The organism is Paenibacillus sp. PL91 (assembly GCF_012935325.2).
Classification (GTDB): domain Bacteria; phylum Bacillota; class Bacilli; order Paenibacillales; family Paenibacillaceae; genus Pristimantibacillus.
On record NZ_JABBYG020000008.1, the window covers coordinates 230,686 to 288,356 of the forward strand.

Here is a 57,671-nt window from a genome sequence, read left to right on the forward strand (position 1 = left end):
TATTGGCAATCACTTGAAGGAAATGACGAAAGGCGGAGCGGATGTCGTAATCGATTGTTCCGGGATGAGCGGTAAGATGACTCCGTTGGAGGCTATCGCTTCAGGTCTCAAGCTGCATGGCGGAGCAATGGGCGGTATCGTGATTTCTTCTCAGTGCGTGCGCAAGGGCGGCACGATCCAAATTACGGGGGTATACGGCGGACGGTATAACGGGTTCCCGCTTGGCGATATTTTTCAACGGAATGTCAATATCCGCACGGGACAAGCTCCAGTCATCCACTATATGCCTTATATGTATGAGCTGATTGCGACAGGCAAAGTAGAGGTGGGAGACATCGTCACACATATCATGCCGCTTAGTGAGGCTAAACGCGGCTATGAAGTTTTTGATACGAGACAGGATAACTGCATTAAAGTCATTCTCAAGCCTTGATGTTATTAATAGAATCGGAGGTGCAACTCGCTCATGACATATGCTTTGCATGAAACGCTGGAAGTTCATGAAATTGCTGCATTCAAGACAGTATGCTTAACAAAGGCTAAGACCATGCATGGGTTAGTTTCAGATCCGGCATTAAAGGAAATTTTATTGTTAGACGTTGACGTATCGACTCGGCAGCTGGAAGAGCTCGGAGCCATTTTATCCAAAACGACTATATAGGAGGTGAAAACAGCATGAATACCATCATTGAGCGTTTAACAGGCTTGAATGCAATGACCGATCAAGTCATTGCCATGGACTTTCTGGTTACGGCGAAGAGCGGTGTAAGAAACTATGCAATGGCACTAACGGAGAGCGGAACTCCGGAGGTAAAAGCAACGCTTGCCAAGCAGCTGGATGAAGCGATCGATATGCACGAGAGAATTGTTAATTACATGTTGGAGAATGGGCTATACCACCCATGGAATGTTAATGAGCAAATCCAGCTTGACCTGCAAAACATTCAGACAGCTTTGAATACGCCCGTGTTATAAGGAAGTCATGAATGAAAGCACCTGTGAGGGTGCTTTTTGTTTTATGAATAAATCGCATGTTGAATATTGAAGGAGCTGCAAGGATTGTAAGTGGTTCTCATCCCGGCAGCTCCATTTGAAAAAGCTTATACAGCCTGCAAGCCGGCTTGATTAAGCAGGTTCCATGGCTTGTTGTAATGCGGCTGGAAGAAAAAGTCGACGTAGCTTAATTCGTCCATCGTCATGGCGTTTTGGATACATACCGACAGCGTATTGATCGATTGCGTTAGATCAACCTTCGATAGCACCTGCGCCCCAACAATTCTGCCGCTTTCTGCTTCATAAACGACCTTTAGCGTCACTTGCTCGTACGTAGGCATAAACTCGGGACGATAGTTGTCGACGATTGTGACATTTTTCACATTCATTCCCGCAGCAAGCGCAGCCGTTTCCGTTAAACCAGTCGATGCGATGTTGTAATCGTAAATTTTAATCCCCGATGTGCCTTGCGTTCCGAGATATCTGACTACTGGCTTCATCAGGTTTTTGGCAACAAGCGTCCCCATGCGAACCGCGTTTGTTGCTAGCGGGATGTACGCATTTTGTCCGGTTGGATTATAGTGGACGGCGCAGCTGTCGCCAGCGGCAAATATATCGGGCTTGCTCGTTCTCATATAATTATCGACGATGATCGCTCCGTTTGGCAGCATGTCGACTTGGCCTTTCAGCAGCTCCGTATTAGGACGGAAGCCGATGCAGAGTACTACGAGGTCTGCCTCATATTGCCCAGCAGTCGTATTGACTGTCGTAACGCGGCCATCTGCACCTGCAAACGAAGTAACGGTTTCGCCGGTAGCGATTGTAATGCCTTTATCAACGAGCGCTTGCTCGGTGACATCGGTAAATTCTTGGTCCAAATATTTATATAAAATGCGTTCCATATTGTCGATCAAGGTGACCTGCTTGCCAAGCTGCTCAAAGGCTTCAACAAGCTCTATGCCGATATAGCCGGCGCCGATGACGGCAATGCGGTTCGCATTTTTAGCTTTTTCAATAATCGTCTTCGAATGATTATAGTTTTTGCATAGCACGATATTCTCAAGCTCGATTCCTTCCATTTGCGGAATAATCGGCCACGAGCCTGTCGTAACGACGAGCTTATCGAAGGTATCTGTAAATTCGCCGCCGGTAACAAGGTTGCGGACTTGAATCGTTTTGGCATCCGTATCTACAGCCAGAACATCATGGCGCATATGCGTCGTTACGCCAAGCTTAGCGAGCTGGTCGGGCGTAGCGTAAAATAGCTGCTCGGCATCTTTTACAACACCGCCTACATGCAATGCGATTCCGCACGATAGGAACGAGATGTTGTCGTTCCGTTCATATACCGTAATGCGAGCCTCGGGGTAAAGCTTAGCCATTTGGGTAATAGCAGCAGTTCCTGCGTGGGTGCAGCCAATAACAGCAATGTTCATCGTCATATCAAACGCCTCCTATTGTATGTGCAAAGTACGTGAGCCGTATTGGCCGCCGACCTTACAACGTGAATTATTTCACAATATACATTACTACGTGAAAACATTCACAACCTCTTCTTGCTTTTATCATATTCGCTTTAAGGAAAATTGACAAGGGCTTCTGAAACTTTTTTTGCTATAAGAATTGAATTTTCAGACAATTTGACACGACTTAGCCACAATTCAGGGTGGGCGGGTAAATCGGAGAGAGCGTCAGTTCGCAAATGGTTCTGCTTATAGCGGGTTTATGCCGTTTTCATTTTTGGCAGTTTTCGATTACACTCATACTGAAAGCACAGCAATGCTGAGGAGGAAATCAGATGGAGTCAGTCTACGACGATAAAATAGTACTTATAACAGGTGCCGGAGCGGGAATAGGCCGTGCGCTTGCAATCGCCTACGCAGAGCAAGGAGCGCTTCCCGTTCTAGTGGATAAGAATGAAGCTGGACTAGAGCAGACAGGCGAGCTGCTCCAAGAGGCTGGCTATGATTCTCTATCCTTTGTAATTGATATGAGCAAGCCGGATGAGGTCGCAGGGCTGTTCCGCGATATTGAGACAATACTAAGCAGGCTGGACATCGTCATTAATAATGCAGGCTTTGGCATATGGAAGTCACCCTATGATCTATCTATAGATGAATGGGACGACGTCGTGAACACGAACCTTCGCGGGACGTTTGTCTGCTCCCGTGAAGCGGCCAAGCTGATGCGGACAAGCGGCGGCGGAGCTATCGTAAATATTTCCTCGACGAGAGCGACGATGTCGGAACCGAATTCGGAAGCCTATGCCGCCTCGAAGGGCGGGATTTTGTCGCTTACGCATGCGATGGCCGTGTCGCTTGGCCCGGATCGCATTACGGTCAACGCAATCTGCCCAGGCTGGATCGAGACAGGCGATTACGATAAGCTGCGCCCGGAGGATCACACGCAGCATCCGTCACAGCGCGTTGGCAAACCAGCGGATATCGCGCGCGCGTGCCTCTACTTAACCGACCCTAACAATGATTTTGTAACGGGTACCCATATTACGATTGATGGCGGCATGACGAGAAAAATGATCTATGAGGAATAACCTCGTGGTGTGGCAGCAGGATGTGACGCTTGGCGAAATTGAATTGGCGTCATGCCGATCAGCTGCTTGAATAGGCGGTGGAAATGCTTCATGTCGTGAAAGCCGACAAGTGGAGCGATTTCCGCCGCTGTTTTTGTTGTTTGCTCAAGCAGGATACAGCTTTTCTCGATACGCTCCTTGCGGAGCAGGCTTGTAAACGTAAGTCCCGTTGAGGCTTGAATAATCCGCTGCACCTGCCGCTCGCCAAGCTGAATCTGCCTCGAAACGTCGCGCAGGGAAAGAGGCTCGTGCAGCCGCGAACGTATATAGTGGATAATAATGTCCATACGCTCATTGGGCGCGATAGCATTAGACGGAAAGCTCTCGTTCTCTAGACGGCGCTCCAGCAGCAGAAGCAGCTCAAGCAGCATAGCGAGCAGCATCGTATGAAAACCCAAGCGGGCTTGCTGAGATTCCTGAAGCATCCGGTCGAATAAGCTCCCAAATTCCTGCCTATGTTCACGGAAGGGTATCCAGTCCTTCATTACATGGGAGCCGATATGTTTAAAACGATAGGAATTTAGCGTATTTGGCATCGTGCTCGTAAGGGAATCAAGGACCGATTGCTCAAAGATGCAGTTGCCGACGATTAGATGGCTATCCGCAGCCGAGGAGGACGGCCTAAATACATGAGAGATACCGATTGGAATAAAAAATAAATCCCCTTTCGTGACGCGCAGCGCCTTATCTCCAATATAATGAAAGCCGCTGCCTTCCCATACATAACAAATCTCCACAAATTCATGCGCATGCTCGCGCAGCTCGAATCGCTCGCTTACCCGATTAACGAGAATCGAAAGCTCATCATTAAAATATAGCTCGCCCTTGGTAAGCTGGACATTTTTTTTCAATCGGAAGCGCCCCTATTCTATGAAAATATGAAAGAAAGCCACTCAGTCGTATACGCTTACAAAGCTATCACATGTCATTTTACACCTATATATTTGTCGTAATCAACCCATTAGCCTGTTCTTTCGCTGCTGTACAATCAGAGATAATACGGTTAAGGAGCTGACGCTAAAATGAATCATGCATGGCAGGCAAATTGGATTTGGACCGAAGGGGAGGAGAGTCCTCGTAATGAGTGGCACTGCTTCCGTAAAACTTTCATGGTGCCGCTGGAAGGCTGGAGTGAAGGCTCACTTCGCATAACGGCGGATTCTAGATATGTGTTGTATGTCAATGGCAAGAGGCTGGGACGGGGGCCAGTTCGTTCATGGCCGGCTGAGCAATCCTACGATACCTATGAGGTGGGGCATTTGCTTGAGCCCGGCAAGTTAAATACGATTGCGGTGCTGGTTATGCATTTTGGCATAACGACCTTCTATTATATTCGCGGGCGCGGCGGCTTGCTGGCACAGCTGGATTTGCTGCGGGAAGACGGCAGCGTTCTAGAGACGGTGAGCAGTGATCAATCATGGCGGACAGCTCGTTATCTCGGCCAGCATTCACGCTCTACACGTATGGCATGTCAGCACGCTTTCTCGGAATATGTGGATGGCGCGCTGTGGAGCGACGACTGGAAGGAACGTGAGTATGCAGATAGCGGCTGGGCATCAGCGATTGTCATAGCTGCGGTAGGGGAAGGGCCATGGACGACGCTCATTCCCCGCTATATTCCTTTGCTGACGGAAGAGCAGGTTTTCCCGAAGCGAGTAGAAGCGCTAAACAAAGTGAAAACCTTTCATTGGACGGCTGCGATAGATGTGCGTAACCATTTGGTAGCAGGCAGTGAGAATCATGCGAATCATCTCGAATGTACCGGTTATGCAGCGACACTACTGCAACTGGAAGAGCCTGCTTCCGTTATACTCGGTGCTGCTTTTGGCGAAGGAATCGTTGCAGCTACGTTGAACGGAAAGCCGATTGAGGCATTTGGCAGGAAGGACGTCGAGCGCTATGCAGAGCTGGAGTTGGATGCCGGCGAGCATTTGCTGCTAGTGGACGTGTCCGGCCAGTCTCATCCCGGCATTATTCATCTGGGGCTATACTGCGAGAAGCCATTTGCATTTCGCTCGCCGTGGGAGAGCGACGAGAAAGAGCAATCCGTATTTTGCTCAATCGGCCCGTTCGAAACGGCAATTCACATCGATCATCAGCCGAAGCAGCCGTTTAATCGCCAGCATCCTCTTTATACGGAGATCATAGGCTCGGTAGCCTCTGCGGGAGATCTAGCAGGCTATGCCGATTGGGTGAAGCCGATTCCGAACAAATTTGTGAGCGAAGCCGATGTATTTGCGCTATGCGTGTATAAAAAGGAAAGCACCGCATTAGCTATCCCAGCAGCCTTGCAGCAATTGGTCATTCCAAATGCGGAAGCGGGCATCGTTCCTATTTTCAACGGGGCGGATACGGAGATGGTTATCGATTTTGGCAAAGAATACTCTGGTTATTTGACCTTCGAGATAGATGCAGATGCGGGCACGGTAATTGATTTTTACGGCTTTGAATATATGAACAGCCATTTCCGGCAAGATACTTACGGTCTTGATAATACGATTCGGTATGTTTGCAGGCAGGGCAGACAGCTATATGTATCTCCGATCAGACGCGGCTTCCGCTATCAAATGGTAACGGTGCGGGGTGCTGCGAGGCCGGTTAAGTTTTATGGGTTGTCATGCTTGCAGAGCAATTATCCGGTTGCGGAGGTCGGCAATTTCCAATGCGCAGACCCTCTGCTTAATGATATATGGCAAATTAGCCAGCATACGACGAAGCTCTGCATGGAGGACACCTTCGTTGATTGTCCCGCTTATGAGCAGGTGTTCTGGGTAGGGGACAGCCGCAACGAAGCGTTAATCAGCAACTATTTGTATGGCGTAAACGATATTGTAAAGCGTTGCCTCCGGCTGGTTCCGGGCTCGAAGGACCAGACGCCGCTGTTAGTCAATCAAGTGCCAAGCGGCTGGAACAGCGTCATTCCGAACTGGACTTTTTTCTGGGCGCTTGCTTGTCACGAGTACTACCTGCAAACGGGAGACCGCGACTTTGCGAAGGAAATGTACGTGCATATGAAGTTTACGTTGAAGCATTACGTAGACAAAATAGATGGAAACGGGCTATTCAACATTAAGGGCTGGAATTTCCTTGATTGGTCGCCGATCGATCAGCCGAATGATGGAGTCGTTGCGCATCAGAACATGTTTCTTGTCAAAACGCTGAAAGCGGCAGCCGAGCTAGCTATAATCGCTGATGATTCCGCTGGAGCTGATTGGCTTGCAAGTGAAGCGGAAAAGCTTTCGACCGCGATCAATGAGCATTTGTGGGATGAAACGAATCAGGCTTATATTGACTGCATTCATGCAGATGGGCGCAGATCGGAGGTGCTCAGCATGCAGACGCAGGTTGTTGCAACTCTGACAGAGGTTGCTAAGGGCGCGCGGCATGAGCGGCTGGCGCAATATATGGAGCAGCCGCCAGCGCATTTTATACAAATCGGAAGTCCGTTTATGTCGTTCTTCTATTATGAAGCTTTAGCTAAATCAGGCAATGCGCAGCAAATCGTAGATGACATTCGCCATCATTATGGCATCATGATTGACAACGGGGCGACGACTTGCTGGGAGATGTATCCTAACTTTTCCGAAAATCGTGCGCATGAGGATCTGCTGACACGCAGCCACTGCCATGCTTGGTCTTCAGCGCCCGCCTATTTCTTAGGGCGCGAGCTGTTAGGCGTGAAAGCATTAACAGCCGCATGGACAGAGGTGGAGATCGCGCCTAATTTATGCGGGCTTGCATGGGCGAAGGGCAGCGTGCCGCACCCTGGCGGGGGGCGAATCGATGTTTCTTGGAAAGTAGAACAGGGTGGTTCGGCTATGAAGCTAGAGGTTTCTTATCCCGCGCATGCGAAAGTGAGCATTCGAGTGCCAGAGGGCGTAACGGCAGATATTCGTGAGACGAGATTAGGCTAGAAGGTTTAGAAAACAGAGAGAGCCATGCTGCAGTTGCTGCGGTATGGCTCTCTTTTTTCGTAGGAAGCAGCAGTCTTCCGGCTGTACAAAAGGGACGGGGCGATGCGGTAAGCATGCACTGGACAAGCTATAATCCAATTACGCTGGAGCAGCACTTGGATCAAATGGTGGATTGTCTTGTGAAATAATTGCGGGTAATATTCATATGCTCCCGTTCAGAGCGGGCATAACGGAATTGCTTAGAGCTCATAATAATGGAAGCAGCTATTTTTTAACAGGTCAGGAGCATACCTATGCATACAGAAGCGGTTTCCATTGTTGATCACAAAATCAAAGTCATTGAGAGTGACAAAGGCATCATTTATTTGGTTGGGCCGATTCAGCTTCCTGTGAAAATGGATGAAGGGGAGGCGATATTCCAGTGGTATTGCTGGCTGCTATGCGAGGAGAAGCTGGACGATGCGGAATCCATTATCGAGAAGCTATCCGCAATCAATTTGGCTGAGATGCAGCAATCCAGCGTGCTTGTGTACGGTAGCTTTGAGCAAGCGGAGGAAGCTTGGATTCGCATGCACAGCATTTGCCACACAGGCGACATCTTCGGAAGCAAGCGCTGCGATTGCGGCTACCAGCTGCATGAATCGATGCGCATGATTGTTCAGAATGGCTCGGGTGCTTTATTTTATTTGGCGAATCATGAAGGCAGAGGTATTGGGCTGTTTAGTAAAGCGATGGCGTATTTGCTGCAAGAGCAGGGCTACGATACCGTTGAGGCTAATGTGGAGCTGGGTTTTGTTGACGATGCGCGCAATTATGGCGATGCCATACGCGTATTGAAGGCTCTGCGATCTAAGCCGGTCTCTCTGATTACGAACAACCCGCGAAAGCTTGATGCGCTTCAGGCAGCCGGACTGGAAGTGTCGAATCGCATTCCGCTATGGGGAGATCGATCAGAGTATAATGAACGGTATTTGGAAACCAAAATAAATCGTTCCGGTCATTTTGCCGCAAGTGTTTGTCCGAACGAATAAAGGCCCTGAAAATTGGATAGGGCTGCCTTGCCAGTACATAAATGCACTAGCCGGACAGCCCTGTTTGTATTTTATATTTAACCGGACCTCTTCATGAGCGAAAGGCCGTATGGAATCCCCTTGTTAACAGCAAACAGCATGTGTACCAAGTTGTCTAAAACTCGCATTCTAAAACAACGAAAGCCCTACCTCTCTTCCGTCCTCGCGGCTCCGATGACCGCGCCAGTGTGAATCAGAAATACATCACGTAACAGGTTTGAGAATTAACAGCAAAGAAATCAAAATCCGAGGAAAACAATGAATCTTACTGGGGATTTGCTGGGGTTAAATATAATACGTTCTTTCTATAATACTACACTTCATAATGAATTGCAACATCTAAATGGAAAACGCATGACTTTTACCTTTCTGGATACTCTAGAGATGGAAGGGGGGAAGTCAAAATGCCAAGTTGGTTTGAAATTATCCTTCGTACATTAGCAGCGATCGTTATTTTATTTGCGCTTACGAAGGTGCTAGGCAAACGTCAAATTTCACAGCTTTCTTTATTTGAGTACATAACAGGCATATCGATCGGTAACATTGCCGCCTATGTCTCACTTGATCTCGACAATTTATGGTATCTAGGGATGGTTTCCCTATTGGTGTGGGTAAGCGTATCGGTCGCTATGGAATTTTTGACGATGAAAAGCAAAAAAGCTCGTGATTTTATTGATGGCAAAGGGACGGTTCTCATTAAAGATGGACAGCTGCTCAAAAAGAATTTGCATAAGGAACGATTGACATTAGATGAAATGCTGGAGCAACTGAGGAAAAAAGACGTTTACCGCGTGGCAGATGTGGAGTTTGCCGTTATGGAGTCAAGCGGGGAAGTCAATGTGATGCTGAAGAAGGAATATCAACCTATAACGCCTGATGTACTCGGATGGAATGTGGCTAATGAGTGGGAAGCGCAAACCGTACTGATGGATGGGGACATCCAAGATGAAGTGCTTGAAAGGGTGGGGCATGACCGGCAATGGCTGCTGCACGAGCTGAAAAAGAGGGATATGAAAGAAGCGGATGTGTTTCTTGCTCAACTTGACAGCAATGACGAGCTGCATATTCAAACCGGCCAAGAGGGAAATCAGCCGCAAAACAATCAAACAAAACCGAAAGAGCGCATCTCGATGCTGATCGAGCAGTTTGAGGCGGAGCTGCTCCGCCTTGAACGGCTGTCCCGTAATGAAAGTGATCGCCGTATCTATCAGACTGCGATCGATCGCTTTCAAGCGAGCACCAAATCACTGCCGGATCATTCGCTGAAGCCTTGAGCTAGGTCCACATAGCAGCCCAACGTTTCATTTCTTTTAAAATTTGATGCAAATCCTCGCCTTTTGGCGTCAACGTATATTCGACCGTTACCGGTACGGTTGGAAATACCTTGCGTTCAAGCACGCCCTTCTCTTCCAGATGTCGGAGCGTGCTTGTCAACGCGCGAGGACTTACCGCAGGAATCAGCCTTTGTATTTCCCCGAACCTTTTAGTGCCGCAAAACAACTCTCGCAAAACAAGAAAAGCCCATTTACCGCCAATAACGTCTAATGTTTTCTCAATATTGCATTCGATATGCAAAGGCTCTTTCGGAATGTAATTATGTGCGCTCAATTAGACGATCCCCTCTCCATTGCTACTACCATAAGTATAGTATATATATTGGAGATAATAAAATGAAAAAACATTCACTACTTTAATAATAGAATGAACTGCTATACACTACTACTTGAAAGCAGCGGATACGAAAAGAGGAGTGTTGGCGAATGAAATATAGAAAACTAGGAAAAAGCGGGCTTAAAATAAGCGAAATCGGACTTGGCAGCTGGTTAACGTACGGTACGGCGACAGAAGCGGAAACCGCACAGGCATGCATACATAAAGCATATGGGATCGGCATTAATTTTTTTGATACTGCTAACGCTTACAATAACGGTGAAGCTGAGAAGGTAATGGGACATGCCTTAAAAGAGTATACGCGCAGCAGCTATGTGCTTGCTACAAAGGTATTTTTCCCGATGGGTTCGGGACCCAATGACCGCGGATTGTCTAGAAAGCATATCGTCGAGCAGTGCGAGGCGAGCTTAAAGCGTTTGGGTACAGATTATATCGATCTCTATCAATGCCATCGCTTTGATAACGATACGCCGGTAGAAGAAACGCTGCGGGCGCTCGATGATTTGACAGCGCAGGGGAAGGTGCTCTATACCGGAATAAGCGAGTGGACGGCAGAGCAAATTACAGATGCGGCTGCGACCAGCAAGCGTCTTGGGCTGCGTCCTCTCGTATCCAACCAACCGATATATAATATGTTCGAGCGATATATTGAACAGGATGTCATTCGCGCAAGCGAGCAGGAGGGGATGGGGCAGGTCGTCTTCTCTCCGCTAGCTCAAGGCGTTCTAACAGGGAAATATAAGCCCGGCCAACCGATTCCTTCCGACAGCCGCGCAGCAAACGATAAGACAAATGGCGTTCTTAACAGCTATTTGCGTGAGGATGTTTTGCAAGTGGCTGAGAAGCTTGAACGGCTTGCAGCAAGCATCGACGTTTCCTTGTCCCAATTCGCACTTGCTTGGGTGCTGCGCCAGCCTAATGTTAGCTCGGCTATTATTGGGTCCAGCCGTCCGGCACAAATCGAAGAGAATGTGAAGGCCATCGACATCGTCTTGTCTGACGAGCTGCTTGCTCAAACAGAAGCCATTCTCGCGGAGGTTAGCAGCTTTTCTCCAGCACGTTAATAAAGGAATAGGTTGTAATAACAAAAAAAAGGCTCTCCGACAAGAGAGCCTTTTTTTTGCTATATATAATAGAAGCGATTTTTTTATTGATCCATTTGCGCCTCGGAAGGGCTATAGGTTCCTGGCTGGGTGATAGGCGCCGGCATATCCTTGCCTCCGGCAAAATGATATTTGACTACCTTATTAAACTGATCAATCCAAGGCATGAGCGAGCGTCCGCCCCAAGCCTCTTTGGCGAATTCATTGAAATAATTGACGAACTCCATGTTGGCCGAAATATGAACCTCTTGTACCGTAGGCGCGAGTTCGCGAACTTTTAGGGCGACGGTTTGCTTAAGCTCATCAGACAAGTCATTAATATCATTGACGGAAAAATAGGAATTGTAAGGTGAAACGAGCATGCGGCTGTTGCCGTAAGGGCTTCCGGTATCATGATTGTATACCCCTTCATTTGTACCGGTATTGTCTTGCTCCGTTTTACCGCCGTGATTGCGGGTGCCGACTGCAGTCCAATCCAGCATTAAGCCTACGTACGCATTTTTGTCCGTCAGCATGACGATTGCAGAGGCAATGCCATTTAGATCAGAAACCTTTCTTGAAACAACCGAGCTGTATTCAAAAAAAGCATTGTCATGCTGATGCGGATTATTCGACATCGGACCATACGATTTCCCGCCCAGCATCTTCGGATCGTTGGCCTGACGGCTGCCGTAATCGGTGTCGCTTTTCTGGGCTAGCTCTTCGTAATTGCAGCCGGCTGCGGTCGTTAATACGATAGCGGAAAGCATCAGTGCGGCCATTCGTTTTAGCATTAAGAACGGACCCCCATTCATACGATAATGGCTTTAGTTTTTGCCTTGGAGGCGTAAATATACGTTTCAAGGAGCATACATAATTGACCATGGGTTTGGTGCACAATGTAGGGTAGAGAGTACGCCATACAGACAGGCTGCAAATTGGAATACAATAGCTTAAAAACGTTGCAACAATGCGTTTTTGACAGCTTTGAGAACAATTTGTGAACTCTCTGTGGAACATTGACAAATAGGGGCTTCAACTTTATATTTAATAAAGTGATTTAAGTTGCAGGAGTTGTAATAACATCTGTGAAACACGCAGCCAGCCGCATGCCACGTGAAAATCAGGCAGCTGCGAAAACGTCAAAAGTGGGGTTGATTAATGATGAAACGGTGGCGATTTGTAAAACGGCTTGCGCCGCTTATGGCCATGATGGTACTGGTGCTAGCGGCTTGTGGGCGGAGCGATTTGTCGACGCTGAATCCTCAGGGACCTGTAGCGGAAGAGCAATTCGGACTGATGAAACTGGCAATCGGAATCATGTTAATCGTGATTGTTGTCGTCTTTGCGATTTCTTTGTATGTAATTATTCGGTTTCGCAGACGCAAGGGAGACAAAACGATTCCAAAGCAAGTTGAGGGGAATCATAAGCTGGAGATCATTTGGACAGTTATTCCGATCATCATGCTTATCATTTTAGGCGTTCCGACTGTACAATCCGTATTTAACTTAGCTAAAGACTACAGCAAAGATCCGGAAGCGGTTCAAGTAATCGTTACTTCACACCAATACTGGTGGGAGTTTGAATACCCGGATTACGGAATCAAAACAGCGCAGGAACTTATCATTCCAAAAGGCAAGACGATCTCCGTTAAAGCGAAATCCGCTGACGTGCTTCACTCGTTCTGGATTCCATCGCTTGCGGGTAAAATCGATACAAACCCTGGCGCTAATGAAAACGCCATGTACTTCTCAGCTCCAAAAGAAGGCGTTTACCTAGGTAAATGCGCCGAGCTTTGCGGACCTTCGCACGGCCTGATGGACTTTAAGGTCAAATCAGTGGACGAGGCTTCATTTGATCGTTGGGTAGCTGGTCTTAAAGAGCCTGTAGCACTCCCAAGCGATCCAGCAATTGCGAAAGCATTCGAAAGCAAATGTCTATCTTGCCACGCTGTGGGCGACCTTGGCGGACCGGCATATCCTAACTTGACAGGTATCGGAAGCCGTGAGACTGTCGGAGGTATACTCGTTAACACCGATGATCCGCAATATTCCAATGAAGGTTCAGTCTACGATAACTTACACAAATGGATTAAAAATCCGGATGAAGTTAAACCGGGCAACCAAATGGGCAAGATCGATTTGACTGAGCAAGAACTTGAAGGTATTGCAAAATATTTATCTGAACTGAAGCTTAACTACCAACAATAATTTATCGGTGATTGAAGGAGGTACCTACTTTGGCTCATGCGCATTCGCATCAGGTCAAACGTTACAGCGGTCTGATGGACTGGCTGACAACGGTTGACCATAAAAAAATTGGCATATTGTATATGATCGCTGGCGGATTTTTCTTCCTTGTCGGCGGTTTGGAAGCGATTTTGATTCGGGTTCAATTGTGGAAGCCGCTTAATGACTTTGTTAGCGCGGATACATACAACGAGCTACTAACCATGCACGGTACGACCATGATCTTCCTAGCGGCCATGCCGCTGTTGTTCGCTCTTATGAATGCGGTCGTTCCGCTTCAAATCGGCGCGCGCGACGTAGCCTTTCCTTTCGTTAACTCACTAGGCTTCTGGACATTCTTGTTCGGCGGCGTGCTGCTTAACGTCAGCTGGTTTACAGGTGGAGCACCGGATGCAGGTTGGACATCGTATGCACCGCTCGCTGGTACAACCTATAGCGGCGACCATGGCGTAGATTATTACGTCCTCGGCTTGCAAATAGCCGGTATCGGTACACTAATCGGGGGGATTAACTTCCTCGTAACGATTATCAACATGCGTGCGCCAGGCATGACATTCATGCGTATGCCGATGTTCACATGGACAGCGTTCATTACTTCAGCGCTTATCTTGTTCGCATTCCCTGCTCTTGCAGTTGGTCTTGCGGCGCTTATGTTCGACAGATTGTTTGACGCAAACTTCTTTGATCCTACAGGCGGCGGTAACGCGGTACTATGGGAGCATATTTTCTGGATATTCGGGCATCCTGAGGTTTATATCCTCATCCTGCCGGCCTTCGGCGTTATTTCCGAGGTAATAAGTACATTCTCACGCAAGCGTTTGTTCGGTTACAGCTCGATGGTATTCGCTACAATCCTGATCGGCTTCTTGGGCTTCATGGTTTGGGCGCATCACATGTTCACGGTTGGTCTTGGACCGGTCGCGAATGCACTGTTCTCGATTGCGACGATGCTTATCGCAGTTCCGACAGGTATCAAAATTTTCAACTGGCTATTTACGATGTGGGGCGGCTCCATTAAATTCACGACAGCGAATTTGTTTGCTGTAGGATTTATCCCGACGTTCGTAATGGGCGGCGTTACCGGCGTTATGCTGGCAGCAGCACCAGCTGACTTTCAGTATCACGATTCTTACTTTGTCGTAGCGCATTTCCACTACGTTATCGTAGGCGGATTGATTCTCGGCATTTTCTCTGGCCTTCACTACTGGTGGCCAAAAATGTTCGGCCGGGTACTAAACGAAACACTTGGTAAGCTGACGTTCTGGACTTTCTTTATCGGCTTCCACTTAACATTCTTCATTCAGCATTTCCTTGGCTTGCTTGGTATGCCGCGTCGTATTTGGACATATCTTGACGGTCTTGGCTTTAATGAAATGAACATGATTAGTACGGTTGGCGCATTCTTGATGGGCTTCGGTACGATCTTCTTCTTACTGAACGTCGTTATTACAGCATTCAAACCACAAAATGCACCGGCAGATCCTTGGGAAGACGGTCGTACGCTGGAGTGGACGATTCCATCCCCACCGCCAGAGTACAACTTCGCTCAAACGCCGCTTGTTCGCGGTTATGATGCTTACTGGAAAGAAAAAACGGATGGCCATAAAGGCATGACGCCTGCAGAGCCGATTGGTCCGATTCATATGCCATCTCCTTCAATCCTGCCGTTCTTTATGGGACTTGGCTTGTTCATCGCAGGTCTAGGATTCATGTACGCTCATGATTGGGGCAACCTGTTCGGCTCATTTAAAACAGGCTACGCAGTTGGTATCGTTGGCTTGGCGATCTTGTTCGGCTGCATGTTCCTGCGTTCTGCAATCGATGATCACGGCTTCCACATTGAAGAAGACGAAATCCTTAGAGATTTGGGGGGGAAAGCATGAGTGCGCATTCGCATGTAGAGGGGCAATTGCCTCATGAGCCCGAAAAGGCGACCCTCGAGGGACGCAATAAAGTATTAGGCTTTTGGCTTTTCCTTGGCGGTGAGACGGTATTGTTCGGAACGTTGTTCTCAGCGTTCCTTGCACTTCGCCATCAAGTTCTTGACGGTCCGCCAGCGCATGAGCTGTTCCAGCTTCCGCTCGTTGCGCTTGCGACCGCATTATTGCTAACATCAAGCTTGACCAGCGTATTCGCTGTTCACGCGCTGCACACGAACAGGGTAAAGGCGCTCATTAATTGGCTGATCATTACCGTTGTTCTTGGCGCAGGCTTCCTAGGACTAGAGATTTATGAGTTCTACCACTACGTACATGAAGGCCACGGCTTTACGACGAGCGCATTCAGCTCCTCGTTCTATACGCTTGTTGGCTTCCACGGAGCGCACGTTGCTTTCGGTATTACGTGGATCACATTGATTATTATTCAACTCGCAAGAAAAGGTTTGACTGTTGTTACCGCACCAAAGGTATATGTAGCCGGTATGTACTGGCACTTTATCGACGTTGTATGGGTATTCATTTTCACCGTCGTTTACTTGATGGGAAAGGTGGTTTAATCCATGGCCAGCAATCATACAGCCACAGAGGAAAGCCCCAAGCGTCATAAGGTCGAAGGACCGAAGAAGCATATCATCGCCTTTATTTTCTCCATCCTGCTTACGTTCATCGCATTCGCGACTGTAATCAGCGGAGAAATCAACAAAGATTTCATTTACATTATTTTAGTCGGCTTAGCCGTTTTGCAAGTGTTCGTTCAAATGGCATTCTGGATGCACATGAAGGACCGTGGTCATACTTTCGCCATTATCGGAATTTTGACTGGAGTATTCATCGTATTCACATGTGTCATTATGGCCGAGTATTGGGCTTGGTGGTAAAGATCGATTGATTGGAGGAGAGGAGGGTCCCGAGGCTTGGGTCCCTCCTCTTTTGTAAAAATAGGCTAGTGTTATTGAAAGGAGCTTCCACGATGCTTGGCTTACAGTATTTTCGCTTCGAGGAATTGTGGACCCCCATGTTTCTGTTCGGAATGGCGGCAATCGTCATTCTATATTTCTACCTGATCGGTCCATGGCGAGAGAAGAATGATCCGCAAGCACCGGCTGCAACTAGACTGCAAAAGGTGATGTTTGTCTCCGCTGCTATTATGTTTTATTTGGTGCACGGAGGGCCTTTTAATCTACTAGGCCACCTTATGTTTACATTTCATATGATCAATATGTCTGTGTCTTATTTGATTGTACCGCCACTCGTTTTGCTAGGCGTACCTAGCTTTTTATGGAAAAAGCTATTCTTGATGCCGTTTTGGAAAAAGCTTAGCTTTATGATGCATCCAATTGTTTGTCTTGTGCTATTTAATGTTTTGTTTTCGGTATACCATGTTCCCATTGTCCATGACTATGTGATGACGCACTTTGCCGTGCATCGTCTTTATTATTTTATTTTGCTCGTTACATCGTTTATGATGTGGTGGCAAATTGCTGTTCCTGTGCCAGAGTGGGCCAGACTCACCGATTTGAAGAGAATGGCTTATGTTTTTGCGAACGGAATGCTTCTAACGCCAGCCTGTGCTTTAATTATTTTTGCGAAAACGTCCATGTATGCCATCTACAGCGATCCAAACGTTTGGGTAACTGCAATGGGGTACTGTGTAACGGGCGATCCTAGTCGATTGCTGGAGAGCTTCAGCGGTCCGCAATTTTTTAATATTATGGATGTCGTTGAGGATCAGCAGCTTGGCGGAATCGTGATGAAGTTTGTCCAGGAGATTATGTACGGCATTATTTTGGCCTATATTTTCAAGCAATGGTTCAAACGAGAGCATACGGAAGATGATTTGCCAAATACGAATACCGGTACGGCATAGCAACATTCATTATATGAACAATAGGTGGGGTAACGTTGAACAGTTATAATATTATGCCGACAATTAGCACCTTCTTCATTGTGCTTAGCGCAGTGCTGGTAGCCATAGGCTGGAGACTGGCCATTAAACGCAGGCTGGAGGAGCATCAGAAGGTGATGTTCTTTGCAGCTGTTGCAGCGACAATCTTTTTTATCGTATACGTATCAAGAACGATATTTGTAGGCAATACCTCATGGGGCGGCCCGGATGGCTTGAAGCCCTATTATCTCGTTTTCTTATTGTTTCATATCGTGCTTGCGACGGTTGCAGCCGTATTTGGCATTACGACGCTTACACTTGGCTACAAGAAGAAATTCGCTAAGCATCGCAAGTGGGGAAAGGTTACTTCGCTTATTTGGTTCGTAACCGCCATTACCGGCACCATGGTTTATGTTTTGCTTTACCTCATGTATCCGGGCGGTCATACCGAGCCTATGATAGATGCGATTTTCGGATAGGATTATGATTTATAGCCAGTTGGAAAGCCATACTTTCGGGAGAGAAAACTCTTTCGGAAGCATGGCTTTTTTTATTTATTGGGAAGCGTTGACAAAGGTGTGCACAGTGAATATACTGTGTATAAAGATATATACAGTATAACAACTGGTTGAGCGAAGGGAGTAATTGCAATGGAGTTATGGAAAGGCGCTTGGTATTTAGCGAAGCATGAACTGGCTAGGGATCGTTGGAAAAGTCTCTTCTCGATCTTATTTATCGGCTATTTATTGTTATTCACGGTTCCATTATTAAATGATGTGATTGATGGCGACAAAGAAAGGGCGCTCTACTGGGCTGCAGACTTTATTTATCTAACGTTAATGCCTTGCATGGGGTTTATTCTTAATCAAACGATGATGCGTTACTGGAAGGATAATAGCTATACCAAAAAATTAGCGTATTGGCGAACGCTGCCTATCTCATCCAAGCAAATTGCGTTGGGACGAATTATGCAGCTAGCGATTGTATTGTTTGCAACACAGTTTCTATTTTTCATTGCTCAATTCATCTTAGTACGAAATATGGGAGCGGACATATCCACCTTACATTTTGCACTCTACGGATTATTCTGGTTCGGTTACTCGTTAACGATGGCAATTGCCTACGTGTACTGGGAAGTCGGCCATTCAGGCAAAATATACTTCCTGTTTAACATGGCTTATATTTTTGTACTACTCGTTTTCTCGCTTGGTTTAACAGTCTTGATGCACGGCAATATTGTTGTCGTGTCCCTGCAAGCGATCACAAACGGACACTGGTGGATTGCTTTAGCGACTATCGCAATAAGCGTTGCAGCTATCTTCATAGGAGTGAATCGCATTGAAAACCGTCTTGAGAAACGCAGCTATAGCGCTTAGTCATTAGAGAATGGAAGAAGGTGAAGGCCATGCGGCTGCCGATACAAATTAACGAGCAAAGCGCAGAGCCGCTTTATCATCAGATCGAAGTACAACTTCGCGCATTAATAGTAAGCGGACAGCTAGTGGAAGGTACGTTGCTCCCATCGATTCGCGAGCTTGCGCAAACGGTTAAATGCAGCGTTATTACCGTAAAGCGCGTATATAACGATTTGGAAGCGGAAGGACTGCTTCGAACGCGGCAAGGAACCGGCACGTATGTGGCGCAGGTTGGGGAACAGGAACGTGATCGTCATCGACTCGCCGCTGTCATTGAAGCATTGGAGCAGGCGGTCATTGCCGGCAAGCGGGTTCAGTGTACGGAGGAAGAGCTTGCGACGATGTTTAAAGAAGCGATGAATAAACATTTTGAGTAAAGGATGGGACGCATGATAGAAGATACGATTGCCATTCAACTGGACGGCGTTGTGCAGAATCGCTCAAATTTCAAGCTAGGCCCACTTCATATGAGCATTCCAAGCGGATACATTACAGCAATAGTTGGTCCAAACGGCTCCGGCAAGAGCTCGACTTTCAGGTTGATGCTTGATTTGGATAAGGCGGATGAGGGCACGATTCAGCTTCTTGGCCATCAGGTTGAGAAGGGGCTGGACACCGAGCTGAAGAAAAGAATCGGTTATTTGCATGACCAGTCTTCCGCGCATGAGGATAGCATGAAAGGGACGGAGAAGGCAGCCTTTCATCGTTTCTGGTATGACAGCTGGGATGTTAATCGCTATCGCGAGCTGCTGCATATTCTTGAGGTCGATGATAACCAAGCGCTTGGCAAAATGTCAAAGGGAATGCGCCGCAAATTCGAGTTTGCGTTATCGTTGGCCCATCATCCGGACCTTCTGTTATTGGATGAACCATCTTCAGGGCTTGATCCGCTTGCTTGGAAAACGATGATCGAGGTGCTTCATCGGTATATGGACCGAGGTGATCGTACCATTCTGATGAGCTCCCATATTATTGAAGAAGTGAAACGCCTTGCCGATTTTATCGTATTTATGGCGCAGGGACGGGTGCTTGGCATCTATGAGAAGGATGAGCTTTTCAGCAGCTGGTTTACGATCTTTGTCAGCGGCACAGGGCTAAATCCGAAGAAGGCAGCATTTATGCCCGGTCAATGCGGCGTGGAGCATATGGGCGGAATGACGTACCGCATCACAACGAATAAAGCAGCTGAAGCTGAACAATGGTGTGCAGCGGAAGGTTTTCAAATCGTCAGCAGGCAGGCGCTTGAGCTCGATGAAATTATGAACGCTTTACTTATGCAGGACCGATTAAGTACAAGAACGAATGAAGCGAGGGGAGCAATAAAATGAATCCATTAATCGTAGAAAATGTTGTTAAGCAATACGGGGACAAAACAGCTGTGAACGGTATTAGCTTTGAGGTTAGTGAAGGTGAAATTTACGGTCTGCTAGGAGCCAATGGCGCAGGAAAGACGACGACGATGCGGATGGTGCTAGGGCTTATTTACCCGGATGACGGAAAAATTTTGTACAACGGGAAAGCATACAGCAATGACCAGCTCCGCAATCTCGGTTATTTGCCGGAGGAGAGAGGGCTGTATCCAAAGGTGCGCGTCAGCGATCAGCTTATTTATTTGGCTCAGCTGCGCGGAATGTCGAAGAAGGATGCAGAGCAAAGCCTGAAGAGATGGCTGGATCGATTCGAGGTGCCGGAGAATTACAACAAGAAGGTTGAAGAGCTATCCAAAGGGAATCAGCAAAAAATTCAATTTATCGCAGGCGTTATTCATTCTCCCAAAATCGTCATCCTTGATGAAGCGTTCAGTGGACTTGATCCGGTTAACGTCGAGCTGTTGAAATCAACCGTTAAGGAGCTGCGTGACACAGGCACGAGCATCCTATTCTCGACTCACCGGATGGAGCATGTCGAGGAGCTATGCCGGAACATAACCATTTTGCATCGCTCAAATGTAGTATTGAAGGGGAATTTAAAAGATATTAAGAAGCAATTTCCTAAAGAGCGCGTCATTCTCAACACGGAGAAGGAAGTAACGGGTATGGAACGGATTGTCGGCGTAACAAGCGTAAATCGCCATGAATATGGATACGAAGTTGGGATTGCAAACGAAGCTGTTGGCGGAGAGATTTTACGTTATGCCTTGGAGCAGTCAAACATTTCAAGATTCGAGATTAAGGAACCAACCCTAAACGAAATCTTTATTAAAACAGTAGGCGGTGATAGCCATGAGTAATTTTTGGACAGTTGTTGGCTTTACGTTAAAAAATAAATTCAGAGGCAAAGCATTCGTCATTACGACGCTTATTATTGCCGTTATTATGACAATCGCTATTAATCTACCTTATATTTTCTCGCAATTCGGCAGCGGCGACAAAGTGACTAGCATTGGTTACATTCAATCCTCGCAAGCGGAAGGTGCGGCGACGGGTGATCAGCTTAAAGCTTATTTTGAGCAGCAGGAGAAGCCTGGCGTAAAGCTGGTTCCATACGAGGATAAAGGCTCAGAGGCAGAGAACGAGAATGAGCTGAAGCAGGCGATTACAGACAAAGACATTAAAGGCTACTTGGTGTTTGGCAAAATGACAGAGAGCGGATTTCCGGAGTTGACGTATAAATCCGAGAAGCTGCTGGCATTCGAACTGACCAGCTCGATTCAGAATGGTCTTCAAGCGATTCGTCAGGCTACTGTACTCCAGGATGCCGGCTTGTCAGAAGCACAGCTAGCGCTGCTGAATGCACCGATCAAAATCGCATCGGTACAAATTTCCGCAACGGAAGGCGCAGGCAATGTCGGTGAAGGCAAGACGCCGGAGGAGCAAGCAGTTAATATGGGACTCGTTTACTTCATCGTCGTCCTTCTGTTCATGGCCATTATGATTACGGGGCAATTGATCGCTTCGGAAATTACAGCAGAGAAAAGCTCGCGCGTGATGGAGCTGCTTATTACGAGCGTATCGCCTCTTAAGCAAATGTTCGGTAAAATTGTCGGCATGTTTTTGGTGGGGCTTATCCAAATTACGATCTACGTGATCGTGATTATCGTAAACATATCGATGCCGCACAACGATAAAATGCTAGGCCAGTTCAATATCGATTTAACACAAATTGATCCGATGCTGCTGTTATACGCGGTACTGTTCTACTTGACTGGTTACTTCTTGTTCGCAACCTTGTTCGCTGCGGTGGGCTCCATTGTTAGCCGTACAGAGGATTTGGGCCAAGCGGTTCTGCCGATTACGATGCTTTCGCTAGCAGGCTTCTACATTTCAATATTCAGCATTTCAAGCCCGGACAGCATCCTGGTGAAGGTATCCTCCTTCGTTCCATTCTTCTCGCCGTTTGTTATGCTGCTGAGACTAGGTTTGACCGATCCCCCGGTATGGGAAGTGTGGACTTCGATCGGTATTCTGCTCGTCACCATCTACGCGGCTGTATGGCTCTCAGCCAAAATCTACCGCACAGGCGTGTTGATGTACGGCAAGCGTCCTAGCTTTAAAGAGCTTCGCAAAGCGATGAAGGCTTACAAGATTTAATTTTAGTGGATGCTGTTGTGGGTAATACCTACTATTGTCACTCTTAGGACGTACTAATGTCACCAGAAAATACGATGATTTGTCACCGAAATGACCCCCGTGATCATACAGAAAGCCTGTATTTACGGGGTTTTTTCGTTTTTTAAATTGAAGCGACAATAAAAGAATATTATGGTTTCTGCATAACAGGACTTTTGACTAATCGTTAATGCATCGAGAGTTTGATGTAAATGTTCTGAATCAAAATTCAATTCCAATTCGAAATAAGCATTCAACTAATGGATACGATAGCTGCGCACAACAGTCATGGATAGGTATGAGTGAAACAGTCAAACCAAATGAGAAAGGAAGCCTCCCGACATGCAGCCAATTAAAGCGATGTATAGACAATTTTTAAGCGAGCCTATATGGTTCAAGGTAATGATTCTATCAGCTTTGCTTTTATCGATTGTATTTAGTAGCTCATATTTTTCGGATCATGGTTATTACCAAAGCCTTTCCAAAATAGCTGCGGCAATCTTCTTCGGTTCATATGGAATAAAAATGCGGAGAAATAAGAAGGTATCTGGCGCCTTTTTCATTATAGCAGTGATATGCATTTATTTAGCGTGGAGCAGCTTAAGCCTTGCAGATCTTTAAGCGAAAAGAAGTAGGAGTAAACCATCGTGCCCACATTCCTTGGAATGTGGGCTTTTCCTGTATTCAGCAGCGTTATAAGATTTGTACCTCGAAAACTGTACCGTGCACTCACCTGACCATCGATGAATTTGCATGATGATCGTATATAACGCTCGTATACGGAAGCCAGATAAGCCTCCATAAGTGGATTGTAGCGGTTTCAGACCTCTAGGAAGCTTTCCCGTTAGTTAATTTTGTTGTCGTATTTTTTATCAAAAAGCGTAGGATGAGTTGCTTATATAGGTCTAAAGCATTAATTAAGTATACTTTCATTCAAAGTATATTGATTTAAGAATACCTTTAAAATATATTATATACGAAGTATGAATATATTCGATTAAGGAGGTTGTTTATGTCACGTTTGCGTGGAATATCGACTATGGTTGTATTGGTCATGTTGCTTCAGCTAATTTTTGCTGCGGCGGTTTCGGCTGGAGCCTATGATCCTGGACTTCAAGAATCGGAGCATGTTACATCAGGACAGGATATATTTCCTGCTCTAATCATTAATGATTTCAATACACAGGAGGATGCGTCAGCTTGGAAAGCAGGCGTAAATACGAAAGAGGTTACATTTGTAACAAGCATTCTTAATGGACCAAACGGGCCTTATGAGGGTGGCGGAGCGCTAGAGCAAATCCCAAATCAGGTAAAGGTGTACGATTGGCGAACGATTTATCGAGAGTTCGATCAGCCACTTGATCTATCCTCCTATCGTTTTCTAGCCTTTGCGGCAAATAGTTGGGGATGGCAATCCGCAGCCGATTACGTTTTGAAGATCAATTTATATAGCGGTAACGACGTTTTTGAAAGCGTAGCCATGATTCGGCCAGACAGTTGGAAACGAGTGTTTATTAAGCTGGATGAATGGGCAGGACGCAACGCTGTGACCAAGATGGAAGTTTCTTTTATTCAAAATTATGATCTTGCTGATGTATCGCCTGGTCAACCAGGCTATGACTATTGGGATGGTCATTTTCAGATCGATTATATTAGTGCGACTAATGCAATTGACTTCAGCTTCAATGAAAAGGGAGAAACGGAAGGTTTTACTGCTCCGACTGGAACGGTAGAGGTAATAGACGATGAACTGACTTATGCATGGGATGGGCAAGGTCTGTTGGAGTCACCGGCAATTATGATCGATACAGCTAAACGAAATGGCATGTCGGTGACAATGACGAATGGTACAGGTGCCTCTGAGCTTGTGGTGCAATGGCGCTCGGATGGCGGTCATTGGAGTGATGACAATATGAAAAGCTTTACCATTCCGACAGAGGGGAAATTTACACAGGACCTTAACTTCTCGGATCATACAGGCTGGAATGGGATGGTGACTGCGTTTCGAATCATCCCGCAAGCTGCTTCAGGTATATTAAAAGTAGATCAAATTCGCTTTAAGCAGTTAGCACAGCTAGAGAAGCCTTACGATGGAAAGGCACAAGCACGGATTGAAAGCGGAGGACTGGTGATCGATGGTACATTGAATCAAGCATTCGTAGAGGCGCATCCGTCTGAGCAGCTGTACTTGATTGAATTGGCTACCTACGAAGATGCGAAATCGACGCTAGCAGCGAAGTCGCCGACCGCCCAAACGAATCTCGGGCAATCATTCCGATTCGAAATCGGGTTAACAGATGGTGAACGCAGTCGGCTTTACTCTAAGTTCGTAGTTGCAGCTCGCACAGTCGAAGGCGAATATATAGCGATTGATGCTCCTCAGTATGTGATCAATGCAGAAGTGATGGCAAGCAATACAGAGCCATTCCCTCAAGCACAGAGCATTAAGGGACTTCAAGTGCAAATGACTGGTGATGCGCAGGAGCTGGGGATTAGTCACGCAGCACTGAACGTTCCTTATAACGAGCTTATGTACAAAGCGAATAGCCATCCTGACAATACGATCGCTTATGAAGTCGAGGGTGAGACCTTTTACTTCCGTAAGGACAAAATTGAACGGATGGATAATGAGATAAAGAGTCTGTCTGATAATAATACACTTGTTTCACTCATTCTAATTATGTATGACACACGGGACCCCGAATCGGCGAATGAATATTTAATACATCCGGATTCGGAACAGGGAGGTATTGTATATGCTTTGAATACAGCGAATGAAGCAGGTGTTAAGTACGTAAAGGCAGCTACAAAGTTCTTGGCCGAGCGTTATTCTATGGCGAATGAGCAATACGGCAGAGCTGTTAATTATATTGTCGGCAATGAGGTTGGACAGAACAAAGTATGGAACAATATGGGGCCAAAGCCAGTGGATGCGTACGCTCGGGAATACGCGCAGACACTCCGTCTGATCGATACGATTGTGAAGTCGGAGTATGCCAATGCGAGAACCTATGTGTCTTTGGATCACTTCTGGAATGAGAACCTAGAAGGCGATTCCATGTGGAAATACGATAACAAGGTCATCGTGGATCGTCTAACCCAGTTGATAGGCGCAGAAGGGAATTTTGCTTGGAATGTCGCATTTCATCCGTATCCGGAGGATCTGTTTAATCCGAGGTTCTGGAATGATGCAACGGCAACGGACTCTTTTGATACCAAGCGCATTACCTTTAAAAACCTGGAAGTTCTCGTGGATTACATGAAGCAGCCTGCATATTTATTTGATGGCGCGATGCGCCGCATTATTTTATCCGAGCAAGGCTTCCACAGTTTAAGCAACTCTGTAGCTGATCAAGAGATCCAAGCAGCATCTTATGCGTACGCATATTACAAGGTGAAGTTCTTGGATGGCATTGATGCTTTTATTCTGCACCGTCATGTTGATCATGGGCAAGAAGGGGGCTTGAACCTCGGTTTATGGACGCATACACCTAATTCAGTTACTGTTCCTGATCAACATAAGGTCATCTATGACGTGTTCAAGTATATCGATACAAGTCGATCACTTGAAGAGACGGCATTCGCCAAAGCAATCATCGGTATTGACGACTGGACAGATGTTATTCCGAATTTCGACCCATCTAAGCTAAATGATCGGACTGAGCCAGTCTTGAATGGATTAGATTTCATCCGCAAAACGGAGGACAGCACGAACGATGGTGGATTTGAATCCAGTACAGAAGGCTATGAGGAATCGGATGAAGTAAGCTCCGTAGAACGTATAACAGGTGACGCATTCAGGGGTATAGGCTTCTTGAAAGCTTCAATAAACAGTCCTTATGGGATAAATTGGGCGGGCGTGCAGAAGACATACGAGCGGCCAATCAATGTGAAGAAAACCCCTTATTTCACAGCAGCGCTTAAGCTGCCTAACGCGAATTCAGATAAAGACTATTATGCTAAATTCATCGTTTATAGCGGAACTAAGAGTGTAGAGGGGATAGCGAAGCTTGATCCTTCTGCCGACTGGCAGCAGCTAGCGCTTCCGCTTGGGAATTGGAAGGGCGCCACAGCGGTTGACCGCATCAAAATCTGGGTGCAAACAGAAGGCGGCGACCCTTGGAAGGGCGAGTTATATATTGATGAGGCAGCTTTCGCTAAAAAGGTAACGGAGAACAAAGATTATGTCAACCTTGAGGTAACTGCGAACCAGTTGTCAAAGAGGCTAGAAGTTGGTTCTGAGATTGCTGTGACCATAACGAATAATAGCTCGGGCAAGCTTAATAAGAAGATTAAAGTGGAATCGAGCAAGTCAGTTCAATTTTCTCCGAGCAGTATTTCATTAGAAGGCCTTAGTACGGGACAAAGCAAGATTGTTACGCTTAAAGTGACTAAATATGAGCCGGAAGAAGGCATAGTGCCGAAGATAACGCTGGAGTATGAAGCACGAGGCTTCCAATTCACGCTGCAAGACAAGGTTCCTGTAGAAGAACCTACTGGTTCGTTGTATAGCTTCGAGGATGGCGTGCAGGGATGGTCAGCAGGCGAAAATGTGGCAGGGGTGGCAGCAGTTCGATCCTTTGCCAACGGACCTACTGTGCCGATTGATGGGATGTTTGCACTCGCGGCTAATTCACAGGCTGCTCCGGCGGATGCATGGAAGACACTGACGGCAACACCTTCTACACCATTTGATTTAACGGATACACCGGTATTTTATTATCACATCAACTCTTATGGAGGAGTGCCAAACGCTTCTTATGAGACACGAGTGGTGCTCAAAAGCGGAACGGAAGCTTTTACTTACACAGCAGCCATGTCGCCGGATCAATGGAATAAGATTTCAGTAGATACCTCGGAATGGGCACATCATCATTCAATTACCGGTATTGAACTCTCATTCCGCGCAATAGGCAATGCGATGGCATGGGCTCCGCAATTCCAAATTGATAACATTGGGAGTCAGCAATAAAAAATGAATAGATTAAACGACCGAATTTTATATGCATGAATTGTCTGGTAGCGAACTGCGACAGGCAACGAAAGGGACTGCTGCGCCTTAACGAGGGCAAGGCAGTCCTTTTTTTCGACAAGGCAGCTTGCTGTTAAATACACGGTGACTAATTTGAGTATATTTAGTTGAAAAAATATGTAATAAAGTATATTATTATTGAGTAAAGAATACTTTAGGTAGCGGATATTGGATCGGTATCATAATAGCATCAATCATGGATGGTGGAACTGTTGGTATAAAGTAAGCAATCATCTAATTAGAGGGAGGAAATCAGCATGCGCGATATAGATGATCTCTATTTAGTCGATCAATGGGGAGGAATTGACGGTCTTGGAAGAGAGCTTCCTTCACGTGAGGAAGCAGGTCCGATACGCCCTGATCGTTACGTGGGTTTATTTTATTTTCTTTGGTTGGGACAGCATGGGACAGGGGGCCCTTTTGACAACACCCAAATTATTTCCAATTGGCCAGAGGCCGTGTATGACCCTGCGCATCCGGCTTGGGGACCACCGAGTTCATTTCATTTTTGGGGTGAGCCCTTGTATGGCTATTACTTAAATGATGATGCATGGGTGCTTCGCAAGCATGTACAAATGCTGGCGAGCTCTGGTATAGATTTTCTTGTATTTGATACTACAAATGCTGAAATTTACAAACGAGTCTATCATATTCTGTTCCAGATTATGGATGATATTTATAGTCAGGGCTTCAAAGTGCCGCAATTTGTTTTCTACACAAATACGGAATCCGGCAAGACGGTCTCAGAAATTTATGAAAATATTTATAAGCCGGGTCGTTTCCGTCATTTATGGTTTCATTGGAAGGGCAAGCCGCTTATTATCGGCGATCCCGAAGAGTGCGATGAAGAACAACGGCAATTCTTCACCTTCCGTCTGAATCAATGGCCTAATGAAGGCGCAAAGACAAATGGTTTTCCTTGGATTGAATTTCAACGTCCGCAGCGTGTTTTTTACAATGATAAGGGTGAGAAGGAAATCATTAATGTCTCTGTTGCACAGCATCCAAGCGTTGCGATGAGCGATACGCCTTTTTATGGATATGGTGATAATTGGGGCAGAGACTATCATGATGGAATGGAGTCAAAAGAAGCGGGCTCTTCGCTTGATGCAATAGATCAGGGTATGAACATTGCAGAGCAGTGGGAATTCGCACTTCAGGAAGATCCACAGATTGTATTCGTCACAGGATGGAATGAGTGGATCGCCATGCGATTAACTGGAACTAAAGAGCATCCCGTGTTATTTGTAGATCAGGCGACGTTGAACTTCAGTAGAGACATCGAGCCTATGAAGGATGGGTACGGTGACCATTATTACATGCAATTAATCAGTTATATACGCCGTTTCAAGGGAATGTCCGAGCAAGGAAAAGGCAGCTTCCAGTTGGATAAGCCACTCCTGATGGGGCCAGATTTTAGCGCATGGCAACAAGTTACCCAGCAGTACAGAGATTTTGCCGGAGACACGGTACCTCGCGACCACCCCGGTTATGGAGATCTTCATTATACGAACGATACGGGGAGAAATGACTTTGTTACGCTAAAAGCAGCTCATACCGATAAATACCTATACTTTTATGCACAAACGAAGGAACCGATTTCATCATTCACAGATCGGCACTGGATGATGCTGCTGATCCGTGTTAGAACGGAGAGCAACACAGGCTGGGAAGGCTATCAGTATATTATTAATAGAAACGTTATAAGTGATGCAGCAACTTGGCTAGAGAGGAGCACTGGCGGTTGGAATTGGAAGCCGGTAGGGGAAGTGCAGTACGCCTGCAATGGGAACGAGCTGCAACTTGAGCTCCCACATCTTTTATTGGGAATAGATGAGACGAAAGGCGGAATCTGGTTGGAATTTAAATGGGTAGATCATATGCAGAATGACGGTGAAATTACAGATTTCTTTCAATATGGCGATGTAGCGCCGGAAGGAAGATTGAACTATATATATAAATTCAAGAAATATAAAAAAGAGCAATCAGTTAACAACTAACCTTTATGCTTAAATTACGGGAGGAACGTCATGATACAGGATAGCTGGCAGGCGGAGTGGATATGGACAGCTAGGACCGCTATTGATAACAATGTTTATGTGGAGGCTCGTAAAAACTTTGCTATAGAATCGGCATTCAGCCAGGCGAGGCTGCGAGTTTCAGCTAATCAGTTTTATAAGTTATATGTAAATGGCATCGAGATTGGAAGAGGACCGACTCCTGCTGATCTTTCCTGGATCTCTTATGATACGTATGACGTGTCCGATTATTTGCGAGTGGGTAGCAATTCCATAGCTGTCCTTGCATATAACTTCGGCCAGGATATGATTGTAACTGGGCAATTGCAGGGGCCAGGCGGTATGATTTGTCAGATTGACTGGTATGAGACAAATGCAGCAGAAGACAACGTCTTACGGACAATTGCGAGCAGCTCGGACTGGAAGTGCAGACGATCGCCGCGATGGAAGCCGCATGTGAGTCGTCTTCATTACTGGGGCGGGTACCGTGAAATGATGGACCTCTCCCAAGAGGATGGATGGGAGCAAACGGATTATGAGGATGATTCATGGCCATTTGCTGTTGCAGTGGCAGAAGCAGAGAAATCTGATTCCCCATGGCCGAGACTAATGCCGCGCGAAATTCCTTTTCTAAGGGAAACGCTTGTATCACCTATTTCGGTTGTATCATCTGAGCCTTTTACAGGGGAGATACGATCACCAGAGGCACCACTGTCGAAGAAACAGCTCGGACTGGAGGAGTTCATTACCATAGATGCGTCCGTACCGGGCTCGATTCCGCAAATTACTTATGATTTCGGAGCTGAAATGGTAGGCTATCCGGAACTAGAAGTGTTTGCGGAAGAAGGTGGCGTTCTGCAATTATATTTTGGGGAATCGCTGGAAGTAGCTCTGATGGACACTTACCTTCTCCGCAAGGGGGAAAATCGGCTGTCTCCGTTCGGGAGAAGGGCATTCCGTTATATGAAGGTTGCTGTAATGGCTACACCGGTTCCTCTTGAAGTAAGAAGCCTGCATGTTCGGTTCGTTCATTATCCATTTGTTGATAGCGGGAGCTTCCGCTGCAGCGATGATAGACTGAACCGAATCTGGGAGACGGGTCGTTATACGACAATCGTTAACAGTCAGAACCACTTTGAGGATTGTCCATACCGTGAGGGAGCGTTATGGGTAGCTGACTCGGTCGTCATGGCCAAGGTGGTGTATCAAACATTCGATGATCCAGCGCTCGTTCGTAAGTCATTACTGCAATCAGCACGAATTCAGAATGATGACGGTTCGATTCCAGGAACGGGTCCACAGCATAATTCATTCCTGTTGCCTGATTTTTGCGCACATTGGCTCTTCGGTGTATGGGAGTACTACAGCTATACGAAAGATACTGCTTTTCTACATGAGGTATGGCCTTATGTGAATCGACTGGTTGATTGGTTTGCTGAGCAGGAAGATGAATCGGGATTGTTCGCAAATGCGGATCGTGAAGGCTGGTGGTGTTTCATCGACTGGTCAGATGATATTGAACGGAAAGATCGCGTGACAGCTATTTCCTGTTTCTATTATAAGTTTTTGAATACCTCAGCCTTAATGGCTGAGGAGTTGGGGGAATTCCAAGTTGCGGCAGGATTCCGGGAAAAAGCGATCACCCTTCGCAGCGCGATTCGCAATCTGCTTCGAGTTCCAGGTACAACGGTCTATGCGGACTGTCTAACCAGTGAAGGTTTATCAACAAGTGTAACAGCTCAGACTAACTTCGCTGCAGCGTGGTCGGGTATCATGGATGAGATTGAAGTGAGAGACTTTGTTCAGAACTATTATTTGAAGGATCGATTGCCTCGGATTCGGGGTGCTTTTTTCTACCATATCGTATTGGAAACGTTATTCCGCTTTGGATTCGCAGAAGCCGCAATTGCTCAAGTTCGTGATTATTGGGGTTCCATGCTGGATAGAGGGGCTACGACTTGGTGGGAGACATTCGATCCGTCTTTGCCGTTTGTTACGACGCCAAGTCCTTATTTAGGTCATACGCCAACTTACTTACAGGACTCTATTCCCGTTAGTCTATGTCATGGATGGGGGGCATCGCCTACGTATTTGCTAAGTGAGCAATTGCTTGGGGTTGAAGTATCTGAGCTTGGCAGTGGAATCGTTAGACTGCAGCCTACAGTGGTAAAAGGCATTGAATGGGCAGAAGGAAATATTCCAACACAACTAGGGGATATCCAGGCTGAATGGAGAATTGGAGAGGACGGCGTGATCAAGTATGAGGTAAGCTTACCGAAGGAAATCTCATGGACAGCGCGTGGAGTAGAGGAATTAACAGTAGTAACGGATGATGCGAGAGCTCGAGTTACTGGTATAATAACTGTAATGGAACAAGTGGATGGCATGATCTAATACTTGGATTAATGAGTTGAAATGGTACCCGTAATTGCAAGGGTAGTGCTGACTGGCTTGGTCTAGCGCTGCCTTTTTGTCTTGCGCTAGCATTATTGTTAAAGTATACTTAATTTAATTTAGTAAGGAGTGATGGTTGGATGGGTATCGATAAGACGGACAAGACTCCGATGTATCAATATATAATGAATGATATTAAACGCAAAATTACTGAAGGAGAGCTTAAACCGCATGATTCTCTTCCGACTCAAATTGAGTTAGCGAAGGAGTATAATACGAGTGAAATTACTTCCCGCAGGGCATTATCCGATCTCGTGCAGGAAGGTTTTGTATACCGGGTTCGAGGCAAGGGCAGCTTCGTTTGTGAGAATCCGTCTTCCACTGAAACGCATAAAATTCGTACTATTTATTTAGCACATCGCAACTATGAAGTGAGCTCGTTTAATCATCCGTTCTTTACAGATATGTTCGAAGGCATCAAGCAAGTGTGTGATGAGAATGATATTGCCTTTTATATGTGGGATATGGGTGAAGACTACGAGTTGCCTAATGATCCCCAGTCCGCCGTTATTTTAATTACTTTGAACAATGATTTCGAGTTGTCGCGACGACTTACAGCTTGGCAGGAAGAAAAACGGCTTATTATAACGGTTCACTTCTATTACCCTCACTTGGGTATACCTTATGTAATCGTGGATAATCTTACAGGAGGCTATCTGGCCACACAACATTTGCTATCTCTTGGGCATAAGCGAATTGGTGTTATATTGACTGGTAACTCCATAGTGGATTTAAACCAAGAGTTCTCTCTAAGGCTGCAGGGCTATCGCCTTGCCTTATCTCAGCATCAGGTGCCGTTTGATTCCGATCTAATTGCGGTTATTGCCGGAGCTGATGAGCGAGTATTGATGGGTGATGAGGGTTTTAGGGCTTTAATGGCGCTGCCTGAACCACCTACTGCGGTATTTGCCACAAGTGATTATAAAGCGATCGGTGCCATGAATGCTGCTAGAAGCTTGGGCATGAAAGTTCCCGAAGATATTAGCATTATGGGCTTCGATGATGTGAAGATAAGTGAGTATTCTTACCCAAGGCTATCGACTATCAATCAGAATACGAGGAAGCTAGGCCAGCGTGCCGCAGAGATTCTCTTGTTTGACCTCAAGGCTGGTGACAATCAATTGGTGAAAGACGAGATCGTTCCCACACTAGTTTTGAGAGACAGCACAGCTCCGGTTTCTTCCAAGCGAAAAGGGAAGTAGAATAGAGAAAACAGTAGGGCTCCCTAGTAAACGGGAGCTTTTTTTTAATAAAATTATGAAAAGTGAAGTGACTGCTAAGCATACATTATTTAGTCAAAAAGTTGTTGCAAAAAGCACTATCAAATAGTATACTTTGTATTGTAAAGTATACGATATAATAAAATCTATACTTTTCTGCTGCGCGGCGCTTTTTTTAGACTCACCATGGAAGCGCTTAATTCTCAAAAACTAAGGGCAAGGGGAGACTAACATGATCAAAAGAAAAGGATTTGCAATTCTCTTGGGCATCGTAATGCTGCTGTCTATATTGTCGGCTTGCACCAAAGATGATTCATCAGGGGAAAACGGTAAAAACGGTGGGACAAATGCCGCTGAAACCAAAGCGCCAGCGGAAACTGAAACACCAGCTTCAACGCTGACCGGCAATATCAACATTTCCTTAATGGGTGCTTCGTCCTCAGTCTGGAATGCGGTAGCTGATGCCTATATGAAAAAGAATCCAGCAGTGAAGGTAAAGGTAGATAATAAACCAGCTGAAGGGTACAAAGAGTGGTTGACAGCACAATTCGCAGCAGGTGATCCGGATGTTGATATTGTTAACAATAACGAAGTGCTCGGATTGCTAAGTGACGGCAAATTCACGAACTACTATCCATACTTTGATAAAATAAACAATTACACAGGTAAATCTTGGAAAGAAAATCTCGACCTCAAAGCGATGGGTATCAATTTGGAAGGAGTAGGCGCTGAGGATGTTCTCTACAATCTTAACTTTGAATCCGTACAAATTGTATGGGTATACAATAAAGAAATATTCCAAAAGGTAGGTGTTACTGAAGTTCCTAAAACGTTCAATGAGCTGATTGAAGCCTTCAAAAAAGTGAAAGAAGCGGGATACACACCGCTAGCTCTTGCAGGCGATGCCAAATCGATGTGGAGCGGCCAAGCGGGTTGGCTAGTGCGTATCTATGCTGACCAATATTTGCGGGATTATATTAACGTGATTCGTTCTCAGGATCAAGACTACTCATTCGTTCCAGGTATAGATGATACCTATAATTATGATTTAACTGATCCTTATAATGATTCGAACAGTAATGTAACGAAAAACGAAATGAGATTGTGGAAAGCGGTTAAAGATAAAGAAGGTCCATTCAAAATCGCTGGAAATCCGCAATGGAAAGCTTATTCCGAGAACTTGAAAACATTGTTCAGCTATGTTCCTGAGGGTTTCTTCGGAGTTAAGGAGGAGCAGTCCTATAACCTCTTCTTAACAGGAAAGGCAGCAACAATGGTAGGTACACCGGGATCTTACTGGCAATTGCCTAAAGACTTTGCTGATGAGACGAAAACAGGCGCAACAGGCGGCGTGAAGCCGTTTGAATATGGATTTTTCAATATGCCATCAATGGAAGGTCCAGAGGTAATGGCACCTGCTCGTACCATTCAAATTCCTATTGGCTTCTACGGTATCGTAAATAAGGATGCGCAACAAAATGAATTGAATATGGATTTTATGATGTATTTGACTAGTCCTGAAGGATACGGCGTATATGCAGAGGCTGTTCAAAATAGTTCCGATGCGGCTCTTTCCGGTGCTCCAGCCCTTAAAGACATTGTACTTCCAGAAGACATGAAAGTTGCATTTGCTGACTTTGAGCCAATCGGTAATACCGAGGGATATAATAGTGCAGCAAACAATATAGCTCGCGGCATGTGGGATTATCAACCATCAGTCCAAGATTGGGTAGGATTAGTGCAACGTTACTTTGCTGGAAAAGTAACAACGGATCAATATTTGGAGCAGCTCCAAGCTAATATTGATAAGTACTTGGAACCTGCTATGAAATCTATGAAACGGGAATTGTCCGATTTAGAGAACCCAGAACGCAGACCGCCAGAACGTTAATGCGCTAGCTTCAATCTGCACAGGCCGTCGCCTGTGCAGATTGAAATTTAAGAATACGGCAATTGCCGTCTCAATGACGGAAAGAAAGGGAGGACCATCATGAGAAAAAGCGCATGGACGTTTTTGGCATTATTACTGCTTCTGGGCGTTATCCCGCAGGCAGCTTTGGCTGAAGGCAATTGGTCCATCGAAGGAGCAGGAAATATTACCTCCATATCTGTTGCGGAGGATGGCGAACGCTTGGCGATTGGCACGCACAGCAATCAAGCCTTCATGTATGGCGCAGATGGAACCCAACTATTTAATGTGCAGACAGGCAATGTTGTCACCGGAGTTGAACTGCTGACTAACGGTACGCTGTTCGTATCTTCAGATGACCGTCATCTGTATTCCTATGAGCAAGACGGTACGAAGCTATGGGATATTGATATGAAGAAGCAAATCAAGAGTATTTCTGCATCGCAGGACGGTTCTGTTTTTGCCATGATTGCGCAGCGATCTGACCAGTTATTGTTCATTGATGCAGCTACAGGAGAACAAACAGATGCTGTTACAATCGGTACGACAATGAAATATGTCAAGGTATCTCCCAATGGAAAGTGGATTGTCGTTGCTGCAACGGATCAGTACGCCTACCTCATTAATGAGAATAAGGAAATTGTTTATAAAGTAGGTGCAAGTGACCAAATTCAAGGTATTTCCGTGTCGGATGATGGAGTTATGGCCATTGGTACGAAATCGAGTACGGTAGAATTATTTAATCAAGATGGAAAAGAAAACGCTATCATTCAAACGAGGGATATCGTTACAGATGTTAGCTTTTCTAGAGATGGAGCAAGTATCGGTGCTTCAGATTTGTCTGGTTATTTCTATATATTTAATCACAATGGTATAAAACTATGGGAAAGCAAGGTAAGTGTCGAGGGTCGGCAAGTTGAATTTGACAATGAAGGCAAGATTTTATATACAGGTGCGGGTAAGGGGGCCATTTACAAGTTTGATGTAGGAAGTGTGATTGAGGAAGCGAAGGGCAAAGCGAAAGTGAGAATGATTTTGTGGGCTGTTGGATCACTCGTCGTATTTGCAGGCCTGCTCTCTCTATTCTTGTATATGAAAAAAAGAAATCGATTGGGTGTTCTTCATTCCATCTGGCGTTCCAAATGGGTCTACCTCGGTCTCGCACCAACGTTTCTTCTCCTTTTTATATTTCAATATTATCCAGCGTTCTCAGGCCTGATACATTCCTTCTATGACTGGCAGCCGGGCGGTAGGACAACCTTCATCGGCTTAGATAATTTCGAGCGAATGATTCATGATCCATACGTAGCCAAAGGTATTGGAAATCTATTATTGCTCATTGTAACGGGATTAATTAAAACGTTAATTCCCCCGCTGATAACTGCAGAGTTAATCTATCATTTGCGAAGCAAGAAGCTGCAATACGGCTTCCGTACCGCCTTTACGGCATCGATGGTTATACCAGGCGTTGCGCTTCTATTAATATGGCAAAATTTCTATGATCCTAACGTAGGCTTATTCAACAACTTTTTGGAAGTCATTGGACTCGGCTCATGGGCACATGGTTGGCTCGGGGATCCGGGCACCGCCATATGGTCGATTATCTTTATTGGTTTTCCGTTTATAGGCATCCTTCAATTGCTTGTTTTCTATGCAGGCCTACTGTCGATCCCAAGCGAGTTAATTGAATCGGCTAAAATTGACGGAGCAGGCTTGCCGCGGATCATTCGGTCTATACATCTGCCGCTTCTTGCGGGTCAGTTCAAATTTTTGATGATCTTGGCGCTAATTGGCATTATTCAAGACTTTAATGGCATTCTGATCGTAACCGGCGGAGGCCCAATGGATTCTACTTACGTTCCTGCCTTGCAAATGTACTATGCCGCAACGAAATTCAATGACCTCGGCTATGCATCAGCACTTGGTGTAAGCATGTTCATGATTGTCCTGGTTATTACAATCATCAACATGAAGTTTATTAAAACATCGAATGATTAAGGAGGGACAAAACCATGATCGCCAGTCAGGATGCGAAGTCATTGAAGGTCGGAGTCAAGAGTAAAAAAAAGGGCCTGTTCCAGGCAAACATCAGCATCAATCAAATTATCATCGTCATACTGCTGGGGCTGCTCGTTGTCCTGATGCTAGTTCCTATTTTGTTCATGATAGTAAGCTCGCTGAAGAGCAATGCCCAAATTTTAGGTAATTTCTGGGGACTGCCTTCACCTGCCAAATGGGGTAATTATAGCGAAGCCTTTAACAGTATATGGCGATATATTATTAATACGTTGGTTTATGCAGTAGTTGCGAGTGTTCTTGTCATGCTGCTTTCCGCAATATCCGGTTATATATTCGCCAAGAAAGAGTTTCCAGGCAAAGAGATGCTTTTCCTCATGATGCTGGCTATTATGATGATTCCAGGCATTCTAACCCTGATTCCTTCCTACGTACTGTATGAGAGTATGAATCTGACTAACACACCGTGGGTCATAATCATATCGGCTGCTGCCGGAGGGCAAGTATTCGGTACGTTTCTCTGCCGAAGTTATATGTCCGGGCTGCCAAGTGAATTGTTCGAAGCGGCGCGTATTGACGGAGCGTCTGAAATGCGAGTGTTCTGGCAGATCGTCATTCCGCTTTCTCTGCCTATCTTGGCCACCTTATTCATTATGCAGTCTGTAGGGGTGTACAACGACTACATTTGGCCATTACTGACAATTCAAGATAGCAGTATTCAAGTTATATCGGTAGGGTTGACGCAATTCACGAAGCAATTTGGCATTACCGATGTTGGGACTCAGTTTGCAGCATATGCCATCTCTTCAGTACCGCTTATTCTGATCTTCTCTTTCGGGATGAAGTATTATATCCAAGGTATGACGCAGGGCGCCTTAAAAATGTAACTGTAATTGCATAAATTCAAGGAATTGAGAAGCAGGGAGAAAAAGAATATGACGATCATGAATTTAAAGGTACTTCCGAAATGGATATGGCATAACGAAAGGGAAAAACGGCCTGCAGCCGTTTTTTCGCTTAAGTTTGTAATCGATCGAGAGTTACTGAACGTTTCTTTTCACGCTTCATTTATTGGGGCTGCAAAAATTCGTTTGAATCATTCGCTATTGGTTGAGAAGGAAGAAGAGGCGTCCAATATCGACGGTTGGATGAGAATAGATGAATTTCCGCAAAGGCTCCCAGCAGGTGAGTATGAGATACAGATCGATATGAGCTGCAGCAAGTTTATCCCCATTGCAGATGTCAATTCTTATTTAGGGGATAGGCGAGTGGGGATGATCGCCTATTTGGAGGCAGATAACTATTGGTTGCCGACAGACGAGAGATGGATGGTAGATGGCGAGAGTGCAACCATCATTTGCAACCTTGGTGAAGAGCCATTCGGAGATTTGTATAACAGTCCGGATTGGTTCGTCTGTGGCGGGTTCGGAGATATTGAGGCATATCCTCTGCCTGATATCGACGCCGTATCAGCGAAATATATGCAAGCAGAAGTAGCAAATGGAGTTGCCATTTTGACCGGCAAGAGCAGTAGAAATCTAGAAATGATCTCTATTCGCTCGGAGAATTTGGAGCTGTTCTATCATCTGCGAAAGCAGACGCAATGGAAGAAAATGCGTGAATGGCAAAATACGCTGGATTTATCTAATACAGCTTCCGTCTTATTCGACTTGCGGAAAGAATACAACTGTCGTTTCTATGCTTCAAATGTCGGCAGAAGTAGTGTGAAGCTGCTTTGGAACGGTGCGGAATCACTAGAGGAACTGAATCTCTACGATGGCTGCATTACGGAATGGATGGAGATACCAGCAGGTCAAACCGAATGGAACCTTCCGCAAGGATTTCGGTTTATACGCATCTTCATCTTTGAAGAACAAGGTGAGGACTTTCAAGTGAAGCTAGAATTTCAATCGGTTCACGTCGGTCTTCGCCAAACGGGAATGATTCAGACTGACATGCCAATGGTGGATGCCATATTCGATGTTTCCGCCCATACCAGTCGGATCTGCCATCAAATCGGTTTGTGGGACGGCATAAAGCGCGATCGTTTGAACTGGACATTCGACTTTTATCTGGCTGCTAAATCTTGCTATTATTTGTGGGAGGATCATAAAGTCATTCGGCGTGCAATCAAGGAGCTTGGAATAGGGACCCCTTACGGCCATTGGATGAATGGCATATGCGAATATACCCTTTGGTGGATTAAATCCATTTGCGAATATTACTTTCATACGGGGGATAAATCATTTCTCATGGAAATGAAAGAGCCGTTAAAGCGTCATATAGGGTGGGTTGAAGCAAATACCGATTTAGAAAAAGGCGGGCTGAATGTCCAGGAAGGCATCCTGATTGAATGGACTCCCTTAACGCAGACGGAGAGACTGATTTCGCTTCAAGCCATCTATAGGATGACCCGTAAAGATTTAATGCGAATAGCTGATGAATTACAGGAGCTGGAGCTGGATTTCCAGTGGCCGGAAGCCTGGTTGAAGGAAGATAAGTTTTTGGCAGATACTCATTTGCTTGCCACCAAGGTTCTGGGTATATTAAGCGGCTATGTCTCAAAGGGAAAAGCGATAGAGTTTCTTGATCATTATGAACTTCAAGATCCTTTCACTCCTTTGTCCGCGTATCAATTGGCGGAATGCTATTCATTATTTGGAAGACACAACGAAGCATATCATATCATCAAGACCGTATGGGGAGGCATGTTGGAGAAGGGGGCAACTACTTTCTGGGAGGCGTTCAAGCTGGATTCCGGACCAGACTTTCATGACGAGCTGACCACTTATACAGCTTATGAGTCTTATCGGATGAGCCTATGCCACTCATGGTCAAGTACTCCCGTTCAATGGATTTGTCAAACTGTGCTTGGCGTGGAGCCGGTTGATACCGGATTTGCGACTGTACGGTTTAACCCGAAGCCGGTGGGAGGCATTCGTGAATGTCGCGGATCTGTACAAACACCGAATGGCATCATTTTGATCGATTGGCATTTGGACGGTAATGACATCATCCATGCGAACATTCAAGCGCCCGAGGGGGTAACGGTTCTTCATACACTTTCTAACGGCTGTTAGTGCGGACCATTTAGAAAGGGGTTTTTAATTGGTGCATATTCATTCCATTCCTGATAACGAAGAGGTATCGAACGATTATAAAGTAACGATAAACGGAGTACCAGTCGAGCTTTACCGTGCACGAGTATCCGCTGTAGTAAGTATTGGTAGTTATAAGGGGGGGGGAGATATATGCTTCCCCTCTTCGATTTGGGCAAATTGCTTTACTACTTAGGTCTTCCTACTCCAAGGGAGATCTTTTTTTGCAGTTAAAATGCTGTTTATTTCGATCTGCGCTTCAATCTTTATTAGAAGGAGTGCGTTTAGCTAAAAAGGAAGGAAATTTGATCAATCGTTTCTAATGCTACAGACTTCTTGCTATGACTCAGGGTTTGCATTCGCGTTACATCCAGTATGAATAATCGAGACATCGAATAGTTCATGAAATGTCTCCTTTGTATATTTTTTTTCGAAATATCTCAATTGTGTTCATGGCCTCGTCAAGAAAGCGCTCTTATAATAAGATTATGTCGAGAACAATAATCTGTTTTTAACGTCGACGCTAAAGTTCTTTCGTCAGAGCTTTGGCTTTTTTGAGTTACTGCTAGTTGACGTAGGGCATGATTACCCATTTTAAGGTGAGATATTCGCATTACCAATGTGTTTTCTGTTAGATCATTTTTTAGACAGAAGTGTACCGGATAGCTATAATAGCTTAGTAGCAGTATACAGGGCCGACCGAGGGGGAGCATAAAATGTTTTTTAAACGAAGCAGCATCATATTCTCATGGCTAATATCGTATATTGCAATTTTGCTTGTACCCGTATTGACAGGTGTTTTTATTTATGTGAAATCTAATCAAACAATCGTTGATGAAGTTAACCGATCAAATAATCTAATACTATCCAAGGTACAAAAAGATATGGACACACTGCTTGAGGATGCGAATCGACTAAGTGTGGAAATCGCCTTAAATCCTCAAGTGCAGGAACTGCTGACCTTCCAGGAGCCGCTGAAGTCAGAAAAATATTTTACACTCTACAAAGCTTTCGAAAGCCTAAAGGTGTTCAAATCATCTAATCGGTGGAATGATTACTTTGTCTATTTCAAAGCCATTGATACGATCGTTACACCGGAATTAAGTAATACTAGCAAAACTGTTTATCATAATTTGTATGGGACAGGCAGCGAAGGATATAGTGCTTGGATCAAGGATATGGACGGCTATTTTCAAGGTGATTTTGTGAAGCTTGGCAATGATCTGGCCTTTATTCGCTCGATTCCGATAGGGAAAAACGGGACGAGTCAAGGTAACATCGTCATTTTTTTGGATCAGGCGAAGTTTTGGGTGGATAATGCAGAAGATTATTTGCACAACGGTGTGGCAGCTATTATTGATGATAACAATCAGGTACTTGCTTCTACTCATTCAATGGATGGGCCACTACCGGTGACTTATAGTGATTTAAGCGGCGATAGCGGTACTCTCAAGGTGCAGGATGGTGACCAGAAATTGGTCATTTCATTTATTAGTTCATACACAACGGATTGGAAGTATGTAGTCATGATGCCTGAGCATATCTTCTGGGACAAGTTGGAAGGTATCAAGAAAGCGACAATGATGAGTTTGCTCATATGCCTGTTCGTGGGTTGTGGTCTAACTTACGCTTTCGTACGTCGCAACTATTCGCCTGTACGTGGAATGCTCGACATGTTCCAAGAAAAGAAAAACGAAGATAGGGCTGGCAGCAAGAGATTCAATGAGTACGATTTTATGCAACAGGCGATTTATTCCACATTGCTCGAAAATAAGGAAATGGGAAGCAAATTATGGCGGCAAAAGAACGTTATGCGCGATCATTTTCTCGAGAAAATGTTCAAAGGGCGGGATCGTGCGATTCAACTGGAACAGTTGATGAATTTGCATGAAATCGATTTCGTATCCGATCAGTTTGCTGTCATGATCATTAATGTTGAAGATTACAATGACATATCACCTCCGCTAGTGCGCTTTGCGGTAATGAATGTGGCAGAAGAGTTGGTGATTCAAGCTCATCAAGGATTTGTCATGGAGCTAGACGATTTCGTCGTTTGTCTTGTCAATTTTCGAGAGACACAGGAGCTTACATGGAAGCGTGATTTTACTGAAGTTGCAAACAAAGCGCTAAAATTTATGGAGAGCAATTACCGGGTTGCGGTAACGATTGCACTAAGTAGCCTGCATATATCAATAACGGGAATCTCGAAGGCGTATTACGAAGCATTGGAGGTCAGGGAATACCAGAGCATTTATGGTGTGAATGGAATTATGGAATATAGTGATACGGAGTTGCCCCGAGCCAATGGTGAGTATTATTATCCGCTTGAGAAAGAACAGGCGTTAATGAACTGCATCAAGGCAGGCGATTATAGTACTGCCGAAGCGATTATAGACGAAGTATTTAAGGAGAATCTGGAGCAGCGCAAGCTTCCACTCAAACTTGCCAAATGTCTTTTTGTAGATCTTGTCGGTACGATGATAAAAACAATTAATGGAATAAGCGCTATCTATGATAACGTTTTCTTGGAAGAACTTAATCCGATTGACCGACTGCTGGGTTGCCAGACGGTTAGTGAAATGAAGCAGCAGCTAAAAAATATATTACGCAGTATTTGCGATTCTGTAGGGCAGAAGCAGGTAGGAAAACGGGCGAATGACGTTCTTCAACGAGTTACTGATATCGTAGCGGTCAAGTACAATGATGTTAACCTGAGCATTGCTTCCATTGCTGAACAAATCGATATGCACCCTGCCTATGTATCGAAGCTGTACAAAGATGGCACAGGAGAGTCACTTCTGGATTTTATCGGAAAATACCGCATAGAGCAGGCGAAACAAATTATGAAGGAACAGGACATGAATATGGAGGCCGTCGCTCTGATGGTCGGGTATGCCAACGTTCGTACGTTTCGTCGCATTTTCGCTAAATATGAAGGGGTTACACCAGGCAAATATTCAGAGGCGATTGAATAATTCAAAACGACAAGAGGTCAGCCAGTAACTCCTGGATGGCCTTCTTTTTTTGTAAAAAGTCCCTTGTTTCTAGCTATTGTCCCTTTCGTAGTCGTTTTATTTTTTCCTGTATGGATACGTTTTTGAGATATTGTCCCCCGCTATTAGGTTCTGTCTCTATCGGTTCGGAGATATCGCGACTAAACTATGAATGTCGACATCGACTTTGCAAAATTACAGTAAAAAATGTGGGGGAGGCTAACAATGAGTAAACGTGTAAAGAGTATGTTTGTGCTAATCGTTGCTGCGGCCATGCTTATCGTAACAACGGCCGGGTGCACGAAAGGGAATGTTCCAGTGGGAGAGGAGAAAGATCCCGAGAAAACGACAGGGTCAGAGGTTTCTCAGGAAAATTCGGAAGGGGAGGCAGCGTATCCGATTAGCGGGGGGGTAAAACTGAAATATTGGCTCCCGTTGGCTGCAAATACATCGGCTAATTTCAAAAATATTGCGGAAACGGAATTTGCAAAAGAACTAAAAAAACGTACAGGCGTGGAAGTAGAATTCATTCATCCTGCAGCTGGCACTGAAAATGAACAGTTTAATTTGATGATTGCCTCCGGTGACCTGCCTGATATCATTTGGTACAACTGGACCCAATACCCCGGAGGACCGGAGAAAGCGATTTCCGATGGTGTCATCACCAGGTTGAATGATTTGCAGCCAAAGCAAGCGCCGAATTTGTCCAAGTATTTGCAGGATAATCCGGACATTGACAAGATGGTCAAGACGGATGAAGGTAGCTACTATTCATTCCCATTCATTCGCGGTGATCAAAAGTTGCTCGTATCGGCGGGGCCGGTTATTCGTAAAGACTGGTTAGATGAGCTAGGACTTCTGGTACCGACGACGATGGACGAATGGCATACGATGCTTACGGCATTCAAAGAAAAGAAAGGGGCGGAAGCTCCGTTTAGTCCATATTGGAATATTCAGGCTGTTCTGTCATGGGGAACATTTATCGGTGCCTACGGGACTACCAAAGGCTTCTATACGGATGAAGGACAGGTTAAGTACGGACCGATTGAACCGGCGTACAAAGAGTTTCTTACTACGATGAATCAGTGGTTTTCCGAAAAATTGCTCGACAATAACTTCGCCACACTGGATACGAAAACGGTGGATGCCAACATTATGAATGGCAAATCAGGCGCAACCGTTGCCAGTGCAGCCAGCGGCGTGGCGAAATGGACGACGACTATGAAGGACAAGGATCCCAAATTCCAGGTCATCGGCGCTCCGTATCCAGTATTGAATAAGGGGGAACGACCGCAGTTTGGACAATATTCCTTACCATTCACTAGTTTCGGGGCGGCGATTTCAGCCAATAGCAAGAATAAAGAAGCGGCTGCTAAATTCTTGGACTTTCTGTACAGCGAAGAGGGGATGCGGCTCGCCAACTTCGGCATTGAAGGCATAAGTTACACGATGGATAACGATAATCCTGTCTTTACCGATCTGATTCTTAACAATCCCGACAAATTGCCGATTAGCCAAGCGATGGCAAAATACACGTTGTCGCATGATATGGGGCCGTTCATTCAGAATCCGGATATCATGCAGACAATGATTCCGGTACAGGCAGAAGCGGGAGCGACATGGATCAATACGGATGCGGCGAAGCATTTCCTTCCGCCAATCTTTGTTACCAACGAGCAGCAGGGTGAGATGGCAAAAATTATGAATGAAGTTACGACCTATGAGAATGAAATGTTACTTAAATTCATTATGGGTTCGGAACCGATCAGCAATTTCGACAAATACGTAGAGCAAATGAAAAAGCTAGGGATTGAAAAAGCGATCAGCATGCAACAGGCTGCGCTGGAACGATACAACAATAGATAGCATTATGGCTGTCGGCCGGGGGGATGGTTTTCTAGTTACATTATCCATCCCGGCCTATAAACAAGGGGAAGGTGTAAGTATGAGTGTGCAAGTCCATGAGACACTGCGCAGTAAAATTCGCAAGGACTGGCTGAAAAACTATTCATTGTATCTCATCGTTTCGCCAGTGCTCCTTTACTATATTATTTTTCATTATATGCCGATATATGGTGCAATTATTGCTTTCAAAGACTTTGTGCCGACCAAAGGCATATGGGGAAGTTCATGGGTTGGATTCGAACATTTTCAAGAATTTTTCAACAGTTATCATTTCTGGCGCATTCTTAAAAATACGCTTGTCATTAGCTTGACTTCACTCGTTTTTGGCTTTCCGGCCCCGATAATTTTGGCTTTGCTGATTAATGAAGTTAAAAGCCGCTTTTTTTCTCGGTTCATCCAAACGGTTACTTATATGCCACATTTTATTTCACTGGTCGTGGTGTGCGGCCTGATCATCGACTTTACTCGCGATACTGGAATTATTAATACGATCATCGCTTTTTTCGGTGGTGACACAGAAACGATGTTGAATAAGTCGGGCTATTTCGTTCCCATCTATGTATCTTCAGAGATTTGGCAGGAGATCGGTTGGGGATCGATTATATATTTAGCTGCGATGGGCTCCATTGATCCGCAGCAGTATGAGGCGGCTACGATTGATGGCGCCGGACGTTGGAAACAAACGCTCCATGTTACACTTCCAGGAATTGCTCCAACCATCATTATTCTTCTCATTCTAAAGGTTGGAGGCATTTTGAGTGTAGGCTATGAGAAAATCATTTTGCTCTACAATCCGGCCATTTATGAGTCCGCGGACGTTATCTCAACCTATGTATTCCGGAAAGGTTTGCAAGAATTCGCATGGAGCTTCAGTTCTGCCGTAGGTTTGTTCAATTCCACCATTAATTTTATATTACTTATCGGTGCGAATTGGCTTAGTAAAAAAATCAATCAATCAGGTTTATGGTAGGAGGAAGACAGAGTGAAAACAAGCATCAGCAGAAAAGGATTTATTGTCGCAAATGTACTAATACTCTTGCTGCTTTCATTAGTTACCGCTTATCCAATCCTGTATGTATTGTTCGCATCGCTAAGCAATCCAGCAGATTATTTGGCCCATCAGGGGTTGCTGCTGAAACCGGCCGGCTTTTCGCTTGAAGCATACAACTTGGTGCTAGAAAACCGGATGATTATGAGCGGGTACTTGAATACAATTATCATTGTTGTCACCGGAGTTACATTCAACTTGTTTATGACTTCGCTCGGTGCCTATTTTTTGTCCCGCAATAATGTGTTGTGGCGCAATCCCATTATGATGATCATTGTGTTTACAATGTTCTTTGGCGGCGGCTTGGTTCCTTATTATTTGACGGTCAAAGGTCTTCATCTGGACAACACGTTGTTAGCACTCATTATACCGACAGCCGTCAATACGTTTAATCTAATATTGATGCGAACGTCATTTATGAACATACCGGAGGAGATAATAGAATCTTCAACAATGGATGGGGCTACACATTTGACGGTATTATTCAAAATCGTCTTGCCGCTGTCCCTACCCGTCCTAGCGGTTATGGTGCTTTATTATGGAGTCGGCCACTGGAATGCCTGGTTTAACGCGATGCTCTTTATACGCGATCGAGATTTGTATCCGCTGCAGCTTGTATTACGAGAAATCCTGGTGCAAAACAATACCGAAGCCATGTTAGTCGGAACGGATTCATTCGATAAAGGATTAGTGGCTGAGACGCTCAAATATGCTGTCATTATCGTTGCTACTGTTCCGATTTTGGCCCTTTATCCGTTTTTGCAAAGGTATTTTGTGAAAGGCATGATGATCGGAGCATTAAAAGGATAAAGATTAACAGTGAGGGAGGCAAGGCCATGAATGAAGAAATGAACCAGGGAAAGTCGATATTTCAGGCAGGGGTTACAGACCCTGCTGGAGTGATCGCTTGCGTAACGGAGCGGATGCTTGAGACTCGTTCGCGAAAGACGATTCGGCTGCGACCATACATGGAACAACTTATCAAACAGAAAACGCCATTCGGACCGTATGAAGCTGATTTTACGGCTTGTTGGCCTGACGCGAAGGAAGGCTCCATTGCTTATGCTGCAGCCCGATTTCATGCCGACCGAGAGCAGGATGTCATCCTTACTGCAAAAGGCAGCTCGAAGCTGTGGTTCAACGGTGAGATGTACGCTGACACACAGACGATTCCCATAAAGATGAAGCGAGGGTGGAATGTACTGCTTCTGCAATGTGTAAGGGATCGCCAACGCTTTGGATTCGATCTTATTATTGCATTTCCGAGGTATCCGGGAATGTGGGCCAAAGACTATTTATTTTCAACGCGTCCAACGTTTCCGCAGCGGGTGCTGCAAGGTGAGGAAGGATTTGCCTACACCGGTCCTTTCGTTCCGGAGGCCGGCGGGCAGGGCAGTCAAACGTTACTAAATCTTGAAGCAGAAGCGTTGTCGGGTCAGTTCTCCTCGTGGGAGCCAGCTATTTCTGCACAGACAGGGCTTCAGTTCGCGGATTTTTCAGAAATGTACGGTCCGAATACTGCTTGTGCTTATGGAATGACTTATTATTCAAATAATGATAGCGCTTCCTTAATGTTGTATGTCGTGCATGAAGGCGGGATTAAAGTTTGGATTGATGGTATGGAGGTGTATCGTTCAACTGCTGCCGGTCAGATTCAAATCGAGGTTGTTTCAACTAACCCACGGGGACAAGTGCTTATTAAATGTGTTCGTCATGCTGAGGCAGGCAGATGGGGATTTAAGGCGGAAATTACGGATACTGCGACCGGGCAGAGGGCGGATGGAGTACCCGAATTGGACTCCATGCGCGGCGATGACGCACGTTGGCTGTATATAGGGCCATTTGGCCATTCGGGAGTGGAAGCGGAAGGACTGCTGGATCAGAAATTTGAAATAGAGATGGCTCCAATAGGCTTTGAGAATCTGTATGCTACAGATAAAGATGAGGCTAAAGCTTACTGGCGCCTTGCATCTCCCGACACCTTTGTCAGGCCTTATTTGGACTGCTTCTTTTTTGGCCAATGGTTTTATGCCATCCAGGTTGGACTGTACGGGCTGTTGCAAGCGGCCGAAACGATAGGGTCAACCGAGATGATTCGTTATGCAACGGATAGCATGGCTGTCATGGCCCAGTATCATGATTATGCGCTCTGGGACGCCAAGCGCTACGGAGTGCCGTCTTTAATTCCGCGCGCTCAGCATTTGGAGGAGCTTGATCCATGCGGCGCGATCGGCGTTATGTTTATCGAAGCCTATAAACGCACAGGATGCGAATCCATGCTGCCGGTAATTGATCGGATAGGCAATGCCGTCATGAATGACGTACCTCGGATGCTAGACGGCACGTTTTATCGGGTCGAAACGATGTGGGCGGATGATTTTTTTATGAGCTGCCCGTTTCTCGTACGAATGGGTGAATTGACGGGGGATACCCGTTATTTTGATGAGGTCATACGTCAAGCCACAGGCTTCCACAGGCAGCTATGGATGCCGGACAAACAGTTGTATGCTCATATTTATTTTCCGCTGGAGGATGTGAATAGTCGAGTACCTTGGGGAAGGGGAAACGGATGGGTCATTTTTGCATTAACAGAAATACTGCTTAACCTCCCAAACGAATATCCGGAGCGTGATAAGCTTCTCCAGTTGTTCAAGGAACTGGCAGCAGGTATTTCTTCCTATCAGAATCAATCCGGAATGTGGCATCAGGTGTTAAATGAAAGCGCTTCATATGAGGAGACCTCATGTACCGCAATGTTTGTATTATCTCTCGCAAGAGGAATTCGCTTGGGGTGGTTGGATAGTGAATATTTGGAGGTGGTGAATAAAGGCTGGCTGGCTTTATTGCATCATTGTATAGATGTTGAAGGAAATGTATATGGCGTATGTCTCGGTTCAGGTTGTGCAAAGGAATCTTCCTATTATTTCGATATTCCTACTTATATCAATGATGATCATGGTACAGGCATTATTCTGCTGGCAGCGGCAGAAATGATCTTACTGAAGGAGAAATAGAAAAAATGAAAGCAAATCTTTACTAGGTTACCATTTTGAAGGGGGGATGGCGGCTTGAAAAGATTAACGTATGGTCAATTAAAAAAGAAATGTATTTGTTTTCTAGTCATTACGATCTTATTAAGTACATTTGGAATTCCAGGTGTGCCCGGAATGGAGGTAACTGAAGTGAAGGCAGCTGCTGTTAATTATATTCCTGCTGCAGATGCTACAGTACGCGGCGGAACTTTTGTGAACACGAATTATGGGAGTGCAGGCACTCTCGAGGTGAAAAATGATACGAATGAAACCTATTCCCGCAAATCTTTTTTACGTTTCGATTTTTCGGATTTTCTGGATAATGACGTACAACAAGCAAAAATAAAGATTCATATTATAGCAAAGGGAATCGATGCCAGCCGAACTGTAGGTATTTATGGCTTATCTGATGCGGATGAAGACTGGGAGGAAGGGAGCGTTACCTGGAATAATGCCCCCACATCGGCTACATTGCTTCAGCAAATTAATGTTGCAAGCACCGACTCTGTAGTGGAATTCGATGTTACTGATTTTATTAAAAACCAGATGACAGATCGGACAGCGGCCTTTATGCTAGCTGTCGATAGTGCTGCTTCCTCTGAAAGTCACGTCAACTTCTATTCCAAAGAATCGAACATGAAGCCGGAACTGATTATGACTGCACAAAATTACAGCACATTCACGTCTCTTCGTCTAGTACTGACCAATCGGAATATAAATGTAAGCGGAGCGACGGAGTATCGCGTGGTTGCAACTACTGATAAGGGTAAAAAGGTGGACGTAACGGATAATGCTTCAGTTTCTACTGTGCAAACAGATAAAATTAAAGTGGATACCGAAAAGAAAAAGATTACGGGCCTTAGTGCCGGTGTCGCTCAAGTATCCGCTGTTCTCGGAGGACTTAGACAATCCTCTGTCTTGAATATTAATAACTTTGATGAAACGCCGATCCGGGTCGCCGGCCAAGTAGTCGTTAATGAAGATTTCGAGGGAGCTACTCCATCCTTTGTACCGTCTAACGATGCGGCTATCGCTGTTGTAGAAGAAGAATCGGGCAACCATGCTCTAATGATCGATGGAATAGGTGGAATTAAACGCACCTTGGATATTGAAGGCGATTATGGAAATTCAGATGCAGATTCCGAATATATGCTTGAAGCGGATGTTAAGCAGTTAAACAGTAACGCTGGTAGCAATGGGGGGATTTCGTTTCATTTGCGGAACAGCGGTGATAACAAAGATTATGTGTTTCGTTATATGGATACGTTGAAATACAATGCTGCTACGCACAAATATGACGCAGCCCAGCCGGCTTATCGAGATCGGATCGGCATTTCCCGCAACAATGCAAATGCACTAAATGAGTGGTATTACGGCGCGTTTAGTTCAACTGAGGCAGGGATACTTAATAAAACTAATCGTAGCTTTAATGATACCTATGTTAAAATGTCGGCGATGATCAGTAATCGGCTCATTTCCCAATATCCATATGACGGTTCGCCATCATCGATGTTTGATAATCTAGTTTTCAGTATTAACGCACCAGACGGCGTGAAGAGAGTTAGTACGACAACCCTCATTGGAGAGAATGATAATTTATCCGGTGTCGATTTTGTAAGCTCAGGCAGGTATTTAACTACATTGACCAAAGGAAAGGCATATTTGCAGACTGAGAATACGAAAGCCTACTTTGACAAGCTTAAAATTACGAAACTGCACATGGCTCGGGGAATACAACTGTTTATTAAGGATGCGATTGTCTCCCCAGGTCAGACGACGGGCTTTGAAGTAAGAGCATATACTTCGGCATATTCTTATACGGTCATACCCAATGATAAAGTGACTTTCAGTTCTCTGCCGGCTTCACTTGGTTTTGATCAGGAAGCTGGAACAATGACGCCCACTGTCGCAGGTGAGTATGAGATTACCGTTACAGCTGCAGATGTCATGAACCCGTATAAAGTAAAGAATTATACAGCTAAACTGACTGTAAACAATGAGGATATTTTTGAATCATTTGGTGAACCAGGCCTCAGAACTGTGTCTCAACCTGAATGGCTGTCGGTCCCTGGTACAGATTTGGTGATTGATAATGATACTGGCAGTCAGGTTTACCGGCTTTCAAACGGTGTCAGCAGACTGATGGGCGACGAAGATTGGACCAATTATGAAATTGAAGGTAAGATCAAAATCGTAACTCCAATGATTGATCTGAAAGATTACAATACTGCGTTCGAAGTACTGATGCGTCGTAAAGCAATTCAGAATGAATATTTGGGTGAGGGCGGTTTTCCGTTTGTTTACCGGATACTGCACGATAATGATGATAATTACATGCGAATTGGCACTTCACCGGGACCTAAAGTAAATGTTGTTGATGACAATTGGCATACTTTTTCCGCCAAAGCCATCAGTAATCAGTATATCTTTTCTATCGATAATGTGGTTCAGTACTATGCTTCTGGTACAGATATGAGTGGCGGCTTTGCGTTTAGGGCAGAGAATTGCGTAGTCTACATTGACGACATCCGGATCAGAAAGCTGGAAGGAGGATCGCTCGCTGAGGGAGAGCCTTCTTCGATTACGGCAGATAAATCGAATGTGGAAGTAAACATTTACGATACCGTTGATTTGGCAGAGCTGACTGCGATTAAAGCCCATTATGGCGCTGGAAAAACGAAGTACATTACCAAAGATCCTGCGCTTACCTTTAGCATCAACTCAGGGGCGGATAAAGCGGAACTGTTTGGCGGAGATACATTTCGGTTCAAACCGAATGCAGCCGCAGGAGACATTGTAACCATTCAGGCTGCTTATCATAATTTGCCGCTTGATCTGGCATTAACGATAACTGGAGCAGCCCCAGCAATTCCAGAATTGGAATATGTCAAAGGCGGCACGGCAATGAGACAAGAAAATTTACTATACAAATTGCGCAGCGCATACGAAAAGTCTGATCGTCCTCCTTATGCCAAGCATTTTATGTACTTAACTGAAATCTTCGGGAAAATGATGTTAAATCCCGAAGAGGAAAATTATGATGATGCCGTCAACTGGATGATAGACGAAGTGATTTGGGATGAGGGAAGGCCAAACGGCAGAGCAAATGGAGCAGCGGATTTTTACTTTGCTCAGATGTTGATTCTCTATAATATGCTTGACGGCAGAGTGAATGTTTCCGATGCGGTATGGCAGAGAATGACTCACTTGTTACAGGAGATTGATTATTCCAACCCGACGGAATTTATGTCCGAGAATCATCGGCTCATATATTTTGCCAGCGGCTACCTCGTTAGCGAACTTTGGCCGGATGCGATGATGTGGAACGGAAAGACAGGGTTGGAAAATCGGACGATGTTTACTGGATATTTGCGCGACTGGATGAATTCTCGTCTGAAGACGGGGATGGGGGAGTTTGACTCTATCAGTTATTACGGAATTGATATTGGCGGTTTATCCATGCTTTATACCTTTTCCAAAGATGAAACTGTAAAAAATATGGCTTTCGATATGCTAGACTATCTGATGGCAGATATGGCAGTTGATTCGTTAGACGCCAATATGGGTGGCGCTCATGGTCGAACCTATGTCGGTTCACCGAAAACGATGTTGTATGGTCATTCCAATTATGGTGTGGATTTTCTATTTGATACGGCTATAGTCGATGTGGACGAAGACTATGCGGAGGTTAATGTACAGGCTGGGTTGCTGCCAATAAGCACATATAGACCATCGGATGTGCTGTATGCTCTTGCCCGGGATCGAAACAAGAGACTGACGAATAAGGAAAAGAAGGCTGTTTATACGATTCCGGACATCCCTACTAGGAACAAGACGGAAACGCTGAAGAAGTACACCCATGTGACACCAGAATATACATTGGGTTCGATAGTCCAACAGGAGGTTGCACCTTTTACCAGCCAAGATTTCCAAGGATTTCAGGATATTCCGTGGTCTCTAACATTCGGGAAATCGATGGATGCGGTTATTTTCGACAGTCATCCAGGCTTGAATGAAACAGATACAGCATCGCCACATGCCTATTGGAATGGTGACTACAAAAGTATGACCTACAAATATTTTCAAGAAGAAAACGTCATGCTTGGCATGCATAAAATAACGAACTATGCGCAGTTCAGCCATTTTTGGATTCCCAGAAAGCATTTGGATGAGGTTGTAGAAAACAAGGGCTGGGTATTCGTCAGAAAAAATAACGTGTATGCCGCAGTTAAGATGCTAAAGGATGGTGTCGTGAACGATATCGCTCAGTATAGCTGGACGAAATCCGGGAGATGGGCGGATATTGAGGCGAAAATTAATTCGCAGAATACGGCATTTATCTTGGAAGTGGCAGATCCAGAAGAGTTTTCCGGAACGTTCGAGGACTTCATCACAGCCATTCTGGCCAATGAGGTCGCTCATCCGATTACTTATGTCATTAACAACGGATATTACGTCCAGTACCAAGGATTGAATGGCAAGTTGATCAAGTTGGACTATAATTCCGATGTAAGAGAGATCGATGGATTGCCGGTTGATTTCAACGCCTACAAGTCACATGACGCTGTAAGCACCATTAACGGTGAAAATTATATGTCCTCTGAATGGGACTCTGGGGAGATTGTCATCTCCCATGGCTCGCTGAGCAGAACGATTCGTACCTTTGAAGTGGAGGCGGACACGAACGCTCCTGTGACGACAGCTCTCGTTATGTCGGGTGAGCCGGATGGAGCGAATGACTGGTACGTAAGCGCGGTTACAGTGACCCTGTCTGCGACAGATCACTTGTCAGGCGTAGCGAAGACAGAGTACAGGTTGGATGGAAGTGACGTATGGGAAGAGTATACGGATGTTTTAACCATTAATTCTGATGGTGAGCATACGATCTACTATCGTTCAACGGACAAAGAGGGCAATGTAGAAGAGGAGAAAAGTATCAGAGTCAAACGGGATACGGTCGCGCCTGTCATTACGGTAACAGGGGTGACATATGATGAGACTTATCCGAATTCTGAGGATATGACACCCCTTATTGAAGTGGTGGATGAGGTGTCTGGCGTAGATACTGAAACGGTAACGTTGGATTCGAATGCAGTTCAACCAGGGCCGACAATTTCTCTATATACGTTGCCGCTTGGTGTTCATAATTATGTCGTGCGTGTAAGCGACAGGGCAGGCAACGAAAGCATTCAGAGCCTTACATTCAAAACCTCAACAAGTATCGACACTCTAAAGGAACTGGTCACACGTTTTGCAAACGATGGTCAGATCAGCGATACTGAAATTTCCAGTCTGCTGCTAGAGAAATTGGAACAAGAAGATTTGGAGTCCTTCATCGATGAAGTGCGGGAGCATAGCGAGGAGCTCATTTCGAAGGGCGCAGCAACATACCTCCTGCGAGACGCTCAACACTTGATTGACCCCGGCTCTGTTCAAGTCCCGAATACACCGACCGAATTACGGCAAACTGGCTCGACCGTAAACACGATTTCACTTGCTTGGGAAGGGGTCGAGGGGGCAACCATTTATCGACTTTACCGTTCTGAACAGCCGGATACGGGCTTCTCGAATGTTACTGGTGTGGCGTATGGTGCCTTGACCCACACGGACTCAGGACTTGGGAGCGGCCGACTTTATTATTACAAAGTAACGGCGGTTAACGAGGTGGGGGAATCGGTGCAATCGGCTACGTTGTCTGCTTCGACACAGTCGAAGCCGGTTGAACCTTCATCTAGCCCTACACCGACGCCAAAGCCAACAACGAATACCACACCGACGCCAAAGCCAACAACGAATACCACACCGACGCCAAAGCCAACAACGAACATCACACCGACGCCAAAGCCAACAACGAACACCACACCGACGCCAACGTCTAACCCGGGTACCATTCCAAAGCCGACGCCCCATCACGGCACAGAAGGACAGACGGACTCTGGCAATGTGAAAACGGTAGCGGTTTCCGATTTGAAGGAAACAGATGAAGGTTTCGTGGAGCTGACGCTATCTGGCCAGCAAACCTCATTGTCCTTGCCCACTTCGTTGCTTGGCAGCATTGAAGCGGGCAACGTGCAGATCGTATCAAGCGACGGCCTTAGAATCATTGTTCCGGTTGCGGTGCTGAAATCGTTGGCTGCAACGAACGACAGCGTGCAGGATAATCAAATTATCGTTAAGCTTGAGCCTGTTCACGGGAAGGCGGAAGGAAGCGCTAACTTGGCCGGAGAGGTCTACGGTATTGAATTGATTTTGCGAACATATGGGAAGGATACGCGTTTATCCAGTTTTGACGAGCCGGTTAACGTTGTATTCCCCATCGACCCGGATACGGCCGACAAACAACTGCTTGGTGTATATTACTACAATGAAGCCTTGTCCGAATGGGAATATGTCGGCGGAACGGAATTTGACGATCATGTTTCGGTAGGGCTATCCCATTTTAGCCGATATGCGTTAATGACGTATGACAAGACATACACAGATGTGCCGTCGACGCATTGGGCTTATAGCGCCTTGAAGATTCTTGCAGCCAAGCATATTGTAAAGGGAGTGTCAGAAGATCGTTTTGCGCCGAATGGAACGACAAGCCGTGCGGAGTTTACAGCGCTTCTAGTCAGGGCGTTGGGCTTGAAAACGGCAAATGCCAGCGCTGTTCCATTCGACGATGTTTCTGGCAGCGCTTGGTATGCGGAAGAAATAGCAGTCGCTTATGAAGCGGATCTCGTTCATGGTGTATCGGAGAGATCCTATGCCCCCGATGCTTTAATTACGAGGGAACAAATGGCGATTCTGATCATTCGCGCCTACGAGCTAGCACAAGGACAGACTTATAGCGGTAACGGCAGCCTGAAGCATTATGAGGATGCGGAATCCGTATCCGGATGGGCTAGAGACGGAGTGGGCAAGGCGATCGGGCTTGGATTGATGCAAGGCAAATCGTCGGACAGATTCGAACCTGGATCGAACGCAATTAGAAGTGAGACGGCGCAGGTCATCTATAACCTGCTGCAAAAGCTAAACAGTTCAGCGCAATGAATGAACTGGCTCGGAGAGTCGATCCTGCTGGGCGGTTGGAATCATGACTAAAGCCTCGGAAACCACAATTTCATAATGAAATATCAGCAGTAAATCTCTCCCGGTAATGAGGGGAACCAGTAAGATCAAATCCCTTGATCTTACTGGTTTTTTTTCTGCTTATAGGCTATGCCGAAATATATGCTTTATACAACTGAAATTAGGCAACAATAAACTTTACCTGCTTCAAGTTGCTAATTTGACGAAGCCCACATATAATTTTACCAAGGGAAACATTTTGTCATTCATCAAAGAAACGTTGCCTCGTGTAATGGTTTAAGCATAAATGGAATGGGGATGTTCTGATTGGACGAAGCAACAAAAGAACATACAGCCAACGAGTTGTTATCAGGACGTACAAAAGGCTTAAAGAAATTGTTACCGTTCATAGGCCCAGCCTTTATTGCTGGCGTAGCGTATATTGACCCTGGCAATTTTGCCACGAATATCGCTGCCGGCTCTCAATATGGATATATGCTGCTTTGGGTAGTGCTTGTATCGAATGTAATGGCCATTCTTATTCAAGCTTTATCGGCAAAATTAGGGATTGCTACGGGAAAAAATTTGCCCGAGGTGTCTCGGGAGAACTTTCCTAAACCTGTATCGTTTGGGCTTTGGATTCAAGGGGAGCTAGTCGTCATTGCGACAGACCTTGCTGAATTTATCGGGGCGGCGTTAGGCTTATATTTATTGTTCGGCATTCCATTATTGCCGTCTGCGATCATTGCAGGGATAGGCTCCTTTGCGATACTTGAGCTGCAGCGGAGAGGATTCCGGTCGCTAGAGGCCGGGATCATGGGTATGGTATTTATTGTGGTATTAGCATTTGGCCTTCAGGTTTTATACTCGCAGCCTAATACGGGAGACATTCTAAATGGACTTTTTACTCCGCAATTTAAAGGTGTGGACAGCGTGATGCTGGCTGCGGGCATTTTAGGTGCGACGGTTATGCCTCATGCCATTTATCTTCACTCCGCCTTGACTCAAAAAAGAATCGTAGGGAGAACGGAAGGCGAACGAAAGCGTATATTCCGTTTTGAATTCATTGATATTTTAATCGCCATGGTCATAGCAGGCGTGGTTAATGCGAGCATGCTCATTGTGGCTGCAGCTTTATTTTTTAAAAACGGATTAAACGTTCAGGATTTGGATGTAGCTTTTGAACAATTTGGCGAATTAGTTGGTCCATTCTCAGCCATTTTATTTGGCGTTGGTTTATTGGCATCAGGCTTGGCAAGCTCGGCAGTAGGCACCATGTCCGGGGATATTATTATGCAAGGGTTTATTAAACGGCGAATCCCGCTATATTTAAGAAGATTCATTACGGTTATTCCGCCTATCGTCATTATTGCAATCGGCGTCAATCCCACAACAGCACTCGTTATTAGTCAAATTATTTTGTCATTTGGGATTCCGTTTGCGCTAATTCCCCTTATTATTTTTACAAGCAGCAAAAAGATCATGGGTAATCTTGCGAATCATAAAATAACGAATATATTGGCTTGGACAATAGC

General features: G+C 45.5%; 39 protein-coding genes (2 of these 39 only partly in view). 35 read left to right on the forward strand and 4 right to left on the reverse strand.

Going from position 1 to position 57,671, the window contains the following annotated elements; all coding sequences use genetic code 11:
• The 3 genes in view from HI950_RS19710 to HI950_RS19720 are tightly spaced (at most 33 nt apart) and all read left to right on the forward strand, a layout consistent with a single transcriptional unit that may run on beyond the window.
• On the forward strand, nt 1-433 hold the 3' end of the coding sequence (locus tag HI950_RS19710) for a zinc-dependent alcohol dehydrogenase (RefSeq protein ID WP_169087935.1). Its footprint begins 704 nt before the window's first position; only the last 433 of its 1,137 coding nucleotides appear in the window; its start codon lies beyond the left edge, outside the window; its stop codon occupies nt 431-433.
• Between the two features lie 33 nt (nt 434-466).
• Nucleotides 467-661, forward strand: a complete 195-nt coding sequence (locus tag HI950_RS19715; RefSeq protein ID WP_169087937.1) for a hypothetical protein — start codon at nt 467-469, stop codon at nt 659-661.
• 14 nt (nt 662-675) lie between these two features.
• The gene (locus tag HI950_RS19720) at nt 676-975 is read left to right on the forward strand and encodes a spore coat protein (RefSeq protein WP_169087939.1); all 300 of its coding nucleotides are present in this window, start codon (nt 676-678) and stop codon (nt 973-975) included.
• Between the two features lie 125 nt (nt 976-1,100).
• On the opposite strand, the gene HI950_RS19725 is transcribed toward HI950_RS19720, so the two are convergent.
• Nucleotides 1,101-2,429, reverse strand: coding sequence for an FAD-dependent oxidoreductase (locus tag HI950_RS19725; RefSeq protein WP_169088132.1), 1,329 nt, complete (start codon nt 2,427-2,429; stop codon nt 1,101-1,103).
• 362 nt (nt 2,430-2,791) lie between these two features.
• On the opposite strand from HI950_RS19725, the gene HI950_RS19730 reads away from it, so the two are divergent.
• The gene (locus tag HI950_RS19730; RefSeq protein WP_169087941.1) at nt 2,792-3,544 is read left to right on the forward strand and encodes an SDR family NAD(P)-dependent oxidoreductase; all 753 of its coding nucleotides are present in this window, start codon (nt 2,792-2,794) and stop codon (nt 3,542-3,544) included.
• Here the strand turns inward: HI950_RS19730 and HI950_RS19735 are convergent.
• Nucleotides 3,532-4,434, reverse strand: a complete 903-nt coding sequence (locus HI950_RS19735; RefSeq protein ID WP_169087943.1) for an AraC family transcriptional regulator — start codon at nt 4,432-4,434, stop codon at nt 3,532-3,534. The two genes, HI950_RS19730 and HI950_RS19735, sit on opposite strands and share 13 nt — an antisense overlap.
• 171 nt (nt 4,435-4,605) lie before the next feature.
• Between HI950_RS19735 and HI950_RS19740 the strand changes: the two genes are divergently transcribed.
• The 3 genes from HI950_RS19740 (at nt 4,606) to HI950_RS19750 (ending at nt 9,841) form a co-directional block, all read left to right on the forward strand.
• Nucleotides 4,606-7,497, forward strand: a complete 2,892-nt coding sequence (locus HI950_RS19740; RefSeq protein WP_169087945.1) for a family 78 glycoside hydrolase catalytic domain — start codon at nt 4,606-4,608, stop codon at nt 7,495-7,497.
• 293 nt (nt 7,498-7,790) lie between these two features.
• On the forward strand, nt 7,791-8,528 hold the full coding sequence (locus HI950_RS19745) for a GTP cyclohydrolase II (protein ID WP_169087947.1): 738 nt from the start codon (nt 7,791-7,793) through the stop codon (nt 8,526-8,528).
• Nucleotides 8,529-8,971: 443 nt separating this feature from the next.
• Entirely contained in the window at nt 8,972-9,841 is an 870-nt protein-coding gene (locus HI950_RS19750) for a DUF421 domain-containing protein (RefSeq protein ID WP_169087949.1), read from the forward strand.
• Nucleotide 9,842: 1 nt separating this feature from the next.
• On the opposite strand, the gene HI950_RS19755 is transcribed toward HI950_RS19750, so the two are convergent.
• A complete protein-coding gene (locus HI950_RS19755; RefSeq protein WP_169087951.1) occupies nt 9,843-10,175 on the reverse strand; it encodes a winged helix-turn-helix transcriptional regulator in 333 nt (110 codons plus the stop codon).
• A gap of 152 nt (nt 10,176-10,327) precedes the next feature.
• Between HI950_RS19755 and HI950_RS19760 the strand changes: the two genes are divergently transcribed.
• On the forward strand, nt 10,328-11,302 hold the full coding sequence (locus HI950_RS19760; protein WP_169087953.1) for an aldo/keto reductase family protein: 975 nt from the start codon (nt 10,328-10,330) through the stop codon (nt 11,300-11,302).
• 83 nt (nt 11,303-11,385) lie between these two features.
• Here HI950_RS19760 and HI950_RS19765 read toward each other — a convergent pair whose 3' ends face one another.
• Nucleotides 11,386-12,114, reverse strand: coding sequence for a hypothetical protein (locus tag HI950_RS19765; protein ID WP_169087955.1), 729 nt, complete (start codon nt 12,112-12,114; stop codon nt 11,386-11,388).
• Nucleotides 12,115-12,481: 367 nt separating this feature from the next.
• On the opposite strand from HI950_RS19765, the gene coxB reads away from it, so the two are divergent.
• From coxB to HI950_RS19900, 27 genes are all read left to right on the forward strand, one after another.
• Nucleotides 12,482-13,531, forward strand: coding sequence for a cytochrome c oxidase subunit II (gene coxB / locus HI950_RS19770; protein WP_169087957.1), 1,050 nt, complete (start codon nt 12,482-12,484; stop codon nt 13,529-13,531).
• Nucleotides 13,532-13,605: 74 nt separating this feature from the next.
• Nucleotides 13,606-15,453 carry a cytochrome c oxidase subunit I gene (gene ctaD / locus HI950_RS19775; RefSeq protein WP_169088134.1) on the forward strand — a complete coding sequence of 616 codons (1,848 nt, stop codon included), beginning with the start codon at nt 13,606-13,608 and terminating at the stop codon, nt 15,451-15,453.
• On the forward strand, nt 15,450-16,067 hold the full coding sequence (locus HI950_RS19780) for a cytochrome (ubi)quinol oxidase subunit III (RefSeq protein WP_169087959.1): 618 nt from the start codon (nt 15,450-15,452) through the stop codon (nt 16,065-16,067). The genes ctaD and HI950_RS19780 overlap by 4 nt, the downstream gene beginning before the upstream one ends.
• A gap of 3 nt (nt 16,068-16,070) precedes the next feature.
• Nucleotides 16,071-16,388 carry a cytochrome C oxidase subunit IV family protein gene (locus HI950_RS19785; protein ID WP_053372411.1) on the forward strand — a complete coding sequence of 106 codons (318 nt, stop codon included), beginning with the start codon at nt 16,071-16,073 and terminating at the stop codon, nt 16,386-16,388.
• 92 nt (nt 16,389-16,480) lie between these two features.
• Nucleotides 16,481-17,377 carry a cytochrome c oxidase assembly factor CtaG gene (ctaG, locus tag HI950_RS19790; RefSeq protein WP_169087961.1) on the forward strand — a complete coding sequence of 299 codons (897 nt, stop codon included), beginning with the start codon at nt 16,481-16,483 and terminating at the stop codon, nt 17,375-17,377.
• Between the two features lie 35 nt (nt 17,378-17,412).
• Entirely contained in the window at nt 17,413-17,874 is a 462-nt protein-coding gene (locus HI950_RS19795; protein WP_169087963.1) for a DUF420 domain-containing protein, read from the forward strand.
• A 171-nt stretch (nt 17,875-18,045) separates the two neighbouring features.
• Complete coding sequence (locus tag HI950_RS19800; protein ID WP_169087965.1) at nt 18,046-18,771, forward strand: hypothetical protein; 726 nt, start codon at nt 18,046-18,048, stop codon at nt 18,769-18,771.
• A 29-nt stretch (nt 18,772-18,800) separates the two neighbouring features.
• Nucleotides 18,801-19,187 (forward strand): GntR family transcriptional regulator, encoded by a 387-nt coding sequence (locus HI950_RS19805; protein ID WP_169087967.1) that lies wholly within the window; start codon nt 18,801-18,803, stop codon nt 19,185-19,187.
• 12 nt (nt 19,188-19,199) lie between these two features.
• A complete protein-coding gene (locus tag HI950_RS19810; protein WP_169087969.1) occupies nt 19,200-20,138 on the forward strand; it encodes an ABC transporter ATP-binding protein in 939 nt (312 codons plus the stop codon).
• Complete coding sequence (locus tag HI950_RS19815) at nt 20,135-21,040, forward strand: ABC transporter ATP-binding protein (RefSeq protein WP_169087971.1); 906 nt, start codon at nt 20,135-20,137, stop codon at nt 21,038-21,040. The genes HI950_RS19810 and HI950_RS19815 overlap by 4 nt, the downstream gene beginning before the upstream one ends.
• Entirely contained in the window at nt 21,033-22,340 is a 1,308-nt protein-coding gene (locus HI950_RS19820) for an ABC transporter permease (protein ID WP_169087973.1), read from the forward strand. The genes HI950_RS19815 and HI950_RS19820 overlap by 8 nt, the downstream gene beginning before the upstream one ends.
• Before the next feature lie 360 nt (nt 22,341-22,700).
• Nucleotides 22,701-22,979 (forward strand): hypothetical protein, encoded by a 279-nt coding sequence (locus tag HI950_RS19825; RefSeq protein WP_169087975.1) that lies wholly within the window; start codon nt 22,701-22,703, stop codon nt 22,977-22,979.
• A gap of 391 nt (nt 22,980-23,370) precedes the next feature.
• On the forward strand, nt 23,371-27,330 hold the full coding sequence (locus HI950_RS19830) for a DUF5722 domain-containing protein (protein WP_169087977.1): 3,960 nt from the start codon (nt 23,371-23,373) through the stop codon (nt 27,328-27,330).
• A 317-nt stretch (nt 27,331-27,647) separates the two neighbouring features.
• Entirely contained in the window at nt 27,648-29,390 is a 1,743-nt protein-coding gene (locus HI950_RS19835; protein WP_169087979.1) for a hypothetical protein, read from the forward strand.
• 30 nt (nt 29,391-29,420) lie between these two features.
• Nucleotides 29,421-31,802, forward strand: coding sequence for a family 78 glycoside hydrolase catalytic domain (locus tag HI950_RS19840; RefSeq protein WP_169087981.1), 2,382 nt, complete (start codon nt 29,421-29,423; stop codon nt 31,800-31,802).
• Nucleotides 31,803-31,942: 140 nt separating this feature from the next.
• A complete protein-coding gene (locus HI950_RS19845) occupies nt 31,943-33,064 on the forward strand; it encodes a GntR family transcriptional regulator (protein ID WP_169087983.1) in 1,122 nt (373 codons plus the stop codon).
• A 250-nt stretch (nt 33,065-33,314) separates the two neighbouring features.
• The gene (locus HI950_RS19850; RefSeq protein WP_169087986.1) at nt 33,315-34,973 is read left to right on the forward strand and encodes an ABC transporter substrate-binding protein; all 1,659 of its coding nucleotides are present in this window, start codon (nt 33,315-33,317) and stop codon (nt 34,971-34,973) included.
• A 99-nt stretch (nt 34,974-35,072) separates the two neighbouring features.
• Nucleotides 35,073-36,989, forward strand: coding sequence for a DUF5711 family protein (locus HI950_RS19855; protein ID WP_169088007.1), 1,917 nt, complete (start codon nt 35,073-35,075; stop codon nt 36,987-36,989).
• Nucleotides 36,990-37,003: 14 nt separating this feature from the next.
• On the forward strand, nt 37,004-37,894 hold the full coding sequence (locus tag HI950_RS19860) for a carbohydrate ABC transporter permease (protein ID WP_169088009.1): 891 nt from the start codon (nt 37,004-37,006) through the stop codon (nt 37,892-37,894).
• A 48-nt stretch (nt 37,895-37,942) separates the two neighbouring features.
• Nucleotides 37,943-40,087 carry an alpha-L-rhamnosidase-related protein gene (locus HI950_RS19865; protein ID WP_169088011.1) on the forward strand — a complete coding sequence of 715 codons (2,145 nt, stop codon included), beginning with the start codon at nt 37,943-37,945 and terminating at the stop codon, nt 40,085-40,087.
• An 806-nt stretch (nt 40,088-40,893) separates the two neighbouring features.
• On the forward strand, nt 40,894-43,080 hold the full coding sequence (locus HI950_RS19870; RefSeq protein ID WP_187768131.1) for a helix-turn-helix domain-containing protein: 2,187 nt from the start codon (nt 40,894-40,896) through the stop codon (nt 43,078-43,080).
• Nucleotides 43,081-43,323: 243 nt separating this feature from the next.
• Nucleotides 43,324-44,964 carry an extracellular solute-binding protein gene (locus tag HI950_RS19875; RefSeq protein WP_169088020.1) on the forward strand — a complete coding sequence of 547 codons (1,641 nt, stop codon included), beginning with the start codon at nt 43,324-43,326 and terminating at the stop codon, nt 44,962-44,964.
• Between the two features lie 79 nt (nt 44,965-45,043).
• Entirely contained in the window at nt 45,044-45,973 is a 930-nt protein-coding gene (locus HI950_RS19880; RefSeq protein WP_169088021.1) for an ABC transporter permease, read from the forward strand.
• Nucleotides 45,974-45,985: 12 nt separating this feature from the next.
• The gene (locus tag HI950_RS19885; protein WP_169088022.1) at nt 45,986-46,861 is read left to right on the forward strand and encodes a carbohydrate ABC transporter permease; all 876 of its coding nucleotides are present in this window, start codon (nt 45,986-45,988) and stop codon (nt 46,859-46,861) included.
• Nucleotides 46,862-46,887: 26 nt separating this feature from the next.
• On the forward strand, nt 46,888-49,065 hold the full coding sequence (locus HI950_RS19890) for a glycoside hydrolase family 88/105 protein (protein WP_169088023.1): 2,178 nt from the start codon (nt 46,888-46,890) through the stop codon (nt 49,063-49,065).
• Nucleotides 49,066-49,119: 54 nt separating this feature from the next.
• A complete protein-coding gene (locus tag HI950_RS19895; RefSeq protein ID WP_169088024.1) occupies nt 49,120-56,118 on the forward strand; it encodes a CBM96 family carbohydrate-binding protein in 6,999 nt (2,332 codons plus the stop codon).
• 345 nt (nt 56,119-56,463) lie between these two features.
• Nucleotides 56,464-57,671, forward strand: the 5' portion of a protein-coding gene (locus HI950_RS19900; protein ID WP_169088025.1) for an Nramp family divalent metal transporter. Its footprint extends 58 nt past the window's final position; 1,208 of the gene's 1,266 nt are visible here — the first part of the coding sequence; it begins with the start codon at nt 56,464-56,466; the stop codon falls past the right edge of the window.

Excerpts from the sequence above, each read along its gene's own strand:
- HI950_RS19715 (WP_169087937.1), top strand. The coding sequence starts at position 467 with ATGACATATGCTTTGCATGAAACGCTGGAAGTTCATGAAATTGCTGCA.
- HI950_RS19720 (WP_169087939.1), top strand. The coding sequence starts at position 676 with ATGAATACCATCATTGAGCGTTTAACAGGCTTGAATGCAATGACCGAT.
- HI950_RS19725 (WP_169088132.1), bottom strand. The coding sequence starts at position 2,429 with ATGAACATTGCTGTTATTGGCTGCACCCACGCAGGAACTGCTGCTATT.
- HI950_RS19730 (WP_169087941.1), top strand. The coding sequence starts at position 2,792 with ATGGAGTCAGTCTACGACGATAAAATAGTACTTATAACAGGTGCCGGA.
- HI950_RS19740 (WP_169087945.1), top strand. The coding sequence starts at position 4,606 with ATGAATCATGCATGGCAGGCAAATTGGATTTGGACCGAAGGGGAGGAG.
- HI950_RS19745 (WP_169087947.1), top strand. The coding sequence starts at position 7,791 with ATGCATACAGAAGCGGTTTCCATTGTTGATCACAAAATCAAAGTCATT.
- HI950_RS19750 (WP_169087949.1), top strand. The coding sequence starts at position 8,972 with ATGCCAAGTTGGTTTGAAATTATCCTTCGTACATTAGCAGCGATCGTT.
- HI950_RS19760 (WP_169087953.1), top strand. The coding sequence starts at position 10,328 with ATGAAATATAGAAAACTAGGAAAAAGCGGGCTTAAAATAAGCGAAATC.
- HI950_RS19765 (WP_169087955.1), bottom strand. The coding sequence starts at position 12,114 with ATGCTAAAACGAATGGCCGCACTGATGCTTTCCGCTATCGTATTAACG.
- coxB (WP_169087957.1), top strand. The coding sequence starts at position 12,482 with ATGATGAAACGGTGGCGATTTGTAAAACGGCTTGCGCCGCTTATGGCC.
- ctaD (WP_169088134.1), top strand. The coding sequence starts at position 13,606 with ATGGACTGGCTGACAACGGTTGACCATAAAAAAATTGGCATATTGTAT.
- HI950_RS19780 (WP_169087959.1), top strand. The coding sequence starts at position 15,450 with ATGAGTGCGCATTCGCATGTAGAGGGGCAATTGCCTCATGAGCCCGAA.
- HI950_RS19785 (WP_053372411.1), top strand. The coding sequence starts at position 16,071 with ATGGCCAGCAATCATACAGCCACAGAGGAAAGCCCCAAGCGTCATAAG.
- ctaG (WP_169087961.1), top strand. The coding sequence starts at position 16,481 with ATGCTTGGCTTACAGTATTTTCGCTTCGAGGAATTGTGGACCCCCATG.
- HI950_RS19800 (WP_169087965.1), top strand. The coding sequence starts at position 18,046 with ATGGAGTTATGGAAAGGCGCTTGGTATTTAGCGAAGCATGAACTGGCT.
- HI950_RS19805 (WP_169087967.1), top strand. The coding sequence starts at position 18,801 with ATGCGGCTGCCGATACAAATTAACGAGCAAAGCGCAGAGCCGCTTTAT.
- HI950_RS19810 (WP_169087969.1), top strand. The coding sequence starts at position 19,200 with ATGATAGAAGATACGATTGCCATTCAACTGGACGGCGTTGTGCAGAAT.
- HI950_RS19815 (WP_169087971.1), top strand. The coding sequence starts at position 20,135 with ATGAATCCATTAATCGTAGAAAATGTTGTTAAGCAATACGGGGACAAA.
- HI950_RS19820 (WP_169087973.1), top strand. The coding sequence starts at position 21,033 with ATGAGTAATTTTTGGACAGTTGTTGGCTTTACGTTAAAAAATAAATTC.
- HI950_RS19825 (WP_169087975.1), top strand. The coding sequence starts at position 22,701 with ATGCAGCCAATTAAAGCGATGTATAGACAATTTTTAAGCGAGCCTATA.
- HI950_RS19830 (WP_169087977.1), top strand. The coding sequence starts at position 23,371 with ATGTCACGTTTGCGTGGAATATCGACTATGGTTGTATTGGTCATGTTG.
- HI950_RS19835 (WP_169087979.1), top strand. The coding sequence starts at position 27,648 with ATGCGCGATATAGATGATCTCTATTTAGTCGATCAATGGGGAGGAATT.
- HI950_RS19840 (WP_169087981.1), top strand. The coding sequence starts at position 29,421 with ATGATACAGGATAGCTGGCAGGCGGAGTGGATATGGACAGCTAGGACC.
- HI950_RS19845 (WP_169087983.1), top strand. The coding sequence starts at position 31,943 with ATGGGTATCGATAAGACGGACAAGACTCCGATGTATCAATATATAATG.
- HI950_RS19850 (WP_169087986.1), top strand. The coding sequence starts at position 33,315 with ATGATCAAAAGAAAAGGATTTGCAATTCTCTTGGGCATCGTAATGCTG.
- HI950_RS19855 (WP_169088007.1), top strand. The coding sequence starts at position 35,073 with ATGAGAAAAAGCGCATGGACGTTTTTGGCATTATTACTGCTTCTGGGC.
- HI950_RS19860 (WP_169088009.1), top strand. The coding sequence starts at position 37,004 with ATGATCGCCAGTCAGGATGCGAAGTCATTGAAGGTCGGAGTCAAGAGT.
- HI950_RS19865 (WP_169088011.1), top strand. The coding sequence starts at position 37,943 with ATGACGATCATGAATTTAAAGGTACTTCCGAAATGGATATGGCATAAC.
- HI950_RS19875 (WP_169088020.1), top strand. The coding sequence starts at position 43,324 with ATGAGTAAACGTGTAAAGAGTATGTTTGTGCTAATCGTTGCTGCGGCC.
- HI950_RS19880 (WP_169088021.1), top strand. The coding sequence starts at position 45,044 with ATGAGTGTGCAAGTCCATGAGACACTGCGCAGTAAAATTCGCAAGGAC.
- HI950_RS19890 (WP_169088023.1), top strand. The coding sequence starts at position 46,888 with ATGAATGAAGAAATGAACCAGGGAAAGTCGATATTTCAGGCAGGGGTT.